The organism is Rufibacter sp. DG15C (genome assembly GCF_001577755.1).
GTDB lineage: Bacteria > Bacteroidota > Bacteroidia > Cytophagales > Hymenobacteraceae > Nibribacter.
In genome coordinates this window covers 2,072,028-2,129,698 of record NZ_CP010776.1, presented here as the reverse complement: position 1 = coordinate 2,129,698, position 57,671 = coordinate 2,072,028, and the positions used below count along the sequence as shown (strand labels likewise).

Genomic DNA, 57,671 nt, shown 5'->3' with positions numbered 1-57,671 from the left:
AACAATAGCATAATTTGGCCTTAATCTTCAGGTAAAGGGCTCTCTCTAGTTTTGCATCGAGACTAATCATCAAGATGCTATGAGAACTTTTCTACTCACCCTCCTCCTTATCAACACCGCTTGGATGGCCTACGGGCAACAAGGCACCCTCACCGGAAAAGTAAAAGACGGCAAGACCGGCGAAGCCCTGATTGGCGCCGTGGTTTCCGTGACGGGTTCCAGCATGGCCACGCCCACTGACTATGAAGGCAATTTCACCCTCCCCTTAAAACCCGGCACTTATAGCATCACCGCCACCTATGTTTCGTACACGCCTTTCACGCAGGGCAACGTCACCATCACGGCCGGCCAGACTGCTTCTCTCAACCTCAATCTAACTGAAGACTCCAAAAGCCTGCAAGAAGTAACGGTAGTAGCCGAGCGCCAGACCAACACCGACATCTCCCTTATCAAAGACTTAAAGCAGAGTGAAGTAGTGGTGAGCGGCATGTCCAGTGAGCAGATTGTGAAGGCCCAGGACCGGGACGCCGCCGAGGCCGTGAAGAGAATCCCAGGAGTCACCATCCAAGACAACCGCTTTATTATAGTAAGAGGCTTGAGCGAGCGCTACAATTCTGTTTTGCTAAACAATGCGCTTACACCCAGCTCTGAAGTGGACGTAAGAGCCTTTTCCTTTGATGTACTGCCCACCAGCGTCATAGACAGGATTCTGGTCTATAAGTCGCCGGCCCCCGAATTACCCGGTGATTTTGCTGGTGGGGCTATCAAAGTCAGCACCAAGAACACCGTGAGCGAGAACAGCACCAGCTTCAACTTCGCGACGTCTTTTAGACAGGGCACCACCTTCCAGGATTTCTACACAGACAAAGCCAGCAACTTAGATATGTGGGGCTTGGGCAGCAAAGACAGAAGCCTGCCTAGTGGCCTACCGTCTACCAATAGATTCCAGGCCTTGGACTATGCCACCAAAGCGCAGTACGGTCAGCAATTGGGTTTACGGAATGTCTGGACGCCAACCAAAACAACGGCCACGCCAGACCTGCGCTTTAACCTAGGCTTGAACAGGGTGATGGATTTAGCGGATTTTAGGTTGTCTAGCATATCTGCTTTAACCTATTCAAATTCACGTTTGCATCAGAACATCTCGCGCTGGGATTACCAAGAGGCCAGAGACAGTGAGGCCGTGGAGACCAATTGGGCTTATCAAGATGATGTTTCCAGCAACACGGTGCGCCTGGGGGCTTTGCAGAACTTCTCGCTTAGGCTCAATGAAAACAACAAAATTGAGTTCAGGAACCTGTTCAACCAGATTGGCATCAATGAGGCCACCGTGCGCGAAGGACTGAACATGGAAACGGGTACCACGCAAGAGGAACGAAACTATGCCCTACGCTATGAAACCCGCACTATCTATACCGGTCAGTTGCAAGGAACGCACACCACAGACAATCAACTCAACACCTACACCTGGACCACGGGCTTCAACTTCTTGAACCGCCAGGAGCCAGACTTGAGAAGGGTAAGAACGCAACGCGATGCCGGTTCTGAAGGCCCATACAAAGTGCAGATTTCTACCAACTCCACGCCCTATGACGCCGGCCGGTTCTACTCTAACTTGGATGAGACCGCATTCATCGCCGAAGGTCAGTTCCAGCATCTGTTCCAAGCCACCGACTCTGCAGACCTGGAGACAGCACCTAAGTTTAAAGCTGGATTTTATTTAGAGCGCAAGGACCGTGGCTTTACCGCCCGCACCTTAACCTACAAGCGGAACACCGGCATCAATGGCGAACGTACCGAGGATGCCATCTTGAACTTGCCTTTAGACCAAATCTTCGCGCCTGAGAACCTCAATACCTCTACCGGGCTTCTTTTTGACGAGAGCACCTCCATTGCCGATAGATACGACGCCTCCAACACGCTAGGTGCTGGGTATGTGGCCTTGTCCAAGAGGTTTTTTGAGAGGGTAAATTTCTACGGGGGAGTTCGCGCTGAATACAACATACGTGAGGTAAAAACGGCAGACCAGGCTGGTCCCTCTAATGTAGACCAACGCAAGCTGTATATTCTGCCTTCCCTCAACACCGCCTACAATTTCAGCCTTCGGTCATTGGTGCGCCTGGCCTATGGCATGACGGTGAACAGACCGGAGTTTAGAGAGCAGGCCCGCTTCAGCTTCTATGACTTCAATGAAAACGCCTCGGTGCGCGGGAATCCTAATTTAAAAACCGCCACGGTTCATAACCTTGACATGCGCTATGAGTTCTACCCTACTCCCAATGAGTTGCTGTCAGTGGGTGTCTTTTACAAGCATTTCATTGACCCTATTGAAACCCGCATAGAAACCGGCGCCGGCCGTAACCTCACCTTCTCTAACGGAGACTTTGCCAACAGCCTAGGCGTAGAGGTGGAAGCTCGAAAATCCTTCCAGGAGCTGTCCTCCAATAGCTTCATCCAGGGTCACTCACTGGTGTTGAACGCCTCTGTGATTCACAGCGAAGTCAACCTAGGCGATATGGCCACGCAGGCCGAGCGCAAACGCCCGCTCATGGGGCAGTCGCCTTACATCGTCAACACCGGTTTGTACTACCAGAACGACGAGACCGGCTGGCAGTACTCGCTCCTCTATAATGTATTGGGCGAACGCGTTTACCGCGTGGGCAATGATGAGAACCCCTCCATCTATGAGATGCCCCGTCACGTGCTGGACTTCACGTTGACCAAAAACTTCAGAAGCGGACTACAGCTGAAAGCAGGCGTGCAGGACCTACTTAACCAGAAATTCAAGTTTGTGGAGGACACAGACCAGGACGGAAAGGTGGAGAGCACCGACCTGACTTCCAGAAGTTATACCCGGGGCATGTATAGCACCATCGGCTTAGGCTACACTTTCTAATCTATATAAAACCACTTACCAACCCTATTTACTTAAAACCAGAATTATGAAAGACGCCAAAAAATTAGGACTACTCTTCTATTTGTTGCTAGTAGTCACGTTCACTGCCTGCACTGAGGATGATGATGATTCGCCGTTGGTAGTTACCAAAGGACAGGGCGTATTGCAAGGCACTATCACCGCCAACAGAACCCTGGACGCTGACACGGTTTACACCCTCAAGGGCTTTGTATATGTAGACAACAACGCCACTTTGACCATTGAGGCCGGCACCTTGATTAAAGGAGAGAAATCATCACAGGGTACCTTGATTGTAAAAAGAGGCGCCAAAATTATGGCACAAGGCACCACAGAAAAACCCATTGTGTTCACCTCTAATCAACCCAAAGGCCAACGCGCTCCTGGCGACTGGGGCGGAGTGGTTATCTTGGGTAAAGCCAAGCAGAACCAAACCTCTGAGCCTGTAGTAGAAGGCGGTCCGGATGCGTACTACGGGGGCACCAATGATGCGGACAACTCGGGTGTTTTCAGCTATGTGCGCATTGAGTTTGCGGGTTATCCGCTACAGCCCAACAAAGAACTGAACGGCTTGACCATGGGCGCCGTAGGCTCTGGCACGAAGATAGACCACGTGCAGGTTTCATTTGGCGGGGACGATGCCTTTGAGTGGTTCGGGGGCACCGTGAATGCCTCGCACTTGGTGGCCTACAAAAACACCGATGACATGTTTGACACCGACTTCGGGTACAGCGGACGTGTGCAGTTTGCCTTGGGCGTAAGTGACCCTAACCTATGGGACGTGGCCTCTGGCGGTGCTTCCAACGGTTTTGAGTCTGACAATGACGGTTCTGGCTCAACCTTGACGCCTTTGACTACTGGCATTTTCTCTAACGTGACCATCATAGGACCAGGCGCCAACTTGCCAACAGGTGCTCAGTTTGGCCAAGGCGCGCACCTAAAGAAGGGCACCAGCCTGTCCATTAGAAATTCTATCATCTCAGGATTTAACAAAGGCATAACCTTAGACGGAGGTTTAGTGGAAGGCTATGCGCAGAACAACAGCATCAAAATAATGAACAACATAGTAGCGGGCGCCGGTTCTAATACAGCCGTGAACAAAGCCTCTTCTTCTACGTCTGCCTTCAACGCCAGTGACTGGTTCTCCGCTTCATCTTACAACAACGGTATTAAGACTACCGCTGAACTTGGATTGAGCACTTCCGCTCCTTACATGCCTAACACGGGCTCAATGGCTTTAACCGGAGCCTCCTTCACTGGCTTGACCGGCTTTGAGAACGTGACACATCTAGGCGCTTTCGGGACCACTAACTGGACCACCGGCTGGACGAACTGGGACCCTCAGAACACAGACTACTAAACCTTATTGAAAATACGACGGTGTCTCTGAAGGGTGAGATACAAGGAGACACCGCCACTTGCCCCATGAAGTAGTCTCTCATGCGGCAGGGGCCTGCCATTACTGGCAGGCTTTTTTATTTCCCGTGCCCTACATAAACTTGCGGTCGTTTTTGGACTGTTTTACTGAAAATATGCCAAAAACGACCGTATTCGCTAAGTTGATTTGATGCCATCCAGCTTGAATCAGCATCTTTAATAGGCAACCTTGAAGGTTTTCCTTCCTAAGCAAAGGCACCTATAAGCAGGCCACTCTACAGATGTAGTCATGAGAGAAACAAGTTGGATAGGCGCTAAAAGCTGAAGCCGTTTTTGGCCTACTTTCTGGAAAGTAGGCCAAAAACGGCTTCAGTGTATTTGATAGACTTGAGCTTCTCTTTTAACTGATAGGCACTTTCCGCAGGATAGACTCCACGAAGTCCTTGGTCTGTACATTGTCTGCCTCTGCTTCATAGTTTAGGATGATGCGGTGGCTTAGCACGTCTGAGGCAATCTCCTTGATATCTTCTGGCAACACGTAATCGCGTTCATCAAAGAAGGCGGTGGCTTTTGCAGCCAGGTTCAAGGCAATACTGGCCCTTGGCGAAACCCCAAACTGCAGGTACTGCGCGAAGTCGTTCAAATCATAATCAGCGGGGCGCCTTGAGGCGAAGACCAACTCAATAATATAGCGCTCAAGCGTCTCAGAAATCTGCACCTGGTTAATGGCGTTCCGGATGTCAAAGATGTCCTGTTTGGTTAAGATGGTGTTGACCGTACTGCTGTACGACAGGTTGGACATCCGGCGCATCACTTCCAGTTCATCTGCCTTGGTCAGATAGTCTACATAGACCTTCATCATAAAGCGGTCCACCTGCGCTTCGGGCAACGGATAAGTTCCTTCTTGCTCTACCGGATTTTGGGTGGCCAGCACCAGGAAGGGCAAGTCCAGGCGATAGGTTTTATCCCCGATGGTCACCTGCTTCTCCTGCATGGCCTCTAGCAAAGCGGACTGCACCTTGGCGGGCGAGCGGTTCACCTCATCCGCTAAAATCAAATTCGCGAAGATGGGTCCTTTCTTTACTTCAAAGGCTGACGAGCTTTGGTTGTAGATCATGGTGCCAATCAAGTCAGAGGGCAGCAAGTCTGGCGTGAACTGAATACGGGAGAAGTTGAGGTGCAAGACCTTGGCCAGCGTATTGATGGTTAGCGTCTTAGCCAGACCTGGCACTCCTTCCAGTAGAATGTGGCCATTGGTAAACAAGCCAATGAGTAGGCGGTTGACCATGTACTGCTGGCCCACCACTACTTTGCCCACTTCCCTGAACACCTGCTTTATCTTAAGCTGGTGCTCCCGAATCCGTTCCTGAAATAAGAGTTCGTCCGTCTGCATACTTCTTTTACTTGCTAAAACGCAAGATACCTAATTCTATTGGTTCAATGGCACTTGGTCCAGTAAAGCTTATACACCGAGTACGACAGGGCCTCAACCTAATCTTATTTGCTTATCTCAATTAAGGAGACCAGAAGCAAGATTCTACCATAATGAGTATTGAAAAGTCTCTTAATGATGGGCCTGGAATCTATACTTAACTGAAGGCCATCTGGCAACCTTTGGTAGAAGCTCTTTTCCGCTTAAAGATTATAGCAATATTGTTTCACCTACCAGATGACCCAAATCCTTTCTATATATCATAGACAAAATCGATAATCAGTCAATGCAATCATACAATCCATATTCACATATGACTATTTAAATAAATTTTATTTTATAACAAGTAAAGAAGAACCTTATAAAGCACACTCTCCAAACATTCAATATTAGTCAAACACCTCATATGCTCTATTTTAAGCGTTTATCCACCGTTTAAATACGGATATTCATTGCGGTTTTATTCATCGTGAGAATCTGTTCATTCATCGAATTGATTTTAAGCGACCGGAACTTTATAGTCAATTTTGGACTGTCTTAATAAAAATAGCACAAGCCCCGAAACCTTAGATATATAAAAATTACAATACTAAGGAATTAATCTTGCCTATAAGGATTGATTTTAAGACAAAAAGCTTAGAGAAAACTAGAAGATAAAACGCATGAAACACCCCGTACTCCTAGCCCTAATTGTTTTGTTCCTGCTCCCACTCACCATGCACGGTGAAGGATCCAAACAACTAACACCTAACCTGTCTACGGCAGCATTAACAGATCCCAACAATGACAAAGCTGGTTATTTGGCCCATGATGCCAACTTTCCTAGTGCTAGTGGGGTGTCTATCACATCGCTTAGTTTCTTGAAGCCTTCTGGATTTAGCCGCAACGGTGCTACCTTTTCGTCAGATCATAGATTATTGATTAGGGTGAAAAGCGGTGAGCGCTTGTTTTACGGTGTGCGTAGAGCAATTCATGACCAAGCAGGAACCGCCAATCAAGATGACTTGATCATCACCATTAGAAGAGCAGCCAGCAGCACAGACCAAGTGGGTGTTATTGTCCAACGTACTACGTTGACCAACAATACAAACTCTACCAATGACATGTTGTTGAATGCTCAAAATGGGGTAATTGGCACTGCAGCTCAAGTGAATGTAGGACCCAAACACACCACTAATGGAAGAGCCTACAACACTACCGGCTATGACCCTCTTGGGTTTTTGAATGATACAGGTGCTGATCAGGATTACTGGGTAGAATTTGAGCAAGTAGGGGAAGCCAACATGGCGGATGGTCAAAGATTCTCTGTTTATGATCTTTGGGATTTTACGGTAATAGATGCCGCTGGCGCTGAAAAGCCTGGCCGCATGCGCAGCAAACTCTGGTCATTCTCTGCCGGCGGAACCACTAATGTTTTCTCTAAGAACTTTAACATGTTCCCGCTTATTCCAAGTGAGGATCAAGCAAATGCCTATTTCGTGAAGAAGGTTGAGTTGGCCGGCATTGCCCCTCAGAACTTTTTCAGGTTTGTGACCAACAAATATGGCTCTACCACGGCTGCAGGTTCTTCAAATGCAGACAGAAGAAAAAGTCAACTGACCCAAACAGATTACCCAGAGTTATTCAACTTTGTAAACAACCCAGATGTGTCCATCTGGCCCTCTGCCACAGCCCCAACCTTTACCGTAGGCGTTGCCTCTGTATGTAACACTGCTACCAACGGCGGAAAATCAATCTTCAGCTTAAACACGACAGAGAGCAGTACCTTCATTGTCTTAATTAACTTAAACGGAGTGGCCGGCTACCAACCTGGTTCTTCTGACGTGTTGCTGGAATCTACTGGTTCCAAAGGAGCCCGCACGGTTGAATGGAACGGTTTGAACGGCCTTGGCCAAGCCGTAGCCAAAGGTACAAGTTTGGACTACTTTTTCAGGAACAACAGTGCTCCTATCCATTTCCCGGTTTGGGATGCCGAAGCCAACGTAGGCGGCTTTAGAGTAGAAGATGTGCGTCCTGTTGCGGGCTCAAACTACAATGGTCTTTTATTCTGGGACGACTCCAACTTACCTACCACCACCTTTCCTTCGCCGCAAACTGAGTTATATGGTGTTGTATCTACAACGGGAGCACACGCCTGGGGCTCAGCTTCTACTACGGCTGGTGATTTGAAAACCGTTAATACCTGGACGTATGGCTACACTGGTTCTTCTACGCAAACAGCTGCTTTCAATTATGATTGTAGCGCAGATGTAGCCGTTACCAATGTAGCTTCTGCGGGCACTTACATAATGGGCCAACCCTTTACATATACCGTCACTGTCACCAACAACGGCCCTATCCCTGCCACCAACATACAAGTAACAGATAAGCTGGATGCCAGCAAATTAACGTTTGTCAGCTCTTCAGACGCTACTAACTATAATTCAGGCACAGGCATCTGGACGGTGGGCACGTTGGCGGTGGGCGCTTCTAAAACGCTTACCATCACGGCACAACCATTGGTGACAGGCTCTATTGCCGCCACAGCCACGCAGACACATACAGAAGCAGACAACGTTACTAACAATAACAGCGCCACAGCCACAATTGCCGTACAGCCTGCGGCCGACATTGAGGTGAAAAACGTCAGTGACAAATCCACTTACAACAACGGGGATTTGGTGACTTACACCATAACGGCTCGCAATATTGGCCCTAACGCAGCCACCGGAGTTTCTATCACTGACAAACTACCAGCTGGATTAACGCTAGAAGGCACTATCCCATCTGCCTATAATGCTTCTACCGGAGTTTGGACAGTTGGCGCCTTAGCCATCAACGAAACAAAGACCCTTACGCTCACAGCCCGAATCTCTACGTTAGAGTCTAAGACGACTACTGCCAGTCTTGATAACCGTGCAGGCTTTGAGATAGATTCCAACAGCGGAAATAACAGCGCCTCTAACACCATCACTGTAGCACCAGTGGCAGATGTTGCCGTTACCAGCTCTGTGTCCAATACCAACCCTGGCCAAAACGAGATTGTTACATTCACCGTCAAAGCAACCAACAACGGCCCTAACAGTGCTACAAATGTTGTATTAGCCAACGCAATCCCGGCAGGCATGGAGATTACCGGATCTAGCGCCAGCTTGGGAAGCTTTGATAAGAATACAGGCACTTGGACGGTAGGTAGCATTGCTGCAGGTGCTAGCCAGACGCTAACGGTGTTTGCTAAAGCAGCCAACACTGGTACCTACACCCTGCAAAGCACTCAATCGCATACGGAGTATGATGCTCAAGCAAGCAACAATACTGCTTCTTCTAGCTTTACCGCAAAACCAACGGCAGATTTAGGGGTGACCAATACCGTGTCTCCCGCTGCCGGCACTACCTATGCCACCAATGACGTTGTGACCTTTACGGTGGGCGTGAAGAACAATGGCCCAAGTACTGCTACCAATGTTGTGGTAACAGATAAGCTGCCAGCATCCTTGACATTTATCAGCTCAACCAGCACAAGTTACGATGCCACAACTGGCCTTTGGACAGTGGGCACCTTGGCCAGCGGCGCATCTACCACTTTCCAGATCACGGCCAGAATCAATCAGAGTGCTGTTATTACTACTACGGCCACCCAGACGCATACAGAACAAGACATTGTATTAGGAAACAACAGCGCCTCAACAAGTATCCAGTCTGGCTCTGGCGTAATTACGGCTGACATTGCGGTGGCTACCTCGGCGCCCAAAACTGAGTATTATACAGGAGATGTAGTGCCATTCAGGGTATTAGTAACCAACACCGGTCCAGATGCGGCCACTAACATCACCATTGGCGCGGCACTCCCTGCCGGAATGACCCTTACTGGATCTGATCCCAGAGTGGGAACGTATGCCAACGGCGTATGGAACATCCCTTCATTGGCAGCGGGCGCCTCCACTCAGTTATTCTTAACAGGCACCCCAACAGTTGACACCGGCGTGACAGGTGACAAAACCTACAATTTTACCGCCACCCGCACAGGCACAGCTGAGCAGGTAGATGACAACACTACCAATAACACGTCTACTACTCCTATAGTGGTACACAAGTCTACGGATGTGGCCACTTCTATCACCATTACCAGCAATGACCCGACTGGCAAGTTCTATCATAATATTACAGAGGCTACTTTCCGCATCATAGTAACCAATAATGGGCCAGATGTTGTCACTGGATTACAAGGGCAGGATACGCGCACGGGAGCTATCAATTTTACGGGATTGTTCCCTCCTACCGGTACTTCTTACGACACCTCAACCGGCATTTGGAACATTGGCACTTTGCAAGTAGGCGAATCCAAAACTTTAGTCATCACCGGCATTCCTAACCAAACAGGTCAGTTAAACCTAGGCGGCGGCGTAAGCAAACTTGGCCAAACGGACAACAACCCAGAAAACAACACCGCGGTTGCCTTGGTGAACATTTTACCAGTGGCCGAGTTGGCTGTAACCAATACTGTCGCCTCTGCTACCTTCTATAATGGCCAGGAAAGCACCTTCACGGTAAAGGTTCAAAACAACGGGCCAGATGCAGCCTCTGGAGTGGTGATTGAAGACAAACTCCCAGCCGGACTTACATTGGTGAGCGCGAAGCCTTCATTAGGAACCTATGACGCAGCCACGGGTCTTTGGACACTAGGTTCAGACATTCTGCCGGGCGCTGCCAATGCCCAGACGCTGGTCTTAACTGTAAAACCACAAAGCGCCGGTAGCTACAGCACCACTGCTTCTGTGAACGCTTCAAGCAACTACGATAATATCACGGCAAACAATAGTGCTACCGCTACCATTCAGGGATCAGCTTCAGCTGACATCATGATTAGCAGCAACATTGTAAGCGGACCTTATTATGTAGGGGGCAAATATGTGGTGAATGTGACGGCAACCAACTTAGGACCTAACACGGCTACCAATGTCATCATTGGCGCAGAGTTAGCCACCGGTTTAACACTGGTAGCTGGCAGCGGCGTACCAAGTGAAGGAACGTCCATCAATCCGGCCACCCAAGCCTGGACTATTCCTAGCCTGCCAGTGAATGGCACTGCCACTCTTACCTTGCAAGTAGAGCCTACCACCATAGGCATTTTGAACAACACTGTTTACAAGGCTTACTCTGCTGAATATGATCCTTCCGGTGGAAACACCAAAGATGGCAACAACTCTTCTGTAGTGTATTTAAGTGTTACAGACCGTGAGGCCACTGCCCAAGTTCTACTGGATAACAAACACATGTTCAACTTAAAAACAGGTGACCGTGTGGCACTAGTAACAGACCCAGATGGCGCTATTACCAACGCAACCATTGCAAGCGGATCTTTACCTGCCGGCATGCGCCTCACCAACAATGGTGAACTAGAGGTAGACTATAGATTCAATGTAGTACCAGGCACTTACTTGTTTGATGTAGCCACAACAGATGCCTTTGGTGGCATGAGCACTACCAGTATCACCTACTCTATTTCAGGAGACTGGGACAAAGACGGCGTACTGGATGTAAATGACTTAGACGACAACAATGACGGCGTACTGGCAGACCCAATAGACGCAGGCTACAATCCAATGGACATTGTCAATGGAACCTATAGATTCTTAGACAAAACCTTTGTACACGCTACCTACGGTGCCTTCAGAGACGTGAACAATGATGACATCAATGATGTGTTTGATTGGGACTTGGATGGCTTGATTAGAGGGTATGACATTGACAAAGACGGCGACGGCATTCCAAACGCGGTAGAAGCCAATGGCGGTAAAATTCCGGCGGCCTCAACGGGCTACAACCCAGAGTTGGGTTACTTTACAGGACCGGTAAGTGCTAATGGCATGCCAATTGCTGCTCAGACCTCTAACAACAGCGGAGTGTCTAATTTAGCCAACCCAGACTCAGATGGAGACGGCTTCTCTGACCAAACCGATGTAGACTCTGACAATGACGGCATCCTAGACAACATTGAAGCCCAGACCACTTTAGGCTTTGCGAACGGCCTAGGAACAGACAGTGATTTTGACGGTCTAAGTGACGGTTTTGACAAAACTACCGGTGGCACCATGATCACGCCAACAGACACTGACAAGGACGGCACTCCAGATTACTTGGATCTAGACAGTGACAATGATGACCTTTCTGACAACATTGAAGCCTTTGACGAAGACCTGGACGGTCTAGCCCTGGAAGAAATGAAGAACAGAGGAAGACTCTTTGAAGCGTCTACCGGCAAAGGCTACTATGTAGTAGGAGCAGATGATTCTGCACCGTGGTTGAACATGCAAAACAACAAACCGTTGTACCTAATCAAAGAAAGCATCTACTACCATGACACGGACTTTGACGGCTTGGTAGATTTGTTTGACACGGATAACAGCGGCCGTAGCGCTACCTTGCAAACCTATAATGAAGGAGAATACGCCTACAGAACCAACTCGCCTATCAATCCATTGCCAGTAACCCTGGTGAGCTTTGAAGGACACGTAGTAACCAAAGGCGTGCAATTAAACTGGTCAACGGCCACTGAGAAGAATAACGCGAAATTTGTGGTGGAGCGCAGCAGCAATGGCAAGACCTTCCAAGCAACAGGTGAAGTGAAAGGCGCTGGCAACAGCAGCTTACTCCTCAACTACAGCTTCTTAGATGCTACTAGCCCAGTGGGCACTGTCTACTACCGCTTAAAGCAAGTGGATCTTGACGGCTCATCTGAAAACAGCAAAGTGATTGCGGTGAAAATCAAAACCGAGGCCACGTCCACTACCAAGTTGAACGCTTACCCTAACCCAACTACTAGCGTTGTCAACTTAGACTTGAGCAGCCTTTCTAACACTAAGGTCACTATCATGGTTTACAGCTTAGACGGACGCCTGGTACAAACCAGCCAAGTACAAGGCGGTGGCACCCAAAAGGTTGACCTGTCCAACTTGGCAGTGGGCACCTACTTACTAAAAATAAGCACTCCTGAGGTAACTGTCATTGAAAGGGTAGTAAAACAGTAAACATTCAGATACTCTTAAAACAGAAGAGGCGCTCACGTGAGCGCCTCTTCTGTTTTATATACGTTTGAAGAATTGATCTCCTTTGTCTATTCCTGTTCTTCCAGGTAATAATCTCCCGGATATCCAGCGTCAGACTCATCACTGAACCTAACAATGTCCTTCATGTAATTGGTGTATATCTCCTGGATTCTAGGCGAAGTAGCAGAATGCTTTTTCAAGACTTTAGAGATAAGGCTGGCTTCTTCCAGGTAGAACATATCGTCTACCTCCACGCCTTTATCCGTGTCCATTTTCAGAAGCTCGGCTTGTAGGTCCATCATGGCTGGGTCATCCTCGCCAAACATGATCAAGGTACCATGCAGCTTGCTCAGCATCTCATTGAACAACTCCCCTTCATATGGCAAGTTTACCTCCTCGTCCTCTTCGCCGGCATACCCAATTCTACCGGTACCGCCTACTTCATCATCATCGTCAAAAGAAAACTCATCATCTAAATGACTGCTGTTGAAGTCATCTTCATCATAGCCAAATTCATCATCAAAATTGCTGCGTGGTGCCATGCCTTTTCTAATTAAATCGCTCCAAATAATACTACAACTCTGCCCAAGGCGGTTTTATTCTTACGAACCTGAAACAGAAAAAGAGACCGCGTGGGCCAAAAAAATCTAATTTCGGGAAATCGTTTTTTGCTTGATTCCGCAAAAATAAGCTAAAAACGGTTTCTACGTTTGCACTAGGACCAATTTCCTTTTAACCAGAAGAGCCGCAAGCAACCTCTGCCAATTAGAAGTTGGTTGCGTATAGAGGTACTTCGCCAAAAGACTCACATGACTGCCACCAACTTACCGCTCACTCAAGCCATCCAGCAGCAGAAAGCCTTCTTTGCCACCGGCCAAACCAGAGACGTGGGTTATAGAAAAGAAATGCTGCAGCGCCTGGCCAACGCCATTGTGCAGGAGCAAGACAGCATCAACCAAGCCCTAGCTGCTGACTTCCATAAACCGGCCTTTGAGACCTATGCCACCGAAACCGCGATTGTGCTCTCAGAAATCAAGTTCGTGTTAAAGTATCTAGACAAGTGGGCGAAGCCCCGAAAGGTAAAGTCCAGCTTTCTGAACTTCCCGTCCAAAGACTACATCTACTCAGAACCTTATGGCGTGTCTTTGGTAATTGGAGCCTGGAACTATCCCTTTCAACTGACGCTGTCGCCGCTTATTGGCTCCATGGCCGCCGGCGGATGCACCATTTTAAAGCCGTCAGAACTCACGTCCGCCACCAGTCAGCTAATCACTGAATTGATAGAAAAGCACTTCCCCCCAGAGTATATAACGGTAGCACAAGGCGGCCCAGAAGTAAGCCAAGAGCTATTGGAATTGCCTTTTGACAAGATTTTCTTCACCGGCAGTACTGCGGTGGGAAAGCTGGTGACCCAAGCCGCGGCAAGGCAGCTAATTCCTGTCACGTTAGAATTAGGCGGAAAAAGCCCTTGCCTGGTAGATGAAACTGCCAATCTGCAAGTAGCCGCCCAGCGCATAGTCTGGGGAAAATTCTTGAACGCCGGCCAGACCTGCGTAGCGCCAGATTATGTGTTGGTGCAAGAAAGCGTCAAAGACCAGCTATTAGGGCAGTTGCAAAAAACCATCCTTCAATTTTACACCGATACTCCCCAACAGAGCCCCGACTACGCGCGCATCATCAACAACCGCCATTTTGAACGCCTGCAGAAGTTGATACAGCAGTCTACCATTTATTTTGGCGGCCAAACCGATGCCCAGCAACGATACATAGCCCCAACGCTTCTCACCGATGTCACGTGGGAGCAGCCTGTGATGCAGGAAGAGATTTTCGGGCCGCTGTTGCCAGTCCTTACTTTTAAAACCCTACCAGAAGCGCTGCACCAAATCAACCAAAGAGAGAAACCGTTGGCGCTCTACTTTTTTTCAAAGAACACGGCAGCACATGAAATGGTGTTGGCGCAAACGTCCTCAGGTGGAGCATGTATCAATGACACCCTTTCGCATTTGGCTAATCCACATTTGCCGTTTGGGGGTGTGGGTACCAGCGGCCAGGGCAATTACCACGGCAAAGCCAGCTTTGAGGCGTTCTCCCATCAGAAAAGCGTCTTGAAAAAACCGTTCTGGCCCGAGGTCAACCTGCGCTACCCACCTTACCAAGACAAAGTCCACTGGATGAAGAAAGCTTTCGACTGGCTTTAAATTTTATACATAGTTAAAAGAGGGTCGTTTTTCGCTTGTTTTCTGGGAAACAGGTCAAAAACGACTTGCTAGAAAAAGACTAGCAAACACCTTTCTGTCATTGCCTTCTTAGCGGTGCACAACCACTTCATACTATGCCCACAAAAAAGCCCCGGCATCACCGAGGCTTTTTTGCTGTTATTCCATCTGAGGCTCCCCTACTGAGGCAGGATCCACCATTTCCCAATCGAAATGGAGCCAATCCCCCCTGTCGGTTTGCGCCTCCAGCTCCCAATGCAGGTCTTGCAGTTGGTTCAAGTTTGACAACCCAGGCTCTTTGAGAAGAGTCAATTTACCGTACAGCATTTGCCGCACGTCCATCTCCTGCACATTTCCCTCTCGCACTCCCGGCAAATTACATCTTAAGTAAATTTCTCTTTTCATACGCTTGCTGTTAAGGTTGAAAATGGATTTCCTTTAGTTTACTGTTATAATTATCAAAGGTTTTTAGATTTATCCATTGATTATCAACTAGATATTAAACAGGAAGCATAGATATTAGGGATTCGTTTGAAAACGGTCTAAAACACAAGGAGCAGGCACTTAGGCTCATTCTTAATTTATTATAAATAAGATACTTGAAAACAATTTTACAGCTATAAGAAACGAACTGGTAACAAAACTTTAATGAGTATCAGAACCTGGTTTCTCAATCTTCCCCAGAAAGCCATCTAATCGCCTCAGCTTTGGAGGTGAAAGTCTTTCTTTGTATCTGGAATTTCAGACTCTTTGATACCTTCTGAGCTATCTCATCTGATTACTCTTGCCTTGTCTTTGTGGACTATAACTATACTAGCGGATTTCTTTAGACGTGTTGCCTGCAAACTGGCTCCAAACCTTGTAACAATTTCCATGTAGGCCGTCATGTCCACCTCAGGAGCCATTTTAGAATGGCTCCTGTCAATAAGCAACCTCATTACATCATAATTCCTGATGTATTCCACCAACAGAGTAACAGCGCGTTCAATTTCCAATAAATTGTAAGCTTCTACACTAGGCCAGTCTACTGATAAAATATCAGTCTTGGGTTCATAGTATAAAACAATCAAATGGTCTTGAAAAAGTATCATAGCGTGTATTTGGACCTAAAAGGTAATACCATTATTCCTTGCTTTCTGCAAATTTTAGATTACACTTTCAATATGGTTACAAATTCAGTATTAATACTGAATTGCGTTTGGATAGTCGGTGAATAGCAATACACAAGAAATGATTCAAAGGCGCTACCCTATTTAAGTCTAATTTGACCTTACATAGGTTAGGGGCTTGCAGGTATCTGCCCCGCCATACCCCTTATAGGACCGGATCAGCTATATAGAGGTGGAAAGGTTAATATGCACTATGTAAAGACCCTAAAAATGATAAATTCCATTATCCTGACTTTAAACTGTTTTTATAGAGGCTTTAGCATTGAGATTATAGTGAGGGCAATTCTTTACAAATAGCTTAGGAGTGCGTTCATTCTAGAGATGAATAAGGGCACGTAAATTGAGGTTGGAAAGCAGGAGTTTGACCGCCTATCCAAGGTTGTTGAGTTAAATAAAACACATAGCCCCAATTTTCACTACTACTGTCCTGCCAAGGAAAAGAAGTTGGAAGGATTTAATATTGTAGCTCGGATGAGCGTTGAGCCTGATGGCTCTATTAGTTACTCTATACCTAACAAGTATGTCTCCTTAGACATCAAACCAACTTAACGGTACACCCGATGGCAGGGAGGGTAGATTTCTGCTAGGCCCTAAACCCGTAACCGACAGGCAAGAGAAATTTTCACAACGCCAAATTAAAGGTAGAAGTGGAAATGGTTTTTGTACAGAAAGCGATATCTTAGGGACCAACTATAATAGCTTTTTTAACTTCAACAAGTAATGGCATTCTTAACTGAGGAACAACTAAAAGAGGCAGGCTTTAAAAGCATTGGAAAGAATGTATCAGTGTCTGACAAGGCCTCTATTTACAATCCCGCATATATAAGTTTAGGTGACTATACCCGGATCGATGATTTCTGTATTTTGTCTGCTGGGGAGGGGGGGATGGATTTAGGAAGAAATGTGCATATAGCCTGTTATACATCATTGATTGGTAAAGGGAAGATTAGTATAGGGGATTTTGCTGGGATTTCATCTAGATGTGCCATTTATAGTAGTAACGATGATTATTCTGGGCAATTCATGACTGGCCCCACCTTACCTTCTGAATTCACAAATGTAACTCATAAAGATGTAACCATCGGGAAACATACCATCATAGGTGCTTCATCCATCGTTCTCCCGGGGGTCAACATCGCAGAAGGTGTCTCGATAGGCGCTTTTTCACTTATAACCAAAGATTGTGAAGCGTTTAGCTTTTACTTTGGCATACCGGCTAAGTGGATCAAATCCAGGTCCAAAGATCTTCTTAAACTGGAAGATGAATACCTAAGTACTACAAAAATCAATTAAGCAACAGCCCTTACTTTAATCATCCATCTTTTTGGAGATTAAAGTAGGGGCTTTTTAAGGTAGGGCTTTCCAATCTGATCCCAGAGATTCAGTTAACCTTGGCAAAGCTGGAAAGTTTATGATTTCTTTGCGTTTACCTGCATCGGGCCAATAGGTGTTTTATAAAAGGGAAGCATCTTTAGGAAGCCTGCAATGTTTGTTATTCACCAAAGAAAAAGAGCCTGTAAATAATTGATTTACAGGCTCTTAAGCATCATAATAAGTACCAGGAGCGGGAATCGAACCCGCACTTCCTAATGGAAACAAGATTTTAAGTCTTGCGTGTCTACCAGTTCCACCATCCCGGCCTTTCATCTCTACAGGAGAAATGAAAATGAGCAGATAAACAAAAGACGTTACCGAAGCAACGTCTTTAATCTGAGCGAAAGACGGGGTTCGAACCCGCGACCTCGACCTTGGCAAGGTCGCGCTCTACCAACTGAGCTACTTTCGCATTGTTTCTAATTCCGTCGTTTGAATTAGTGATACAAAGGTAAGCAAGAAATCTTTTTTGTCAAGCACTAAGCCTAAAAAAATCTTCATCAAGCGGTAATCCTTCTGAAAATCAGGCACAAATTTTTAAAAGTTTTTCTGGGCATGAAGAACTCTTATGTTGTTTTTAGCCTGTTTTGGTCAAAACAAGCCAAAAACAACAACGCCCGCTCTCCATAGAAAAGCGGGCGTTGCCAATATATCCATTCCCAGACTCGCGACTCTAGACTCAGAACTCGCGACTATCTAAACTTTCTCCTTCTTGCCGTCTACCAGCATCTTGAGCTCATTCAGTTTAAGCAAAGCCTCTACCGGGGTGATGGTGTTGATGTCAAGTTTTTCAAAAATCTCCTTGATGCGCACCAGTTGCGGGTCGTTTAATTCAAACATGCTGAGCTGGTACGGCTGTTTGGGCAGGCTCTTCATCACCTCCTGGGAGTCTTGGTGTGGATGGCTGATTTTCTCCTGCTCCAGGTGGTGCATGATTTCATTGGCCCGTATCACCACGCTGTTGGGCATGCCGGCCATTTGGGCCACCTGTATCCCGAAGCTGTGGGCACTACCTCCTTCCACCAGTTTGCGCATGAACAGAATCTTGCCGTTGCTCTCCTTCACGCTCACGTTGTAGTTGCGCACCCTCGGGAAATCCTCGGTAAGCTGGTTCAGTTCATGGTAATGGGTGGCAAACAGCGTTTTCGCCCGGCCTTTTGGGGCGTTGTGCAGGTGCTCTACAATGGCCCAGGCGATGGAAATACCGTCATAGGTACTGGTGCCCCGGCCAATCTCATCCATCAAGACCAGACTGCGGTCAGAGAGGTTATTGAGGATGCTGGCCGTCTCGGTCATCTCCACCATGAACGTACTTTCGCCCCGACTCAAGTTGTCTGAGGCACCTACGCGGGTGAAGATTTTGTCGATGACGCCTATCTGCGCGGCCTCTGCCGGCACAAAACAGCCAATCTGCGCCATGAGCACAATCAAGGCCGTCTGTCGCAACAAGGCGCTTTTACCCGCCATGTTGGGACCGGTTACAATTATAATCTGCTGTTCGTCATTGTCCAGTTTGATGTCATTGGGCACGTAACGCTCCCCAGGAGGCAATTGCTTCTCAATCACTGGATGGCGGCCTTGCGTGATGTTCAGGGCCGTGCTTTCGTCTACCTCGGGCTTGACATAGCCATTCTGCGTGGCCAGTTGCGCGAAGTTAGCCAAGCAGTCCAGTACGGCCAGTGCCTTGGCGTTCTGCTGAATTTGGGGCACGTATTCGGCGGTGCTCAGCATCAACTCATTGAAGATGCGCTGTTCAATCACAAACAGGCGGTCCTCGGCATGCAAAATCTTCTCTTCGTAAGTTTTCAGTTCCTCGGTGATGTAGCGCTCTGCGTTGACCAAGGTCTGCTTTCTTATCCAGGATGCAGGCACTTTGTCTTTGTGCGCGTGCGTTACCTCCAGGTAATACCCAAACACCTTGTTATAGGCAATCTTAAGCGAAGAGATACCGGTGTTCTGGATTTCGCGCTGTTGAATCTGGAGCAGGTAATCTTTACCCGAGAAGGCGATGGCGCGCAGTTCATCCAACTCAGGGTCAATGCCGTCATTCACCAAATTGCCTTGGTTGGTCAATACAGGCGCTTGGGCTTTTAATATCGTCTGAATCTCGTCTCTGATGCTGGCACACGGCAACAATTGCTCGGCTAATTTCTGGAGGGCAGGAACCCCGCTCACTGCCAACAATTCTTTTATGGGGAGCGTGGCTTCCAGCGCGCGGGCCAGTTGCAATAGTTCGCGCGGGTTCACCCTGCGCACGGCTACTTTGGAGATAAGGCGCTCCAGGTCACTTATCTGCTTGAGGTAATGCGAAATATCCTGCAACAACTCGGGACGGGCTTGCAAGCCTTCCACGGTGTCCAGGCGTCTTTTAATCTGGGCCGCGTCTTTCAAAGGCAAGACCAGCCACTTACGCAACAGGCGGGCGCCCATAGGCGTGACGGTGTTGTCCAGCACATTGATTAAAGGCACGCCTTCGGGGTGTTGAGGATAAATCAACTCCAGGTTGCGTACCGTGAATCGGTCCAGCCACACGTAGTTGTCTTCTTCCAGTCGGCCCAGTGTGGAAATATGGCGCAGATCGTGGTGCTGCGTCTCTGCCAGATAATGCAGAATGGCGCCGGCGGCGGTGATGCCCTCCGTCAAGCCCTCTACCCCGAAGCCTTTCAAGGACTGGGTATTGAACTGTTTGGTGAGGTTCTCCACCGCAAAATCATAGCTGTACACCCACTCGTCCAGCCCGTAATGGCAGAAATCCTGCCCGAAGTGCTGGAAAAACGCCTCTTTCTTGCCTTTGCAGAACAAGACCTCGGCGGGACTGAAATTCTGCAACAGCTTGCCCATGTAGCCTACATCTCCCTCGGCCAGCATGAAATCACCGGTAGAGGCGTCCAGCAAGGCAATGCCAATATTGTTTTTCCCGAAGTGCAGGGACGCCAAATAGTTGTTCCGCTTTTGGTCCAGCACTTGGTCATTGAACGACACGCCGGGCGTCACTAACTCAGTTACGCCGCGCTTGACAATGCCTTTGACGGTTTTAGGGTCCTCCAGCTGGTCACAGATGGCTACACGTTCACCGGCCCGTACCAGCTTGGGCAGGTACGTGTCCATGGAATGGTGCGGAAATCCAGCCAAGGCCGTTTCAGACGCCGAGCCGTTGCCGCGCTTGGTGAGCATAATGCCCAGAATCTTGCTGGCCTTGATGGCATCCTCACCGAACGTCTCATAGAAGTCCCCCACCCTGAAAAGCAGGAGCGCGCCGGGGTGTTTGGCCTTGATGGCATTGTATTGTTTCATCAGCGGGGTAGCGCTGAACTCTCCTGTCGTCTTTGCCAAAGCGGTATAATCTGCTAATTGTAAATGTGCTGATGTGCAAGTTTGGAATGAAGGATCACCTGCAAACCCAAAAGCACCAAGCCTTTCCTCCTCCTTCATGGTCGTTTTTAGCCTGTTTTCAGAAAAACAGGCTAAAAACGGGCTGGTGGCTTCCTATCGCTTACCTTTGCAAAAACAATCGGGGCGAGCCCAAAATCTATTCTCTATGCGCAAGCTAAGCATGGAAGAACTCCAGCGTGACTCAGTGGAGGACTTCAAAAATAAGCAAAAAAATCCGTTGGTGTTGGTACTGGATAACGTGCGCAGCCTGCACAACGTGGGCTCTACCTTTAGAACCGCCGATGCCTTTGCCGTGGAGAAAATCTACCTCTGCGGGATTACCGGCACACCACCCAACAAAGAAATCCACAAAACCGCGCTAGGCGCAACGGAATCGGTGGAATGGGTACACGTAGAGAGTACCTTAGAAGCCGTAATTGCGCTAAAAGCCGAAGGCTATTCTGTCTGGGCGGTGGAACAGGCGCAGGACAGCACTATGCTTACAAACTTTAATCCGGCAAAAGAAGGGAAATACGCCTTTGTCTTCGGGAATGAGGTATTTGGCGTGGAGGAAGAAGTGATTGCCGCGGCTGATGGCGTATTGGAGATTCCGCAATTTGGCACCAAGCACTCCTTGAATATTTCGGTGACGGTGGGCGTAGTGGTGTGGGATGTACTGAGTAAGCTGTTGGCTAAATAGGTGTAGCGCCAAGGCTTATCTTTTTTTGTTTCTTAGGAGAGCAGAAATCTTACTTGCTGGCTACACGTCTGGCTAACTCAGTTTGTGCTAAACCCAAGGCATGCAACGCATTCGCGTCATTTGGAATGAGTTTCAGGAAAGACTCCAAATCTGCAATTGCTTCTTGGGTTTTATTAAGCTCCATGTAGATGATGGCTCGGTTATACAGGGCCTTGCTATGCATTGGCGAAACAGTCAACACTTCCTGCAAATCCTTTAACGCCCCGAAATAATCATCTTGATGATACTTGAGCACCGCGCGGTCATATACCAACCCATAGGTAGAGGTAATGGCCAAGGCGTCTGTGATATCTTGCGCAGCTTCCTTGAAGGCCCCAATCTGTAGGAACGCCTGTCCTCTTTTCTGCAGCACCTCAGCTTGCTGAGGCACCAACCGTAATGAGGTGTTAAAATCCTTGATAGCTCCAAAGGCATCGCCTAATTCCATCTTTACGATCCCGCGGCTGGCAAATGCCTGCGCGTCTGATGGGTTTTGCTTGATGTGCAGGGTGATTTCCTTTACTCTCTCTTTAGAAAGCGCAAGGTTCTTGGCAACTTCTCCACCAGTGGTTGCATGTGCATTGAAAGACAAAGTCAAGGCACATAATAGCAGGTACAAAACTCGTAGCTTCTGCATGTTCTTGTTGGCAAAAGGGTTAAACAACACAAGAAATGGGGGCCTTTGAAATTCTTTACCAGAGGAAGGGGAGCACTTTCAGATTAGAAAGTTTCTACTGCTTTATAAGAATTAAACAAATCTACTAAATAATTGTAGACAAAAGCAAGACTAAATAGAAATAATTCCGTTTAAACCCGAAATTTTAATTGACTACCAATCAGTCAGTTATAAAAACAGCATTTTCAGCCTGCTTAGGCCCTTCTTCCCATAAAATGATATTCATCATTTCAAGTATATAGACTAATCCATAGATGAATGCTATCCGTTGCTTGCAGAATACACTTACACAACCATCACCTTACTAAACACTTACACTCCATATAAAAGTCTCTTAAACCTGTATCGCTACTGAAAGACTGCTTAAAGAACTTCCTATTTCTATCACATTACCTGTCGCAAAAACCTAATCTCTTCTATCACAGAGTTGCTGCTTCGTTTACAATTAAAGCATAGATATAGCAATAATATAATTCATGACAATTATTCAATACTATTCAAAAACCTCATCAACAGTCAATTATCTATCAAAAAGCAACATTCTACAGCTTTACAGGGTACAACATTCATAGTAAACCTATTCTTCCACCAATCCGATGAACTATGAATAAAACAATTTTAACTTTCGCCATGGCCCTGACTGCTATCAGCACTGCTCCATCCATGGCCCAAGACGCCAATAAAGCCACGGCCACGGTCACCCCCAACCCCTTAGAGGTGCGCGGCGACAGTGTGCGGCTCAAAGCAAAGATCACCATCCCGGCCCACCGCAAATTGAAAGACGGCGGCACCCTGACCATCACCCCCAAACTAGGCGACTACAAGTATGACAAGTTCACGGCCAAGTACGGCCCTGTGACCAACGTGCAGAAGAATGGCGTGAACGCAGACGTGACCATTACCCTGCCCTTCATCACCGACATGATTGGCAAAGAAATTGACTTTACCTATGTGTATGAAGCTGGCGGCGACCGCATTGCCGGCGAGGTAGACGACGTGGCCAAATGCTGTTCCACTGCGGGCTTGTGGTTTGTCAACAACGCGCAGTACCAGTTTGCCACCGTTGACACCATCCGCACCAGAGACACACAGCCGCTTAAACTGCTGGCCCAGTTCAACTTCCCGGTAGACATCTCCAAATTGAGCAAAGAAGCCTACCAGCGCGATGTGAAAGCCATAGGCGATTTCTTGAAGAAGAACCCCGAGAGTACCATTACCATCCGGGGCTTCGCGTCACCGGAGGGCACCATGAAACGCAACGTGCAGCTCTCTGAGCAACGCTCCCAGCAGGCCGCCGACTGGTTGCGCACCAAGCTAAAGGAAATGAACTACGGCACCGCCTTGGCCAAGGCTACCTTCAAGACGGAGACCACCGCTGAGGACTGGAGAGGCTTCAAAGAAACCTTAATGGCTTCTGATTTTCCAGACGCCACCAAGCAGAAAGTGATAAACGCCATCAACGCTGGTACTCCTGCAGCAGAAACTGAGAAAAACGTCATGGCGCTTTTAGGCGGAAAGTCTACCCGCGTAGAAGAACTGTTACAACCGCTGCGCCGGTCCATTGTAGTGGTAGAAACCAACAAAGCCATGCGCCCCGCCCTTAATGACAAACAACTAGACTCCGTGGCCGTGGCTTATATCTCGGGTAAGATGGAGAAATACCAACTGCGCGAGATTCTGGACAAAGAAGAATGGCTGGAAGCCGCTCAGCGAACTAAAGCTCCAACTGGAAAAATGTCTTTGCTTTTGGCCTATTACGACGTGTACCGCGAGGATTATCGTGCCATCAATGACCTGGCCATCTTGAAACTAGTGCGTGAGCCAGATGCCCCCGCCAGTGACGGGATTGCCATTGTAGGCGGTGATGATGCCATTGTAGGCGTAGGCGGCGACTTTGACAGCAAGTTCAAGAACGACATCAAGAAAGAGCCGCAGGACGTGAACGCCTATAAATATAAGTACAAGATCAAGTATGACAACCCAGAGGAGACCGTCGTGGACTTTAAGTACAAAGGCGCCTACACAGAGAGCATCAAGCTGTTGGAGCTGGCCTATCAACTCAACCGCACCGACTGGGCCGTCTTGAGCAACCTGGGCGCCGCCTACATGGTGGTGGAAAACTACCCAAAGGCCATCCAGTACCTGAAACAGTCCGTGGCCCAGAAGAATAGCCAACAGGCGCATTACAACTTAGGTTTGGCCTACGCCCAGATGGGTCAGTTTGCCGAGGCTATTCGTCACTTTGACCAGGCCACCAACATTGAGGGCGCTTACTATAACAGAGGCATTGCCAAGATGTTAGGTGGCGACAGCGCCGGGGCCAAGGCAGATTTATCCCGACACACCCAGCAATCTCCGGACCATGCCATGGGATATTATGCCCTAGCGGTGGCTGGAGCCCGTTCTGGAGATATTAATACAATTTCTGAAAACCTTCCTAAGGCTATTCAACGTAAGAAAGTCCTCAGTGACATTTCACAGGAAGACCTGGAGTTCAGGAACTTCCACAACAATGACGCCTTCAAGAAGGCCGCTGACGATGATAAGAGTAAATAAAAATTTTCATTTTGGTTTGTTTGAAATCCCCTTGCCCCTGGCAGGGGGATTTTTATTTACCCTCGTTTTTGGGCTGCTTTCTGGGAAAGAGGCTAAAAACGAGGGCGAAACCTACCGTCTTGCAGTAACTTATAAGTGAATAAAACTGTATTTCACCTTTTTCACGGTGATGTCTGCGTGTTGATCAAGCAGCTCCAGTAAAGAAGGATAGTTGAACAAAAGCATCTCAGATAACTCAAAGTGCTTGTTGCCTTGAATAAGCACCGTTTTCTCAAAATCATCCATCATCGGCCTTCTAAAGCTTCTTCTGGTTTCTTTGTTTCGTTCATAGCGCACAACCTTGTATTGGTCCTGCGCCAGACATATCTGGTATTGCTGGCCAGATTTCTCAATGACAAGGCGTTGCTGGTCTTTATCCAGAGAGACCGTTTGTGACAAAGTCTGAACCAAATGGTTAATGAAAAGTAGCAAAGGAAGGGCTAAGAAGAATGCCACCGGAAGCAAACAAATACTCACCCACCACAAAGAGGGATCCACCATCACGGGCACCCATAAGAGCACTGTAGCCAAAACAGCAGGCACACTGCACAAGAAACCAGTTACCAACACATGACCAGCAGGCAACCGAAGGATAAAAGCGCGTTGGTCTTCTTGTCGGCCTTGTCGCCAAGCGCCCTCAACCATTAAATAAATTGGGACCAGAAACACAACCAATATCCCAAAGGCAATGCCCAGCTTGGCAGCAATACTTAATTCATTCTCCATAATTGTAAGACACCAGCAGATCCAAACTTGATGCTCGTTTTCGGCCTGCTTTCCTAAAACTAAGCCAAAACGCCCTAAACGCAAAGAGCGGAAACCGTGGGTACAGTTTCCGCTCTTTAAACTAGTATACGCTAATTGCTTACATCAACGTCTCGGGGTTTCCGTCATTGTCCAAGATCTCATTCTGGCGCAAATGCACAGGAACGGTTTTCTTTCTGAGGCGCATGTTCAGCATCTCTACCACCAAGGAGAAGAACATGGCAAAGTAGATATAGCCCTTCGGGATGTGGACGTGGAAGGCCTCGGCCACCAGCATCACCCCAATCAGAATCAGGAAGGACAGAGCCAGCATTTTCACGGTTGGGTGCTCGTTCACAAAGTCACTCACGTATCTGGCAAAGGCCAGCATAATTCCCATGGAGATGATCACGGCAATGATCATGACGCTTACGTGCTCAACCAAGCCCACCGCGGTTAAGATAGAGTCAAAGGAGAAGACAATGTCCACTAGAATGATCTGAATAATGATCTTGCCCATGCTGCTGGTGCCACCAGCGGCAGAGGTGCCCTCTTCTTCGCCTTCCAGCTTGTTGTGAATCTCTGTAGTACTCTTGGCCAGCAAAAACAAACCACCGCCAAACAGAATGATGTCCCGCCAGGAAACCGCAAACGGCTCATCCATCCAAAACAGGTTCCAAGTGAACAGTGGCTGATTAGCGTTGACAATGGCGCTGATGAACATCAAGAGGATAATCCTGAACACCAAGGCCAGCATTAGGCCAATGGTACGGCCTTTGCCTTGCTGGTCTTTGGGCAGACGCCCCACCACAATGGAGATAAATACAATGTTATCTATTCCCAGCACCACCTCCATAAAGGTTAGCGTGAGCAAGCTTAGCCAGACGTCTGGGTTAGAAAAGATACTGAGGTCAAACATAGTTAGTAAATGTACTTAGGGGAATGGATAAAGGAGCAAGATAGAGAATAATCCCCAGTACCCTTGTCTTCTCTTTTAGAGGTAAGAATGAATAGGCGTTTGTTATGATTTCATGTTGATGAACTGCAAAGGAATACCCAGTTCGGCGCGGCGCAACAAGGCAATCACAGCCTGCAAGTCATCAATGTTTTTGCCGGTCACGCGCACCTGGTCATCCATGATGGCGGCCGTCACTTTGATCTTGCTGTCTTTGATGAGCTTCACAATCTTCTTGCCGTCCTCTTTGTCCAGACCGGCGCGCACTTTCACTTCTTTCTTGACCATGGGTCCGCTGGCATAGTGCTCCTTGCTGAAGTCCAGGGCCGTGGAGTCAATGTTCTGCTTAACGATCTTGGTCAGGATGATGTCTTCAATCTGACGCAGGCGCATGTCGTTCTCGGTAGAGATCTGCACCAGGTTATTTTTCTTGTCCAGTTCTACGCTGCCTTTGGTGTCTTTAAAGTCATAGCGGTTCTGAATTTCTTTTTTGACCGTGTTAATGGCGTTTTCCAGGGTCTGTGGGTCAACTTTGCTTACAATATCAAAAGAGGCCATGGGTTAGGGTGTATGGTAAAACAATTGCTTAGTACGGCAAACGATTGCCTAATGCCAAACAAACTTAGTAGATTTAGGCGATTTTACGGAAAAGAGCCCAAAAACGCTTTATGCAAATTCTTCAGCCATCTACCTTTCATGAGTTTGAGCAGTACTACCGCCTGCGCTATGAGATGCTCCGCATGCCCTGGCACCAGCCGCTGGGCAGTGAGCGCGTAGAAGACGATGACACCGCCACGCACCTCATGGCCATCAATGAAGAAACCGGAGAAGTGATGGGCGTAGCCCGCGTACACATGGAAACCGACACCGAAGCCCAGCTGCGTTTCCTGGCCGTGGGCCCCAAGTACCAGAACAAGCAGATTGGCCGCCAACTGCTGCACGCCATAGAGGAAAAAGCCCGCGAACTGGGCGCCAAAGACCTGTTGGTGCAAGCCCGCGAGTACGCCGTAAACTTTTACAAACGAAATGGGTTTGCCCTGGAGCAAGAAACCTATCTCTTGTTTGGAGAAATCCAGCATTACCAGATGCGCAAACACCTGTAATCACTACCATGCTTAAATCTACCTGGGTCTTATTGTTTTGCCTGCTTGCCATAGGAACCAGCGCCGTCTTCATCGGGTGCCGAAGCACCGATGCTCCCCTCCCCACCGTCGTTTCCGTAGACATCAACCGCTACGCCGGCACCTGGTATGAGATTGCCGCCTTGCCGCAATGGTTTGAAAAAGGCTGCCACTGCACCACCGCCCAGTACACGCCCAAAGACGGCTACCTAGAAGTAAAAAATTCTTGCAACGAAGACAGCCCTACCGGTGAACTCAAGATTGCCACTGCCAAAGCATTCCCAGTAGAAGGCAGCCAAAACGCCAAATTGCAAGTTCAGTTCTTCTGGCCCTTCAAAGGCGACTACTGGATCCTGGCCCTGGACAAAGACTACACCCACGTCTTGGTAGGTGGCCCTTCCCGTGAAGCCCTTTGGATTCTGGCCCGCACCCCTCAACTAGACGAAACCATTTACCAAGAACTGGTCACCAAAGCCAAAACCCTAGGCTTCGACACCACCAAAATCCAGCGCATGGACCAAAGCTGCACTGCCAACTAAGGGAAGCCTTACCATTTTCCAACTTTACAGAGTCTCCTATTCCCATTTTTGGCCCATTTCCCAGAAAACAGCCCAAAAACGAAGGCAACCGGACGTATTTTTCTTGCAAGAGCAGAATAAAATGACGGAGCTGGCCTAGCCTATGGAACAGTCGATCGCAGGTCTAGCCAGACGCTACGAGGTCTTTAGAGCAAGCAGCACTCACGAATCCCAACGCTCTTATCATCCCCCTACCCCCTTCAAAGGGGGACGGAATGCGCACCTATCAAACTAAACCACAGGGCAGTTGCAAACTGCCGCCATCATGGGTCCAAGTCGCAGAATTGAACCATGCCTACGTGCCAGCAGATCAAGCAAACCGTGCGCAGCACGCCTGCCTCTGCAGCGACAGTGACCGAATTTGCCTACAAGCAACAAACCCACCATCAGGCCATTGCAGAACTGGAACCAGAACCAGTCCTGACCTTGAGCGCCTCTGTTGTTTCGTTGCCGAAGGCAGGGCCCCACAGGCCCAGAGTACAACAGCAGTGCGAAGGGCCGGGACGAGGCCCCGCGGCCGTGAGCGCTTACCGGAACCTATGAAACAAGACTGTGAGTACGCACCGGAAAAGCAGTCTCGCCAAGGGAATAGCCAACGGCGTGCCCTTAAGGAGCCAAAGAAAGAACTACAGCTTGAGAAGCAATCTTGGTTATTGGTGATCACACTAACAAAGTGTGGGCAACGGGAGACAACCCCAAGCAGAATTAAAACTGCCAACCACCCATCACACTCCCCTCCAAAAGTCGTTTTTCACCTCTTTTCCAGAAAACAAGCCAAAAACGCAAAACAAAGCCCATAGCGGCGCCGCAAATATGTAACCACAGCTATATCTAAGGAGTACAAGTAGGGTCCATCAAAACTGCAAGCTATACGCCGTTGTCTACCCATACTGTCAAGCATTACACGCTCAAGACCCTCACCGTGCTCCTTTGGATCATCGGGTCCCTGTTATTACTGGTAGTTCTGCTGCTGGTGGCCATGCAATTCCCCAAGGTGCAGGACTTTGCCACCCGCAAAGCCGAGAATTTCCTGGAAGGGAAAATCGGGACCGAGGTACGCATTGGCAAGTTCCGGAGCGATTTCAGGAAAGACATTCTGCTGGAAGACGTCTACCTGGAAGACCAGAAAGGCGATACGCTCTGGTACTCAGAACACCTAGCCGCCGACCTCAACATTCTGGGAATTCTCAAGTCAAAAGTAGGCCTTAAGTCCCTGGAGCTGCGCAACGCCACCGCGCACATCTACCGCACCCTGCCAGACAGTGCCACCAACTTTGACTATATCTTAAAAGCCTTCGCCTCCCCCACCACGCCGGCAGACACCGCCAGCGCCGGCTTTACTTATGACATTGGTACACTCAACCTGGAGAACATCTACCTCACCTACCGCGACGAGGTCAACGGCCAGAACGTGAAAACCCGCGTGGGCAGTCTGGTGGTGGACATGGACGAGTTGGACCTGGAGAGAGAGATTTACCGCATAGGCGACATTGCGCTACGTAACACCTGGGTAGACGTGGTACAAACCAAGGTGCCGCCCGAAGGCGAGCAGGAGGCCCTGACCATGCAGTTCGGGATGAAGACCGTGACCCTGGACCACGTGCGCTTTAAATACCGCAACGGCGTGTCTAGGCAGTACATAGACACCAACATTGGCAAGGGCGTGGTCAAGGCAGAGAACATTGATTTGCAGAAGACCCGCATTGACCTGGCCAGCATTGAGCTGCACAATAGCATGCTCGCCTACGCCCAGAACGCAGACATCCCCACGGAGTACCGCGTCATCAACCCCAAAGAAGCCATTGAAGCCATTGAAGAAGCCGTCTCCAAATCTGGGGAGCGGGTGAACTGGATTGTGACCCTGGACAACCTGGACATCACGGGGGTAGATGCCACCTTTGACAACGTAGAAGCACCCAAACTGGCCCGAGGCGTAGACTACAACCACATACGCGCGCAGGATGTGAACCTGCAATTGCAAGACCTGTACTTTAGCAGTAACCGCACCACTGCGCAACTAGACCAACTCAGCCTGCGCGAGCAAAGCGGATTTGTGGTGAAGCAATTCAAGGCAGGTATCCTGTTTGACTCGGTGCAGACCGAGCTCACCAATCTGCTGTTGGAGACCGGCCATAGTCGCATCGCCAACAGAATCAAAGTGGGCTATCCTTCCCTAAAAACGGCCGCCGATGACTTGAACAAGCTCACGCTCAGTGCCAACTTCCAGGACACGCACATCGGGTTTAGGGATATTGCTTTGTTGCAACCGGCCTTGGTGAACCAGCCGCCGCTGGCGGGTAATTTGAGTGAGACCATGTATGTGAGCGGCCAGGTCAATGGGCGCATGGATAATCTTTTGTTAAGCAACTTCAGGGTGAGCGGATGGCGCAACACGCAACTGGCCGTGAGCGGCAGAATCCAGGGACTGCCCAACGTAGACAACCTAACGGCCAACCTGCAGGTGAACCGTTTGCATACTACCGCCGCAGACGTGAAATCCTTATTGCCTGCGGGCACCTTACCCGCCAACATTCAACTGCCGCCGTCCATGGACGTGGAAGGACGAATCAGTGGCTCCATGACCGCTTTTGACGTGGACGCTACCATTAGAACCAGTTTCGGGAATGCCGTGGCAGACATTGACATGACACCCGGCCGCGCGAAAGGCCAGGAACGCGTGAAAGGCACCGTGCAGCTCCTGCATTTTGATTTGGGCAAACTGATGCGCGACACCACTTTAGGTCCTACCAGTCTGACCGCCAACATCAACGGGACCGGCATGACCCCAGAAACCATGGTGGCTAAAATTGACGGACGTGTGCAGAGCCTGTACTATGGCGGCTATACTTACAAAGGCATTGACCTGAACATTGACGCCAACCGCAACCGCTTTGGCATCAAAGCCGTGAGCAAGCAGGACAGCAACATGGTCTTCAACATCAATGGTGTGGCCAACCTGCGCGGCGCCCAGCCTACCTATGCATTCAACGCCAACGTCAAAGGCATAGATTTTCAGGCGCTCAAACTATTACCGCAAGACCTGCGCTTGCGCGGTGACATTGTCGCAGATCTGAGCGGTTCAGATGCCAATAGCCTGAATGGCAGCATCATTGCCCGCCAGGCCACCATTGTGTCTAACAATGAGCCGCTTAAACTAGACTCGCTTAAACTGTACCTAACCCAAAAGCCGGGCACGACGCAAATGCGCCTTATCTCAGACGTAGCCACCGCTAATCTAGACGGTAACATTGGGTTGGGCGATATTGGACCTGAGCTAATGAACCACATCAGTAGATACTATGACATAGGCAACGGTCCCTACAAGCCAAGTGCCACTACCAAGCAGTTTACCTTTGGCGTGGCCTTACATAAGCCTAGGGTAGTCACCGCTTTTGTGCCGGGCTTAACCCGATTGCGCTTGGACACCTTGCAGGGTTCTTACAATAGCCAAACCGCCAACCTTCAGATTCAGGCCAATGCGCCGCGCGTGCGGTATTCTGGGGTTCGGCTGGATTCTATGACGCTACGGGTAGACTCCAACCCAGAGCAGTTGAACTACATGGTTCGGGCAGAATCTATTAGACAAGACACGTCTTTTAAAGCGAACAATGTTTTGGTGGCAGGCAATGTGCAGGACAATCTGGTCAACGCACGCGCGGCTAACATGAGCGCCGCCGGCGAAGAAGAAACCGCCATTGGCGTGCAACTCAAGCAACTAGCCAACGCCCTGGAAATGAGCATCAGTCCAGATTTAATCCTCAACAAAGACAAATGGACGGTGAGCCCGGGCAATTACGTGCGCTATTACACGGCCTCGGGCGCAGTAGTGGCCAATGGCTTGCAACTGTCCAACGGCCCGCAGTCCATCACCTTGCAGAGCCAGTCGCCTACCAATCCTAATTCGCCGCTCAACGTGACTTTGGCCAACTTGGACTTAGGTTATTTATCTAGGGCCGCCATGCAGCCAGACAGCCTGGTTTCTGGGCAGTTAAACGGACAGGCCACGCTCAATGACATTGCCGGCAACATGAGCTTTACCGCAGACCTGGACTTGACCGGCCTTAAGTACTATAATACTCCCGTAGGCGATGTAGAATTCCAAGCCAGAAATACCACCGCCAACCGCTATGACTTGACGGGCCGCTTAACTGGCAATGGCAACAACGTGACTGTGCAAGGCTATTACCTCACCACGGCAGGCAAGCCCATGAACTTTGATGTGAACCTGGACCAATTGAACCTGGCCAGCGTGCAACCATTCACCAACGGACTGCTTAAAAACATGACGGGCGGCCTGCTGGGCGCCGTGGCCATTAGAGGAAACTTTGACCAGCCTACCGTAAACGGAGACTTGCAGTTCAGGAATGCTACATTCAACCTGGCCATGCTAAACTCTACCTACCGTATTCCAGATGAGCGTTTAGCCGTCAACAATCAGGGCATCCAGTTCAATGACTTTACCCTGCTGGATTCTCTCAACAATGAAGCTACTATCAACGGAGCCATTCTTACCTCAAACTTCCTGACGTACCGTTTTAATCTGCGGGCCATCACAGAAAACTTTATGGTCATGAATAGCACGGCGGCAGACAATCCGCTGTACTACGGCCGCGTGTTTGCCAACAGTGACACCCGCATCACCGGCGACATGAACGTGCCCGTCATCAACACCAACGTCAAGATTGCGCCTAACTCTAACTTCACCTACGTCATTCCAGATGAGCCCATTGGGGTAGACCGTGAGGGCATTGTCAAGTTCATTGACGTGGACAGCACCCGTAACCGCTACATAGCCCGTCGCAAGGCTTTGGACACGGCAGACGTAGCAGAGACGTTTATGCAGGGGGTGGAATTAGCCATGACACTAGAGGTGACAGATGCCACGCCAATCACGGTGATAGTTGACCAGAACGCCGGTGACAACCTCACCATCCAGGGGAATTCCATCCTGAACGTGGGTTATGACGTCACAGAAAACATCACCTTGACCGGACGCTTTGAAGTAACCAAGGGGGCCTATGAGTTGAACCTCTATGAACTAGTACAACGCCGCTTTGAGATTGAACCCGGCAGTTCGGTGGTATGGACCGGTGACCCATTCACGGCCGACTCAGACATTACCGCTATATATAATGTGGATGCTGCTCCACTGGAGTTGATTCAGAGCCAGGTAGCGGGCATTGACCCGTCCACCTCGGGACAGTACCGCCAGAAACTGCCTTTTGATGTGAAGCTAAACCTGACCGGTGAACTCATGAAACCGGCCATCAACTTCAACATTGAACTGGATGAGAAACGCAAAGGCGCCTTTGGCGGCGAGGTAGATGCCCGTCTGGAACAGTTGAGTCAGCCTACCCAGGAATCTGAGCGCACCAAACAGGTCTTTTCTCTCTTGGTATTGGGCAGGTTCATGGCGCAGGATCCGTTGGCGTCTTCGGGCGGCGGGGGTATTAACAGCACCTTGCGCGGTTCTGCCAGCAAAGTCCTCACAGACCAGCTCAACAATTTAACCGGTCAATATCTGGGAGGCTTGGGCTTGGAACTGGGCTTGAATTCTTATGATGACTATTCTACCGGCAACGCCCAATCCCGCACAGATTTGAACATTGCCATGCAGAAACAGCTCATCAATGACCGTTTAACGGTACGGTTTGGTACAGACGTGAACCTGGAAGGCAGTAGTCAGAGCCAGGCGGGCAATACCACCAGCGGCTTTGCCGGCAACGTCTCTGTAGAATACACCATCACGCAGGACGGCCGTCTGCGCCTACGAGCCTTCAGAGAGAATGCCTATGAGGGCTTCATAGACGGCCAGTTACAGCGCACGGGTCTGTCCCTGCTCTTTGTGCGGGAGTATGACAGCCTCGCCGACCTTTTCAAAAACATAGGCAAAGCAAAATAATGATAGCGCCTCTACCTAAGTCCTCTGCTTCTTCCCTAGTTGTTGGGATGCTTCTTTTCCTACTCACGTTCGCTTCTGGTTGCAGTAGTACCAAGAGCGTGCCGAAGGGAGACTACCTCTATATTGGGGGCAACATCACCGTCAAGTCTGACAACCCAGACACCAAGACCAAAGACTTAGAGGGAGAACTGGCCGCCGCCATCAGGCCCCAGCCCAACAGTTCTTTTTTTGGCCTTCGTCCCAAGCTCTGGATTTACAATGCCTTTGGCGGTAATAAAGAAAACAAAGGCATTGCCAAATGGATAAAGACCCGCCTGGGTGAGCCACCGGTGCTTTTAAGCGAGGCTGACCCAACCAAGGTGCAGGGCCAGATGACCAACCGTCTTTACAACAAAGGGTATTTCAGGCCGTCTTTGGAGTACCAGGTAGACAGCACCAGCAAGCGTAAAATGGCCAGCGTCAACTACACGGCCACGGTAGTTAAGCAGTATCTAATAGAGAAGATTCAGTTCCCGCAGGGCACTGACAGCCTGGCCATAGCCATCCGGAAAACTGAGCCGCAAAGCCTGCTGAAACCCGGAGAACCCTATGACCTGCAGAACATGATTGCCGAGCGCCTGCGCATTGACGGCATCATGAAAGAAGAGGGCTTTTTCTTTTTTGACGAAGACTACCTCATCTTCCACGTAGACAGCACCCTCAACAACAAGGTTAACATCTACCTGCGCGTAAAGGAAACGGCGCCTACCAAAGCCCTCATTCCCTACCGCTACCAGTCTGTTTCGGTGTATTCAGATTACTCCCTGGGCGACACGCTTAGAATGGAAAAGCCGGTCCAGTACCAGGAGTACAAATATTATCCAGATGAGGAGACGTTCACGGCCCGTTCCATTCTCAATGCAGTTTTCATCAAAAACGGAGAACTGTATAGCCGCAAAAAGCACTTGCAGACCATTAACCGCCTCATGGACCTGGGCACGTTCAAGTTCACCGAGGTACGTTTTGACCCACGTGATTCTGTAGGTCGCGGCGGCTTACTGAACGCCTCTATCCTGTTAACCCAAGCCAAAAAGAAATCCATCAGGGCAGAGGTGCAGACGGTGCAAAAATCCAACGGCTTTGCCGGGCCGGGCATTACCGTCAGCTTCAGGAACCGCAACGCGTTTAAGGGTGCCGAGCTGTTATTGTTGAACCTGGTGGGCTCTTTTGAGTCACAAATTAGTGGAGACACGTCCCGGACGGGCTTGACGTCCTATGAGATTGGTGCTGATACTGAGTTGCATATTCCCAGGATCATCTCGCCGTTTGGCATTAGGATTTCCTCCAGTATGTACCAGCCCAGAACCAGTTTCAGGCTGGGGTTCCGGTACATTGACCGGCGCGATTTCTTCCAGCAGAACTCCTTCAATTTTGAGTACGGCTACACCTGGAAGCAATTTGCCACCACCGAGTTTGTCATCAACCCCATACAGGTGCAGTTTGCCCAGTTGGCAGACACCAGTGAGGCCTTCGCCGAAATCCTCAGAAACCGACCGTTCCTGGCCCGCTCCTTTGAACAGCAGTTCATCTTGGGCGGTAACTACCGCTTGGTGTTCAACACCCAAGGTATTGCCAACCGAACCCACCAGTTCTACATCAGCCCGGGCTTAGACTTGTCTGGTGGTTTGTGGGGACTCTTCTTTAGGGCCAAGAACAAACGCCCGGCAGACCCAGAATTCCCTAACACGCTGGGCGGGCAAGCCATCTCTCAGTATGTTAAAACAGATTTAGAGACGCGCTATTACTTTAACATCACAGACAAGCTGGTGTTGGCTACGCGCTTATTGGGTGGTGTGGGGATTCCTTATGGTAACTCTAAGGTGCTGCCGTACATTAAACAATACGGCATTGGCGGCCCTAACAGCATCAGGGCGTTCCCGGCCCGCAGCATTGGCCCCGGTGTTTTTGACCCCAGCAAGGACATCAATCCAGAAGACCCCAGCCGCACTTTTTCCTTCTTTGACCAGACCGGTGACATTAGGTTGGAGGGCAATGCTGAGTTCCGGTTTCCGCTCATGGACCCGTACTTAAAAGGCGCAGTGTTTTTGGACGCCGGGAACGTGTGGTTGTATGACGAGGACCCGGACCGCCCCGGCGGAGAGTTTGGCGGCAACTTCATGAGCCAGCTGGCCATAGGCGCCGGCGCCGGCATGCGCATAGACGTGCAGTTCTTTGTGATACGCCTGGACCTAGCCTACCCCCTACGCGACCCCAACTACATCAACACCAAACGCCCAACCAGCGGCGGCTTGTTTGGGAACGGTGTCTTGAACCTAGCCATTGGCTATCCATTCTAAGAGATGAATTAAAAACAGCGCCACCGTCGTTTTTAGCCTCCTTTCCAGAAAAGAGGCTAAAACTAACAGCTTCTATTTTGGCTAAGAAAGATTTGTGCTGCTTTTCCTTAACTTAATGTTAGTTAATGTCTTTCTCCATGAAAACGAAAACCAAGATTCTCTGGGCTATTGTAGGGCTGCTGGTCCTTATCCAATTCATCAGGATAGATAAAACCAACCCGCCCGCAGACCCGGCCCAGGATTTTATCACGCTCAAAAACCCACCGCAAGAAGTAGCCCATATACTCAAAGCTTCTTGCTATGATTGCCATTCCAACCATACCACTTACCCTTGGTACACCAACGTAGCTCCGGTCTCTTGGTGGGTGAAGCGGCATATAAATGAAGGACGTGACGAGCTCAACTTTTCTGAATGGGGAAACTATACCGCCAAAAGAGCCGCGCACAAATTAGATGAAAGCTATGAGTTAGTGGCAGAAGGGGAAATGCCTTTGTCCTCTTATACGCTTATCCACGCCAACGCCCGCCTCTCAGAGCCGCAGAAACAGCAGTTGTTGGCTTGGCTCAAGACCCAGGGCGCAAAGGCCCAATAGCCCGTGTACAAGCTCATTTGTTTTTGATGTACCACGGCGTTACTTAATGGATGACTACAGTTGCTGGCACCTCGGGCAGAAGTAGGTAGCCCGGCCGCCCACATACTCCTTCTCAATCTTGGTCTGGCAATGCGGGCAGTGCAAATGCGCATCTTGGGCTCCGCCCGAAGGACGTTCATCCCATTCACGCGCGTGGATAAGGTAATGTACGGGGAAGTCGCGGTAAATGGCCTCTGCGCTTACGGCGGTTTCTAGTACACTCCTAATGGCAGCGGCCAAGCGGTTTATCTCTTCTGAAGTGAGGGTATCAGCCCTTCTTTCTGGGTGCAGTTTGGCCTGAAACAAAACCTCATCGGCTATCCAGTTGCCTACGCCGGGTGTAATGCGCTGGTCCAAGAGCAGGGATTTGAGTACTCCTTTCTTCTTGGCCAACCCTTTGGCAAGCTCCTCTGCGGTGATGGTCAAGGCATCTGGTCCTAGTTTCTTCTGTCTCTGGAACGCCTCTACACTAGAAGTCAAACCAATCCTGCCAAATTTTCGGGAGTCTATGAACGCAAACCTGAACCCATTCTGAAAGATGAATACCGCTCTGGCAAAACGGGGTGTCTCGGCCTCGTCCTTATAATACGCCACATCACCGGTCATCCCGAAGTGCATGGTCACCACCGCTCCGTGATCAGTGAACAGAAAAAGCTGCTTGCCTAGCCGGTGCGTACCCGTAAAGGCGTGCCCTATCAACGCCTTTCTGAACTCGTCCAAGTCTACCTGCAGCTGGCGTCTAGGGTCCTGCACGTCTACTTCGGCAATGGATTGGTGCAGGCTGGTCTCCTCAATGAATCTTCTGTAGGTCTCTACTTCGGGTAGTTCTGGCATAGGGCTAGGGAATCGTTTTTGGCCTGTTTTCTGGAAAAGAGCCTAAAAACGGCCTCTTCACTTTAACCAACAAGGCAGTGGATTGGTTATCAGAATCTTCTCCCAACCAAGGCACCTACCTCTAAAAATCAGTAGAAATACGCACATAAATATAAGCTTGGGGCATAGGGGAGCTAGTGGTATTTTGGTAAATTTGATAAACTCTTAAGCTTTGCGTGTATGGAAACAACTACCCTTTCTCTTGAACAACTCCGTTTCCCTGTCGGTCGGTTTGAATACCCGTCTGTGTACCAGACTGCGCTCACCCAGAAATCCATTGACGTCATCGCTGACCTGCCGGCCCAGCTGCGCGCCGCTGTAGAAGGCCTCACAGATGAACAGTTAGATACGCCCTACCGCCCAGGCGGCTGGACAATCAGACAAGTGGTGCACCACCTGCCAGACAGCCACATGAACAGCTACACGCGTTTCAGGCTGGCTTTAACCGAGGAGCGCCCCGTCATAAAACCTTATGATGAAAACGGCTGGGCCCAACTGCCAGACGCGCAGACCGCACCCATCCAAAGCTCCCTGCAGTTGCTAGATGCCCTGCACCAGCGGTGGGTGTTGCTGTTGCGCTCCATGACCTTCCCGCAGTGGCACCGCACGTTTGTGCACCCAGAAGGCGGCGAGATGTTTCTGTTCCAGACGGTGGGCATGTACGATTGGCATAGCCGGCACCATTTGGCGCACATCACTACCTTGAAAACCAGAATGGGCTGGTAAGGCCTGTTATATAAGGTCTTCGTTTTTGGCCTGTTTTATAGAAAACAGGCCAAAAACGAAGACAAAAAATTCTAAGAATATCCTCAAATTAGATTATTTTAGCCAGACCTTATTCTGGCTATGCAACTGTTCTCCCTCCTATCCATTTTCAATTTATTCTGGCAGACGCTTGCTTGGGCACCTTCTCCTTCGCCTACCACGCCTCCGGTTCCCTTTGCCGTTCAACCCGACGCACCCAACACAGACAACCGTTCTCTGGAGTTTGTGGAAAACAAAGGCCAATGGCCCAAGCAGGTACAGTTTTCAGCGGAAGTACCGGGCGGCCGACTCTTTTTACAGAACACCGGCTTTGTGTACACGCTCTATGACGCCAAAACCCTAGGCCACGGCCATGCCGACAAGGCAAAAAAGACCACTAAAAAAGCACCTGAACCTCTTTCTGACGAGGAGGAACAAGTAAAAGGCCATTCGTACACGGTCACGTTTGAAGGCGCCAAAACAGGACCACAGGTTAATGGCCAAGACCCTACGCCCGGCACCCGAAACTACTTTACAGGCAATGACCCTTCTAGATGGGGAAAAGCGGCCCAGGGATTCAGGAAGGTAGACTACCAGAACCTATACCAAGGCATTGACCTGGCCTTGTATGAAAAAGGCGGAAAGCTTAAATATGACTTCTATCTGGCGGCGGGTGCCTCGGCTAATAAGATAAAGATGAAATATAGCGGCGCTTCGCAGGTCAAACTCCAGGACGGCAATTTGGTGATCTCTACCACCGTAGGAGATGTAACCGAGCAGAAACCTGTAGCTTATCAACTAGTCAATGGCCAGCGCCAAGACGTACCCTGTGCGTTTGTGTTAAAGGAGAACACGGTTTCCTTCCAGTTCCCGGAGGGTTATAACCAGAAGCTCCCCTTGGTGATTGACCCGGTGGTGATTTTCTCCTCCTTTACTGGCTCTACCGCCGACAACTGGGGATTTACCGCCACCTATGACAGCCAGGGCCACATGTACTCTGGGGGCATTGCGTTCAAGACAGGCTATCCGGTGTCGCCGGGGGCGTTTCAGGTGAACTATGCAGACAGCGTAGACATTGCCATCATCAAATACAACACAGAAGTCTCAGGCCCAGCCGCTAGGTTGTACGCTACGTATTTGGGTGGCCGCAAAGCCGATGTGCCTCACAGCATGGTAGTCAACGCCAACGATGAGCTCTTGATTCTTTCTAGTGTGGGCTCCAATGATTTTCCTACGTCTGCCAGCGCCTTTGACCGGAGCTTTAACGGTGGCCCCCGTATTAAACCCTTGGGCAGCGGCGCCAACCCCAACTACCAGCTAGGCTCAGACATTGCCATCACCACGTTAAGCTCCAACGGCAGCACCTTGGTGGCCTCCACGTTTTTGGGCGGCACAGAAAATGACGGTTTGCTGAATCCCTTCGGGCCCAATGGCAATGAGTTGGTGCAAAACTACGGAGACCAGCACCGCGGCGACATCATCACAGACGCAGAAGGCAACGTGTACATCGCATCCAGCACCTTCTCCAGCGATTTCCCGGCCAGGAACGGCTTCCGGAACCAGTACTTTGGCGGCACCAATGACGCGGTCATCTGCAAGCTTTCGCCCAACTTAAGCCAACTGCTCTGGGCCAATTTTTATGGAGGCGAGGGTACAGACGCGGCTTATTCCATCCAGTTAGACAAGAATAAAAACGTGTACGTGGCAGGCGGCACCACCAGCACTACCTTACCCGGCACGGCCACTGGCTTGCATCCCACCAATAGCGGCTCAGTAGACGGCTTTGTGGTGAAGATTGCCAATGCAGGAGACAAGATTCTGGCGGGCACTTTTATAGGCACGTCTTCTTATGACCAAAGCTATTTTTTACAGCTAGACTTTGAAGAGAACGTGTATCTGTTTGGGCAGACGGCTGGCAATTACCCTGTCACGGCCAATGTCTACACCGTACCCAACGGCAAGCAGTTCATTCACAAGCTCAACAACAACCTTAACACCACGTTGCTCTCCACAGTTTTTGGGACCGGCGGCGCTTTGATAGACATTTCACCCACTGCGTTTTTAGTGGACGAGTGCGAACGCATTTTTATCTGCGGTTGGGGCGGCGTGACCAATGCGGGCTATGGTAATGGTAGAACGTTTGGTTTACCCACCACGCCAGATGCCATTCAACCTACCACAGACGGCAGTGACTTTTACCTGATGCAATTGTCGCCTAACGCCAAAGATTTGGTCTACGCCACGTTTTACGGAGGCATATTTGCCAATGAACACGTTGACGGCGGCACCAGCCGCTTTGACAACCGCGGCATTGTCTACCAAGCGGTCTGCGGTGGTTGCGGCGGCTACAGTGATTTCCCGGTACCGCCGGGCGCGCACACGTACAGCGCCTTGAACAAAAGCTCCAACTGCAACAACGCCTCCTTTAAGTTTGACTTCCAGACTTCGGCTAACGCCGGGGCAGACCGGCAGGTGTGCTCTGCAGATGCGCCCGTGTTGTTGCAGGGACTTCCGGCAGGTGGTTTCTGGACTGGGCCGGGCGTCTCATTGGTGGCAGGGCAATATTACTTTACGCCCAACATCAACCTCACCGGAGACAACATCCTCACGTACACCACCACCATTGCGGGGACTAACCTCTGCGTGAAGACCAACACCATGGTCATGAAAGTAGCAGCCTCTGTGCCTCACACCTTGGATATACCCTCCAGTATGTGCTTGAACGGGGAAACCATCACCTTGCAAGGGAGCCCGGCGGGCGGCACGTTTACTGTAGACGGCGCCGTAAGGTCTACCTTCTCTCCCTTGACGGCGGGCGTGGGGTACCATATCATCACGTACACCAGCACTGGCGCCAATGGCTTTTGCGGCACCGTGACCAGGACTATACAAGTACTGCCAGCGCCCATAATACAACTCGGCAAAGACCCTGTCATCTGTCCGGGCAGCGTGACGCCCATTCAGTTAACGGCTACGCCTGCCGGCGGAAACTGGACCGGCAAATACGTTACGCCCGCAGGTGTGTTCACGCCGCCTCCCGCCTTTACCGGCTCCACGCAGGTGACGTATACCATCCAGGGAGGCTGCGTAGCCGCTGCTACGCAGAAAATTTCCGTTTCGCCGGTGCCTGTTATCCAAGCCGATTTGGCCAATGACTGCCAGAATGATCCAGCCATCTCGGGGTATGCGCCTTTCAATGCGGTCTTTGCCAATACCACCACCGGCGCCACTACTTACCTCTGGGAATTTGGGGACGGCGGCACGTCTACTGACAAGCTTCCTACCCACACCTACCTGCAGCCCGGCACCTATACCGTCAAGCTCACGGTATTCTATGGCAATGGCTGCCAGGAACAGCGCGAATTGGGCAAAATCATAGTGGTCAATGGCATGATGCCTAACATTTTTACGCCCAACGCAGACGGCGTGAATGACACGTTTGTGCAGCGGTTTAGCTGCCTGCCCACGTCTTTGAACGTGTACAACCGCTGGGGCAAACAAGTCTATGAAAACAAAGACTATCAGCAGAACTGGACCGGTGACAACCTTTCTGAGGGCACGTATTTTTACCTTCTCAAAGACACCGCCGGCAACACCGCCAAAGGCTGGGTGGAGATTGTGAGATAGGCAGGGCGCAGGCACTTTCTAACAGTCCAACGCGTTCTTATCTTTGGCATTTAACAGAAACATTCATGGCTAGACCACCCAGAAAAAAGATTGGCATTCTCAACACCCCGCTTACCGTGTCAAGGCAGTTCTTGCCAGCCACCATTCTCTTGGTGATTGGTCTAATACTATTAGGCTTACAATACGGCACGCAAGTGGTACAGAATCCCAAAGACCTCACCGCCATTGAAGGCACCCTTAGCAATTACTCTTTCAAGAAAACCGAGAAAGGAGATCTGGACTACGGCATCTGGTTGCAAGAACTCACTGAGCGTTTTGTGTTGCCCAAGCATGAAATAGCACGTTTTGACACGGCCGCCTTTAAAGCGCAGGCTAAGATTGGCGAACGCCTCCGGGTGGAATACAATGCCAAGGAAGACCCTGTGAAGAACGAAGGCAACCGACGCATTTACAGTTTATCAGCGCCCAAAATCAACAAAAGCTTTTTAACCGCCGAGGATGTGTTGCGTCGAGATTCTGGTGGCTGGCTCACCTGGCTAACCTACGCCTTGATAGCGGCCGGCGTGGGACTCTTCGCCTGGAAAATCTATCAGCAGAACCAGCAACACGACGCTTCTTACTAAGACTTCGTTTTTGGCCTGTTTCCAGGAAATCAGGCCAAAAACGGATTGAAAAGGATTGGACGTCTGCCTCATATTTAGAAACTATTGCCCGCCCCAACCGGTTATAGAATAGGCACCAAATCGCCTTTACTTATGAGACATTTATTCTTCTCTCTTATACTATTGCTGGGCTTCACGTCCTGTGCCCAGAGCCAAAACAAGAAGCAGACTTCCACCAAAAAAACCACCGCCTCTGCTCCTATTAACAAAGAAGGCTTGGCCGTGGCCACGTTTGCGGGTGGCTGTTTTTGGTGCACCGAGGAATCCGCTGAAAAACTCAAAGGCGTGCACGAGGTAGTTTCTGGCTACACCGGCGGCACCGTCAAGAATCCCACCTATGAGCAAGTGACTACGGGCATGACCGGCCACGCCGAAGCCGTCCAGATTCACTATGATCCCAAGGTGATTAGCTACCAGACGTTGCTGGAAGCCTTCTTCGCGGCGCACGACCCTACCACCCTCAACCGCCAGGGCCCCGATGTAGGAACCCAGTACCGCTCCGCCATCTTCTATAAAACACCCGAGGAGAAAGCCCAGATTGACGCCTACATTGCCAAACTCAACAGCGCCCGTGCCTTCCAGGCTCCTATTGTCACGCAGGTAGAGCCGCTAAAAGAATTCTACGTAGCCGAAGACTACCACCAGGATTTCTACAAAACCAACCCAGACAACCCTTACATGCGCGCCGTCTCCAAGCCTAAACTGGAGAAGTTCAAGCAGAAAATGGAGGGCAAGCTGAAGGATCAGGAATAGGTTCACGCCGGGCATGGGCAGATTGTAAAGAAGAATTGTTGATAGCAGTGCGTTTTTGGCCTCTTTTCTGGTAAAGAGGCCAAAAACGCACTTTGACGTTTGTCAAGGTCAACTTCCCAATTCTTCAAGAGTACCTTTGATTCTACTCTCATTAATTCATTTACCCAAACAACTTTGGCTAGTTTGCTGCGTTTCCAGTAACCGGCAAGAATGGCTAGCTTTGCCCTACTATCTCAGGAAAGAATATCCCCTTGAAAGCAACTCAATTTTTAGAGCTATACCGCCAGGACCCCGTCGTGCAGACCGTGGCCCAGCGTTTGTCTGTGGCAGAGCCTACCCATGTGCAGTTGAAAGGTCTGGTAGGCAGTTTGGATGCCGTAGTGGCTTCTACCCTGCAAACCATGCAGCCGCGCACCCACCTGTTCATCCTGCATGACCGCGAAGAGGCCGCTTATTTTTACAGTGACCTTTCTAGCCTCTTAGAAGACACCCAAGAGGTATTGCTGTTCCCCAGCTCATATAAGCGGGCTTACCAGTTTGACAGCACCGAGAATGCCAACATTTTATTAAGAGCCGAGGTCCTTAACCGCCTCAACGACCGCGCCGGGGCCGGGGCTTTGATTGTGACGTATCCAGAGGCCCTCACGGAGAAGGTCATCAATAAGAAATCCCTGGTGGCAAACACGCTGGGCGCCAAGGTAGGCGAAAAGCTGGACGTCAATTTCCTCACTGAGGTCCTGAACAGCTATGACTTTGAGCGCACCGATTTTGTGTATGAGGCCGGCCAGTTTGCCGTGCGCGGCGGCATCATAGACGTCTACTCGTATGCCAACGAGTTACCCTACCGCTTGGAGTTATTTGGCGATGAGATTGAATCCATCAGGACCTTTGACCCCAACACCCAGCTTTCTGTAGAGCAGAAGAAGCAGATTAGCATCATCCCCAACGTGCAGACCAAACTGCTGCAAGAGACCCGCGAGTCGTTCTTGGACTTCATCCCCGAAGACAGCAAAATCTGGGTGAAGGACTACCGCCAAACCGTGGAGGTGGTAAGCGAGTCTTATGAGAAAGCTGAGCAGGCGTTCCAGGAGATGCTGGAGCACAGCGCCGGCGTGCAGATAGTCTCCAAACCCGCAGACCTGTTTGAAAGCGGAAAAGCGTTTAAGAAAGGCCTGGAGAAATTCACTTTAGTGGAGTTTGGCAAGCGCTTCAACTTTAAGAACGCCGAAGTGGTCCAGTTTCAAGCGCACCCACAGCCTTCCTTTAACAAGGATTTTCAGCGCTTGGCGGCCAACCTGCATGAGAACCAGAGCAACGGCTACGTGAACGTCATCGCCTCTGAGTCGCCGCGCCAGGCAGACCGCTTGCTCACCATTTTTGACGAACTGGACCATGACGTGCGGTTCCACCACATGATGCTGGCCCTGCGCGAAGGCTTCGTAGACGACCAAGTAAAATTGGTCGCCTACACAGACCACCAACTGTTTGAGCGCTATTACAAGCACAAAACCAAAGAAGGCTATTCCAAGTCAAAAGCGCTTACGCTTAAAGAACTCAAAACCTTAAAGTCGGGGGACTATGTCACGCACATGGACTACGGCATCGGGCGGTTTGCCGGGTTGGACAAGGTTGAAGTAGGCGGCAGGCTGCAGGAAGCCATTAGGTTGGTCTATAGAGATGATGATTTGCTGTACGTGAGTATTCACTCGCTGCACAAAATCACTAAATACACCGGCAAGGAAGGTACGCCGCCTAGCATGAGCAAGCTGGGCTCCCCAGAATGGGAGAACAAGAAAAAGAAGGTCAAGAGCAAGGTCAAAGACATTGCCGCCGAGCTCATCAGGCTTTACGCCAAGCGCAAGGCCGCTCCCGGCTATGCGTTCTCAAGAGACGGCTTCTTGCAGGCAGAATTGGAGTCTTCCTTTATCTATGAAGATACTCCAGACCAGGGCAAAGCCACTGAAGACGTGAAAAACGACATGGAGCAACCGCACCCCATGGATAGACTGGTGTGCGGGGACGTGGGTTTCGGGAAGACCGAGATTGCCATCCGCGCGGCCTTCAAAGCGGCCTGTGACGGCAAGCAGGTGGCCGTTTTGGTGCCTACCACCATCCTAGCCATGCAACATTATAAGACGTTCCGGGACCGCCTGGAGGCTTTTCCGGTGAATGTGGAGTATATCAATCGCTTTAAGACCACCAAGCAGATTAAGGAAACCCTGGCCCGCGTGGCCGAAGGCAAGACCGAAATCCTGATTGGCACGCACCGACTAGCCAGCAAGGACGTCAAGTTCAAGAACTTGGGCTTGCTGATCATTGACGAGGAGCAGAAGTTTGGGGTAAAAACCAAGGACCGCCTCAAAGAGATAAAAATCAATGTGGACACGCTTACGCTCACGGCCACGCCAATTCCGCGTACGCTGCACTTCTCTTTGATGGGTGCCCGCGACCTAAGCGTAATTGCCACGCCGCCACCTAACCGCCAACCGGTCCAGACAGAATTGCACGTCTTTGAAGACACCCTCATCAGAGACGCCGTCGCCGCTGAGCTGAAGCGCAAAGGCCAGGTCTTCTTTGTGCACAACCGCATAGCGGACATTGAGGAGATGGCCAACCTGATTCTGAAACTGGTACCAGACGTCAAGGTGACCTACGCCCATGGCCAGATGGACCCAGAGGAGTTAGAGAAACGCATGATGCGATTCGTGGAGGGCGAGTATGACGTGCTGGTGTCTACTAACATCATTGAAAGCGGGCTGGACATACCTAACGCCAACACCATCATCATCAACCGTGCGCACATGTTTGGCCTGAGTGATTTGCACCAGATGCGTGGGCGCGTGGGTCGTTCCAATAAAAAAGCCTACTGCTACCTGCTAACGCCACCGGTGTCGGGTCTGCCATCAGACGCTCGCAAGCGTTTGAGTACCCTGGAGGAATTCTCAGATTTGGGCGAAGGTTTCAAGATTGCTATGCGCGATCTGGACATACGCGGCGCGGGAAACATGCTGGGCGGTGAGCAGAGCGGTTTCATTACAGACCTTGGGTTTGAGGCTTACCATCAGATTCTGGATGAGGCGGTGCAAGAGTTGAAGGAGACCGAGTTCAAGGAGCTCTTCTTCAAAGACGTGGACCTGGATAAACTCATTGAACCCATCCGGGAATGTTCTATTGAAACGGACCTGGAGATTCTCATCCCAGACTACTACATCAGCAACATCTCTGAGCGTCTGCAGATGTACAGTAAGCTGGACAGCGTCAAAGACATGGAAAGCCTCAATAAATTGGTGGCGGGAATGGTGGATCGGTTCGGGCCCATGCCAGAGCAAGTAGAGCAACTGGTGACCATCGTGAAAATGCGCTGGGAGGCCTGTCACCTTGGTTTTGAGAAACTCACCATCAAGAAAGAGACGCTCAAGGGCTACATTCCTAGCCAGAACAATGATCCTTTCTTCCAATCTGAAACCTTTAGTCGCATTTTACAGTACGTGCAGCAGCACTCGCGCCGGTCCAGGTTAAAAGAAGCCAAGGACAAGTTGATTGTAATTGTAGAAAATGTCTCTACATTGGCAACGGCGCAAGCCATTTTTGAAGAACTGAAAGCATAGTCTATACGCGTTTTTGGCCTATTTCCCCCAAAACAGGCCAAAAACGCTTTTCCCTGCCCTTCTGCCAATCCATTGAACAATTAGAGCAGCCCAAGGGTTATCCTTGCCAATACGATATTTTCTTGAGAGTATGACCAGTACCGCAGCCCCAGTTTCGCCCGCTTTGGATTTGCACACGTTTCTACAGGCGCTACCGGGGCAACACGTCATTCTTACCCCAGAATTGGTGGTGCTAGAAGCCACAGATGACTACCTGGCCGCCACCCATTCCACCAGAGAGCACCTGATTGGTAAAAACCTGTTTGAGGCTTTTCCGGCCAACCCCGCAGCTCCTTCTGCCAATGCCATAGACCCTATTCAGCAATCCTTGGACTACGTGCTTTTGCACAAGCAGCCCCATACGCTGCAAAAGCCTTTACGCCATGACGTGCTGGGGCCGGACGGCACCTATGAGGAAAAATACTGGTGCCTTAAAAGCAAGCCCGTCTTAGATGCGCAGAAAGAAGTCTCCTACATTATCCATACGGTAGAGGACGTCACAGAAAGCCAGCTTCATAAGCGCGAGCAGGAGATTACCAAAGGCAGCATGGACGCCATGGTCGCGGCTTCGGGCGGCGTGTCCTGGGACTATGACATTAAAACCGGCAGGCTGTTTTGGAGCAAGAACTTTGAGCAGATTTTTGGCTATCCTGTTACAGCAGAAGGTGAACTCCCGGCCCAGTGGGATGCGCGAGTGCACCCAGAAGAATACCAGAGCCTGCGGGCCAGCTTAAACAAAACCGTAGCGAAGCAAGAAAAAGCCTGGACCGGCAAATACCGCTTTTTAAAGGCAGATGGCACTTACACGCATGTGGTAGACCACGGGTATATTCTCTATAACGAGGAAGGCGCCCCCTACCGCATGCTGGGCACCCTCTTAGACATTGAAGAACAGCAAAAAACAGAACGCCTGGCCAAAGAAAACCTGGAACGGTTTGAGCTCATGGCCAAAGCCACCAATGACGTAATCTGGGACTGGAACCTGGAGAATGACTATGTCTGGTGGAATGAAGGCTTTAAAGTAACGTTTGGCTACAAAGAAGAAGACATAGAACATGATGTCAACTCCTGGTATAGCCGTATTCATCCAGAAGATGCTACCCGCGTAGTGGACAGCATCCATCATGTCATAGACAGCGCTACCGGCACCAACTGGCAGGATGAGTACCGGTTCAGGAAAGCGGACGGCACCTACGCCGACATCTTTGACCGCGGCATCATTGCCCGTGACAAGACCGGCAAACCCGTGCGCATGATTGGCGCCATGCTGGACATCACAGAAAAGAACGAATACGCGGCCCAACTTAAAGCAAGTGAGGAGCACGTGCGCACCTTACTAGAAAGCATCCCAGAGATTGCGTGGGTTGGGCACGCGGATGGTTATGTCTACTATTATAACAAAGCCTGGTACAGCTACACCGGCACCACGTCCCCTGAGCAAAGCTGGGAAGGCGTGGTGCACCCAGATGATCTGGCGTACACCACCCGCATCTGGACACAGTCAATCGCCTCGGGCAAAGAGTACGTGAATGAGGCCCGGCTCAAGAGAGCCGCAGACGGGCAGTACCGGTGGTTTAGCATACGCGCCACGCCCGTATACAATGAGAACGGCACCATCCTGGCCTGGATTGGGGTGAACACAGATATACAGGAGCAGAAAAACATCCAGCAGAAGCTCAAGGAGCGGGATGAGTACGTGCAGCGCATGCTGGCCCAGTCGCCGGTGCAGTTTGCCGTGCTCAAGGGATCCAGCTGGCTCATAGACTTTGCCACTCCCCAGTTCAAGCAGTTGCTAGGCCACCGTGACATGGTGGGCAAGCCGTTCAAGTCTGTTTTGCCCGAGCTTAAAAGCCAGGGTTACTTTGAGATCATAGAGAACGTCTACGCTACCGGCAAAACCTATTTCGGGAACGAGTCTTCAGCGTTCCTGGACCGTACTGGCAACGGGCAGCTAGAGCTGGGCTACTTCAACTTTGTCTACCAACCGCTCTTTGATGACCAGCAGCTGGTGGAAGGCATCATGATCCTGATAGTGGAGGTAACGGAGCAGGTGCTTATTCGCCAAGAGGCTGAACAACTGGCCCAGGATTTAAAGGTGTCTCATGAGCGCACCCTCAACCTCTTAGAGGCCCTGCCCCACATGACCTTTACCACCAAGCCCAACGGTGACGTGGACTATTACAGCCCCAAGTGGTATGAAGGCTACCTGGGCACCAACTTTGAGAATTTAAAAGGCTGGGGCTGGCAGGATTTCATGCACCCAGATGATATGGAGCGCACTATCACCAACTGGCTGAAGTCACTGGAGACGGGTCAGGAGTTTGAGATGGAAAACCGCTGGAAGTCCAAAGAAGACGGCCAGTACCGGTGGTTCCTGATCAAAGGCGTGCCCGTGCGCGATGCAGAGGGCACCATCACGCAGTGGGTAGGTACGCACACCTACATGGAGGATCACAAACAAATGCTGTTAGCCCTGGAAGAAAGCACCAAGAACTTCCGGTTCCTGGCAGACTCCATGCCACAATTGGTCTGGACGACAGACGCGCTGGGCTTCCATGACTACTTTAACCAGCAGTGGGTGGACTACACCGGCTATAATGTAGAGGACAGCAAAGGCACCCAGATGTGGAACAACCTGCTGCACCCAGATGACCAGGCCCGCGCAGAAGCCCGCTGGCACTTGTCCTTGACCACCGGCGAACCCTATGAAATTGAATACCGTTTTAAACGCGCTTCTGACGGGGAATGGCGGTGGTTCTTAGGCAGGGCATTGCCACAGCGCAACGCAGAGGGCCAGATTATCAAATGGTTTGGTACCTGTACAGACATTGAGGACCAGAAACGCAATGAGTCGCTCATGGAGCAGACCAACCAGGAACTCAGGAATATCAATGAGGACCTAGACAGTTTCGTGTACACGGCCTCGCATGACTTAAAGCTGCCCATCATCAACATGGCGCGTATTTTTGAGGAACTCACCAAGAGCGCCACGTTCCAGGACCCAGACGCCAATTTGCTCATAAACATGTTCAACAAGTCTCTCACCCAGATACAGGGAACCATCCATGACCTGGCAGAGATTGTGAAAGTGCAGAAGAACATAGACTCCCATCAAGAAGAGGTAGCCCTGGAAGAGATGGTGGAGGAAGTGAAACTAAGCATCCAGGATCTGCTGCACCGCAACAGCGCAAGTATCATCACCCATTTTGAAGAGGCGCCTTCCCTCCTGTTCTCCCGGGTGAACCTCAAGAGTATTCTCTACAACCTGGTGAGCAACGCCGTCAAGTACCGCTCTTCTACACGCACCCCAGAAGTCACCATTACCTCAGCTCGTGAGGACGGGTTTCTGGTGTTGACGGTGCAGGACAATGGCATGGGCATGGACCTGGAGAAGCACGGTGCAAAACTGTTCCAGATGTTTAAGCGTTTCCATAACCATGTAGACGGTTCTGGGCTGGGCCTTTATATTGTTAACCGCATTTTGCAGAAAAACGGAGGGCGCATTGAGGTGCAAAGCCAGGTCAATACAGGCACTACTTTCACTATTTATTTTAAAGAGAACCTGTAAGGGGTTTTTACCTACCTTTACTCCATGAAACGGCTTAATCTCATATTACTGGTGGATGATGATGAAACCACTAATTACCTCAACAAGCGGCTCCTGAACAATCTGGATGCCGCTGAGCGCATTGAGGTGGCCACCAACGGAGAGGAAGCCCTCAAGTTTCTACAAACCAACCATGACGCTGGCCACCCCAACCCAGAATTGATTCTACTGGACATCAAGATGCCGGTCATGGACGGGTTTGAGTTTCTGGAGGAGTATGAACACCTTCCGCAGGAATTAAAGAACTGCGTGTTGGTGATGATGCTTACGTCCTCTGCCAGCTTCTATGACCTGGAGCGCTTAAAACAATACAATGCCGTACAGCGCCATATTTCTAAGCCCCTGCAAGAGGCCCACATCCTTGAGATCATGGAGACGTATTTCCCAGAAAAATAGCATACGCATTTTGTAATAGAGAAGGGCTACTTAGATCATCTAAGTAGCCCTTCTCTATTATGGGGTGGACAGGCAGTAGGCGTGCTGTCTTTGCTTGCTTTTTTACTGGATGGCGTTGGTGGTGTTGGCAGGAATCTGATAGGTGGCCGAGTTTTCTATGCGCACAGAAGAATGCTTTGTCTGCGCGTGCGCAAAGCCGGAGAGCATCAAGATAAACAACACAAAAATACTGATTAGAGGCAAAAATCTTTTCATATCACACTACCCTCATTTAAGTTCTTCATGCTCATACTGCCTTCCGGCAGAAAGGTTATAGGCTGCCGGTTGTTTTTCACTTCTTTTCTGAAAAAGAGGCTAAAAACGACGCATAGTGCAAAGGCTTCTTAACTCTCTGCAAGGGCTATCGTAAACGTAGCAAGAGGTGGGTGACCGCATATTCCGGGAACCGCCAGATGTACGACCAAAACTTTACTACCATGCAAGACAATACCTATAAAAACCCCAACCAGGGGGATGAGCAAGACAACCAACGTCTGGGCCGTGACTTGTACCGCCGTGACCAAGAGCACAACCAACAACGCCAACAGCCGCAGGGCAGCCACTGGGATCCTAGAAACAACTTCCACACCGGGCCCAGCCACCAGACCAGAAGCCATTTCCCGGAAGACCAGTATGGCATGAACTCCAACGCAGACCTGGGCGGAAGCCGTCAAAGACATTACGGCACCAACCAGAACAGCCCGTACCGCAGCCAGAGCAGCCTTAACTACGGTGACAGCCGCAGCATGAACCAAGGCCAGCAGTCGTATCCAGCGTCGTCGCAAGGTCAGGGCAACTCGCATTTTTCTCCGTACGGTGACAGCCGTGGCAACTACTCGGCCATCCAGGACTCCTATGGCCAAGGGCATGACAACATCCATTCCCAGAACGTACCGCCGCAGCGCCGCATGGATGACTCTAATGAGAACTATTACCGTGGTGCCTACATGGACTCAAGGGGCGTGCGCACAGAGCCGCCGCTGCCAGAGAACAACCCGTACAATGACTGGCCCGGCGGACGCAGCCGCTACAAAGATGATGACTACCGCTACGGCAGCGGCAACCATGACTGGTACCGGGAGCACCGCTACACAGACAACGCGGGCCACCGCGTAGACCGTGACAAAGGTGACATCTTAGGCGACATGGGTGAAGGCTTACGCGAAGTATGGCATGACATCAGACACGGCGCGCAGAACCTCTGGAACCGCGGAACGCATGGCTTTAACACCGGTAACGTGCATCCAGACCGCGACCGCGACCACAACTATGAGTACCGCTCTTACCGGGACAGAGGCCGTGAGCATGGCCCGCGCTGGTCAGATGAAAGCCACCGCGGCCATGATCCCAACAGCGGCAATTACTCCTCGCGCCATTAACCGTTAAAACCTCAAGAAGATGAAACCTATCATCATTGCCTTGACCATCACCTCCATCGCCATATCCTGGATGCTCTACCGAGCCTTCCCCATGGACGATGAATCAGTGGACCACACGTTTTAACGAGTAGAACCAGATAGCAGAAGCCAGCGCCCCATAGGTGCTGGCTTCTTTGTTTTCAGGCCCGTCCGTTTTTGGCTTAATTTCCAGAAAGTAGCACAAAAACGCCGATCTGGTTGTTGCCCTTTTGATGTTGCAAGACCTCCTCACCCAGATACGCGCCTGCCAACTGTGTGCCGCGCATTTACCACATGGGCCCAGACCCGTTTTAAGAGCCTCCTCCACCGCAAAGTTGATGATAGTGGGCCAGGCGCCCGGCACCAAAGTGCACGCCTCGGGCATTCCCTGGGATGACCAGAGCGGCAAGCGCCTGCGCCAATGGATGGGCCTCACGCCAAAGGAATTCTATGACGAGGCCAACATCGCCATTGTGCCCACCGGTTTCTGCTTTCCGGGCACCGGGAAGTCTGGTGATTTACCGCCGCGGCCAGAGTGTTTCCAGCACTGGCATCCGCAGTTGTTGCCTATGTTGCCCAACGTGCAACTCACGCTCTTGATTGGCGGTTATGCCCAGAAAGCCTTCTTGCAGGAACGGGCCAAAGCCACCCTCACCCAGACCGTGGAAGCCTGGCAAGACTACCTGCCCCGGTACCTGCCTTTGGCCCATCCTTCGCCCAGGAACATTGCCTGGTTCAAGCGCCACCCGTGGTATGAGCAGGAGATGGTTCCCACCTTGCAGGAAATGGTGCAGACCGTCTTGAGAGGATAGGCTACGGCATCGTTTTTTGCTTATTTTTGAGAAAACAGGCCAAAACCGCATGACCGCTCTTTCTCTCCAAAGCAAGCTACCCCACGTAGGCACCACCATCTTCACCACCATGTCGCAGCTAGCCCTGCAGCACAACGCCATCAACCTGGCCCAAGGCTTCCCGGACTTTAACTGCCCCGACGGACTGATGGACCTGGTCACGGAGGCCATGCGCCAAGGCCACAACCAGTACGCGCCCAGTGCCGGCATACCTGCTTTGCGTCAGAAAATCAGTCAGAAAACGCAGCAGCTGTACGGCTACCTGCCCAACCCAGACACGGAGGTCACCGTCACGTCTGGCGCCACCGAGGCCCTGTTTGCCGCCATTGCCGCCGTGGTCCAGCCCGGCGACGAGGTGCTGGTAGTGGAGCCGTGCTACGACTCCTATGTGCCTGCCATTGAGTTGAGCGGCGGCGTGCCGGTGTATGTGTCTCTGACGTATCCAGATTTTGCCCTGGACTGGCAGCAGATTGAAGACAAGCTCACGCCCAAGACCAAGCTGCTACTCTTGAATTCGCCGCACAACCCAACGGGTGCCGTCTGGCAACAAGAGGATTTGGATGCGTTAGCCCGGTTGGTAGAGAAGCATTCGTTCCTGATTCTGAGCGATGAGGTCTACGAGCACATGGTCTTTGACGGCAAACCGCATTTAAGCCTTCTGTCAGTGCCGGCCCTGGCGGAAAGGGCGTTTGTGATTTCGTCCTTCGGGAAGACGTACCATACCACCGGCTGGAAAGTGGGCTACTGTATTGCCCCGTCCGCACTTACCGTGGAGTTCAGGAAAGTGCACCAGTACCTTACCTTCAGCACGGCCACACCGTTCCAGCATGCGCTGGCCGCTTTCTTAGACAACCAGGAACATTACCTTACGCTACCAGCTTTTTACCAACAGAAACGCGACCTGTTCACCCAGTTGCTGCAGCCGTCCAAATTTGAGCTGATTCCCTGCGCCGGCACCTATTTCCAGTTGGCGCGCTACTCTTCTATTTCTGACAAGCCAGATGTGGAATTCGCCCAATGGCTAACCCAGGAAGTGGGCGTGGCCACCATCCCCATCTCCGTCTTTTACCATGACCACACCGACCACCGTTTAGTGCGCTTCTGCTTCGCTAAAAAAGAAGAAACGCTAATATCTGCGGCTGAGCGTTTGTGCCAGTTATGAGTCTCGAACCTGAGTCGAGAATTATCAGTCACAATGGATTTCCGCCTGCCGGGCGATGAAGGCGTTTCAACGTCTCCTCCACTAATCCGCCTACCCTTGACCGAGGGAAAAGAGACTGGTCAATTTAAGTCTCTTTGCCCGAGGGAGAAAGTAATGACTGTTCGATTGGCTGAGGCGTAAGTCCGCTATGGAATAGATAGCTTCTCTCGGTGCACCTTTGTGAAGAAAAGACTGTCCGAGCGTTCAGCGAGTTTCTTTTCTTCTTGATTCTTTTGGTTACTTTTCTCATCAAGGAGAAAAGTGACAAACGCGGGTAGAAAGTAAGAAAGAAGGAATTGGGAAGAACGGCGTTGGGAGGCAGAAGCAGAAAATAGGAATCAGCTACACCAAGTCATCCCCCTATCCCCTTCAAAGGGGGACGAAGAAGCCCCAATTATAAAAAGTCATTTTCAGCCTGATTTCTAGAAATAAGCCAAAAACAACTTACAGCAGTTTCTCCGCTACTTCCTTCCAGGTGTTCACCCGTTCAAACTCGGTGATGTGGACGTTATGCGTTGAGGTGAACAATAGCTTGCGCTCACCAGAGAACGTACGGAGGTTCTTGATGCGGTCGTCAATCATGATGTCGGCCCCGATGATGGATTTGTCGCCGCAGAGGACGTAGTTTTGCCAGCCGATGAACGGGAAATGGTCCTGTAGCCAGTCAAACTTGTCAATGAGTGAGTTTCTAAACTCCATGCCGGCGCTCACAATGAAGACCTCGTATTTCTGGGTCAGGGCCTTGATGACTTCCTGGCTATCGGGGATTACCTGTAGGTCCCTAAAGAATCCTTCGGCGTTGATGTACTCCCAAACCTTAGCCGAATGTTCTGCCGGCACCGCCTCATGCACTTCCTTGCCATGGAGCGCCTCCAGGGTCAGTTGCAGTTCGCAGTCCCGGTTGTACAATTCAATAAACTTGCCGATGGGGTCGGCCATGACCTCATCCATATCTATGGCTATCTTCAGCATCTTCTCTTTCTAAATTTCCAATGTTCTTATTCGGGTTGTACCTTGCATTGGTTGGCAAACATTGAATAAGTCGCAAATTTTCGCCCATTGTTCGCTGCCCAATCCATGATTTTTACTATTTAATTTCTAATGAAAATGGTGTCTGACCTGCGCGTTTCCCTTATCCAAGCTGATTTACTCTGGCATGACGCGGCCGCCAACCGGGCCAAACTGGAGAAGAAAATCACTCAGCTCCCCGAAACGGATTTGGTTATTTTGCCCGAGATGTTCACCACTGGTTTCAGCATGGAGGCGGCAGAGCTGGCCGAGGAAATGATCGGCGACTCGGTGGCTTGGATGCGGCGCATGGCTCAACAGACGGATGCCGTGGTCATGGGCAGCCTCATCATCCAGGAGCTCGGAAAATACTACAACCGTCTTCTCTGGATGCGCCCAGACGGCACCCACGCGCAGTATGACAAGCGCCATCTGTTCCGGATGGCGGGTGAGACCGAGGTGTACACCGCCGGTCAGGAACGACTGATTGTGGAGGTGAAAGGCTGGAAAATCTGCCCCATGGTGTGCTACGATTTGCGTTTCCCGGTATGGGCGCGCAACACGCCCGTGGCCTATGACGTGCTCATTTACATTGCCAGCTGGCCAGACCGCCGCCGCTTCGCCTGGACTACCCTGCTCCAAGCACGTGCCATTGAAAACCTGACCTATACCATAGGCGTGAACCGCGTGGGCACCGATGCCAAGGGACATTACTATTCCGGGGACTCCGCCGCCTATGATTTATTGGGCGCCACCCTTTTCCACACCGAGCATCAGGAAGCCGTAGCAACCGTCACCCTGTCCAGAGCCCATTTAGAGGAAACCAGAGCCAAACTGCCCTGGCATCTGGACGCAGACACTTTTCAGTTGAAGGATTGAGAGAATGAATGGTTGGCAGATGTGCAGATTGGGAGACGAAGAAAAACCATTTTCAAATCGCCACATTTTCACATCTGCACATCATTCGTTTTTAGGCTGTTTCCGAGGAACGAGGCTAAAAACGGATAGAGGTCCTCTGGAGTGGCGCCTTGGGCGAATTCAATGGAAGGCCTAGCTTGCAGAACGGTTTGTAGAGCAGGATGCTGTCCCCAGTTGGCGACGGCCGCGCCCGTTTGTTTCCTGAAAAGCACGTCTAACAGTTTCATCTCTGACCCCAGCGTCCGTTTTTGGCCTGTTTTCAGGAAAAGAAGGCAAAAACGGGATTCTTGCAGCAGGCGCTGGGCATGGCTCTGCAACATAGGGTCAGAGGCGGCGTCCAAGTCAAAGGTCACTACCTCTGGAAACTGATTCTTCACCCAGGTGAGAAGAGGCTTTTGGTAGGTAAACGGCGCTTCTTCCGTCAGGTTTAGGTACACAAACGCCGTCATGCTATTTGGTCACCGCCAGTTTTAAGGTAGCCGATAAGCCGGCGGCAGTTGTCACTCTGACCAGATAAAGGCCTGCGAGAAGGTGCGCGGTTTTAATCTGCTGGGCTTGGTGGGCATTCACTTTGCCTTGTCCTACTTTTGCTCCTGCTATGCTGTAGAGTGTATACATGATGGATTTGGAAGATTGCAGCGTAGCGAAGTCCTGGGCAGGATTTGGGTAAAGTTGCACCCCGGCAAGCACCTGATCTGGATTATCCTCAATTCCCAGAGGCACCGGTACAGGGCTGAAATACCGTATACCACCGGCGTGAGTACCAAATAAGAGCTCATGGGTTTTGTCTC

General features: G+C 50.5%; 37 protein-coding genes and 2 tRNA genes (1 of these 39 only partly in view). 24 read left to right on the top strand and 15 right to left on the bottom strand.

The annotated features are described in order from the left end of the window. Window positions 1-79 precede the first annotated feature (79 nt). Entirely contained in the window at window positions 80-2,896 is a 2,817-nt protein-coding gene (locus tag TH61_RS08955; RefSeq protein ID WP_071887820.1) for a TonB-dependent receptor, read from the top strand. A 46-nt stretch (window positions 2,897-2,942) separates the two neighbouring features. Beyond that, window positions 2,943-4,274 (top strand): hypothetical protein, encoded by a 1,332-nt coding sequence (locus TH61_RS08950; RefSeq protein ID WP_066508410.1) that lies wholly within the window; start codon window positions 2,943-2,945, stop codon window positions 4,272-4,274. Between the two features lie 417 nt (window positions 4,275-4,691). On the opposite strand, the gene TH61_RS08945 is transcribed toward TH61_RS08950, so the two are convergent. Then, complete coding sequence (locus TH61_RS08945; protein WP_066508408.1) at window positions 4,692-5,684, bottom strand: MoxR family ATPase; 993 nt, start codon at window positions 5,682-5,684, stop codon at window positions 4,692-4,694. A 701-nt stretch (window positions 5,685-6,385) separates the two neighbouring features. On the opposite strand from TH61_RS08945, the gene TH61_RS08940 reads away from it, so the two are divergent. Further along, complete coding sequence (locus TH61_RS08940) at window positions 6,386-12,730, top strand: T9SS type A sorting domain-containing protein (RefSeq protein ID WP_066508406.1); 6,345 nt, start codon at window positions 6,386-6,388, stop codon at window positions 12,728-12,730. Window positions 12,731-12,816: 86 nt separating this feature from the next. Here TH61_RS08940 and TH61_RS08935 read toward each other — a convergent pair whose 3' ends face one another. Further along, on the bottom strand, window positions 12,817-13,290 hold the full coding sequence (locus TH61_RS08935) for a hypothetical protein (RefSeq protein WP_066508404.1): 474 nt from the start codon (window positions 13,288-13,290) through the stop codon (window positions 12,817-12,819). Between the two features lie 267 nt (window positions 13,291-13,557). Here TH61_RS08935 and TH61_RS08930 point away from each other — a divergent pair, with 267 nt between their 5' ends. Further along, complete coding sequence (locus TH61_RS08930; protein WP_066508402.1) at window positions 13,558-14,946, top strand: aldehyde dehydrogenase; 1,389 nt, start codon at window positions 13,558-13,560, stop codon at window positions 14,944-14,946. Window positions 14,947-15,123: 177 nt separating this feature from the next. On the opposite strand, the gene TH61_RS08925 is transcribed toward TH61_RS08930, so the two are convergent. Next, window positions 15,124-15,330, bottom strand: a complete 207-nt coding sequence (locus tag TH61_RS08925) for a hypothetical protein (protein ID WP_157600669.1) — start codon at window positions 15,328-15,330, stop codon at window positions 15,124-15,126. Window positions 15,331-16,853: 1,523 nt separating this feature from the next. On the opposite strand from TH61_RS08925, the gene TH61_RS08915 reads away from it, so the two are divergent. Then, window positions 16,854-17,426: an acyltransferase gene (locus TH61_RS08915; protein ID WP_066508395.1), complete on the top strand. Its 573-nt coding sequence runs from the start codon at window positions 16,854-16,856 to the stop codon at window positions 17,424-17,426. A 263-nt stretch (window positions 17,427-17,689) separates the two neighbouring features. On the opposite strand, the gene TH61_RS08910 is transcribed toward TH61_RS08915, so the two are convergent. The 3 genes from TH61_RS08910 to mutS form a co-directional block, all read right to left on the bottom strand. Beyond that, a tRNA-Leu gene (locus tag TH61_RS08910) sits at window positions 17,690-17,773 on the bottom strand. A gap of 73 nt (window positions 17,774-17,846) precedes the next feature. Further along, window positions 17,847-17,919 (bottom strand) — tRNA-Gly (locus TH61_RS08905). A 284-nt stretch (window positions 17,920-18,203) separates the two neighbouring features. Next, complete coding sequence (gene mutS / locus TH61_RS08900) at window positions 18,204-20,801, bottom strand: DNA mismatch repair protein MutS (RefSeq protein WP_066508394.1); 2,598 nt, start codon at window positions 20,799-20,801, stop codon at window positions 18,204-18,206. A 244-nt stretch (window positions 20,802-21,045) separates the two neighbouring features. Here mutS and TH61_RS08895 point away from each other — a divergent pair, with 244 nt between their 5' ends. Further along, window positions 21,046-21,579: an RNA methyltransferase gene (locus TH61_RS08895; RefSeq protein WP_066508392.1), complete on the top strand. Its 534-nt coding sequence runs from the start codon at window positions 21,046-21,048 to the stop codon at window positions 21,577-21,579. Window positions 21,580-21,628: 49 nt separating this feature from the next. On the opposite strand, the gene TH61_RS08890 is transcribed toward TH61_RS08895, so the two are convergent. Next, entirely contained in the window at window positions 21,629-22,255 is a 627-nt protein-coding gene (locus tag TH61_RS08890) for a tetratricopeptide repeat protein (protein WP_157600668.1), read from the bottom strand. Window positions 22,256-22,897: 642 nt separating this feature from the next. On the opposite strand from TH61_RS08890, the gene TH61_RS08885 reads away from it, so the two are divergent. Then, window positions 22,898-24,850, top strand: a complete 1,953-nt coding sequence (locus tag TH61_RS08885) for a tetratricopeptide repeat protein (protein ID WP_082780345.1) — start codon at window positions 22,898-22,900, stop codon at window positions 24,848-24,850. Between the two features lie 129 nt (window positions 24,851-24,979). Here the strand turns inward: TH61_RS08885 and TH61_RS08880 are convergent, their stop codons facing one another. The 3 genes from TH61_RS08880 to TH61_RS08870 all read right to left on the bottom strand — a co-directional run bounded on the left by TH61_RS08880 (window position 24,980) and on the right by TH61_RS08870 (window position 27,146). Next, the gene (locus tag TH61_RS08880; RefSeq protein ID WP_066508386.1) at window positions 24,980-25,615 is read right to left on the bottom strand and encodes a hypothetical protein; all 636 of its coding nucleotides are present in this window, start codon (window positions 25,613-25,615) and stop codon (window positions 24,980-24,982) included. A gap of 139 nt (window positions 25,616-25,754) precedes the next feature. After that, on the bottom strand, window positions 25,755-26,552 hold the full coding sequence (locus tag TH61_RS08875; RefSeq protein ID WP_066508385.1) for a TerC family protein: 798 nt from the start codon (window positions 26,550-26,552) through the stop codon (window positions 25,755-25,757). 102 nt (window positions 26,553-26,654) lie between these two features. Next, complete coding sequence (locus TH61_RS08870) at window positions 26,655-27,146, bottom strand: YajQ family cyclic di-GMP-binding protein (RefSeq protein WP_066508384.1); 492 nt, start codon at window positions 27,144-27,146, stop codon at window positions 26,655-26,657. Window positions 27,147-27,256: 110 nt separating this feature from the next. Here TH61_RS08870 and TH61_RS08865 point away from each other — a divergent pair, with 110 nt between their 5' ends. The 6 genes from TH61_RS08865 to TH61_RS08840 all read left to right on the top strand — a co-directional run bounded on the left by TH61_RS08865 (window position 27,257) and on the right by TH61_RS08840 (window position 37,118). Continuing rightward, window positions 27,257-27,691, top strand: a complete 435-nt coding sequence (locus tag TH61_RS08865; RefSeq protein WP_066508383.1) for a GNAT family N-acetyltransferase — start codon at window positions 27,257-27,259, stop codon at window positions 27,689-27,691. An 8-nt stretch (window positions 27,692-27,699) separates the two neighbouring features. Further along, on the top strand, window positions 27,700-28,248 hold the full coding sequence (locus TH61_RS08860) for a lipocalin family protein (protein ID WP_066508382.1): 549 nt from the start codon (window positions 27,700-27,702) through the stop codon (window positions 28,246-28,248). Window positions 28,249-28,578: 330 nt separating this feature from the next. Then, a complete protein-coding gene (locus TH61_RS08855; protein ID WP_066508381.1) occupies window positions 28,579-28,830 on the top strand; it encodes a hypothetical protein in 252 nt (83 codons plus the stop codon). 334 nt (window positions 28,831-29,164) lie between these two features. Further along, a complete protein-coding gene (locus TH61_RS08850) occupies window positions 29,165-34,189 on the top strand; it encodes a translocation/assembly module TamB domain-containing protein (protein WP_066508380.1) in 5,025 nt (1,674 codons plus the stop codon). Continuing rightward, the gene (locus TH61_RS08845) at window positions 34,189-36,525 is read left to right on the top strand and encodes a BamA/TamA family outer membrane protein (RefSeq protein ID WP_082780344.1); all 2,337 of its coding nucleotides are present in this window, start codon (window positions 34,189-34,191) and stop codon (window positions 36,523-36,525) included. Before TH61_RS08850 ends, TH61_RS08845 begins: the two co-directional genes overlap by 1 nt. A 137-nt stretch (window positions 36,526-36,662) precedes the next feature. Further along, window positions 36,663-37,118, top strand: coding sequence for a heme-binding domain-containing protein (locus TH61_RS08840; protein WP_066512716.1), 456 nt, complete (start codon window positions 36,663-36,665; stop codon window positions 37,116-37,118). A 54-nt stretch (window positions 37,119-37,172) separates the two neighbouring features. Here the strand turns inward: TH61_RS08840 and mutM are convergent, their stop codons facing one another. Then, window positions 37,173-37,991, bottom strand: a complete 819-nt coding sequence (gene mutM, locus TH61_RS08835) for a DNA-formamidopyrimidine glycosylase (RefSeq protein ID WP_066508376.1) — start codon at window positions 37,989-37,991, stop codon at window positions 37,173-37,175. Window positions 37,992-38,210: 219 nt separating this feature from the next. Between mutM and TH61_RS08830 the strand changes: the two genes are divergently transcribed. From TH61_RS08830 to TH61_RS08800, 7 genes are all read left to right on the top strand, one after another. Continuing rightward, the gene (locus TH61_RS08830; protein WP_066508372.1) at window positions 38,211-38,756 is read left to right on the top strand and encodes a YfiT family bacillithiol transferase; all 546 of its coding nucleotides are present in this window, start codon (window positions 38,211-38,213) and stop codon (window positions 38,754-38,756) included. 120 nt (window positions 38,757-38,876) lie between these two features. After that, a complete protein-coding gene (locus TH61_RS08825) occupies window positions 38,877-42,401 on the top strand; it encodes a gliding motility-associated C-terminal domain-containing protein (protein ID WP_066508370.1) in 3,525 nt (1,174 codons plus the stop codon). A 65-nt stretch (window positions 42,402-42,466) separates the two neighbouring features. Further along, window positions 42,467-43,024, top strand: coding sequence for a hypothetical protein (locus TH61_RS08820; protein ID WP_066508368.1), 558 nt, complete (start codon window positions 42,467-42,469; stop codon window positions 43,022-43,024). A 132-nt stretch (window positions 43,025-43,156) separates the two neighbouring features. Beyond that, window positions 43,157-43,816 carry a peptide-methionine (S)-S-oxide reductase MsrA gene (msrA, locus tag TH61_RS08815; protein ID WP_066508366.1) on the top strand — a complete coding sequence of 220 codons (660 nt, stop codon included), beginning with the start codon at window positions 43,157-43,159 and terminating at the stop codon, window positions 43,814-43,816. A 251-nt stretch (window positions 43,817-44,067) separates the two neighbouring features. Next, a complete protein-coding gene (gene mfd / locus TH61_RS08810; protein ID WP_066508365.1) occupies window positions 44,068-47,424 on the top strand; it encodes a transcription-repair coupling factor in 3,357 nt (1,118 codons plus the stop codon). 130 nt (window positions 47,425-47,554) lie between these two features. Continuing rightward, on the top strand, window positions 47,555-51,031 hold the full coding sequence (locus tag TH61_RS08805; RefSeq protein WP_066508363.1) for a PAS domain-containing protein: 3,477 nt from the start codon (window positions 47,555-47,557) through the stop codon (window positions 51,029-51,031). A gap of 24 nt (window positions 51,032-51,055) precedes the next feature. Continuing rightward, entirely contained in the window at window positions 51,056-51,466 is a 411-nt protein-coding gene (locus tag TH61_RS08800; protein WP_066508362.1) for a response regulator, read from the top strand. Window positions 51,467-51,568: 102 nt separating this feature from the next. On the opposite strand, the gene TH61_RS18140 is transcribed toward TH61_RS08800, so the two are convergent. Beyond that, the gene (locus TH61_RS18140) at window positions 51,569-51,721 is read right to left on the bottom strand and encodes a hypothetical protein (RefSeq protein WP_157600667.1); all 153 of its coding nucleotides are present in this window, start codon (window positions 51,719-51,721) and stop codon (window positions 51,569-51,571) included. A 170-nt stretch (window positions 51,722-51,891) separates the two neighbouring features. On the opposite strand from TH61_RS18140, the gene TH61_RS08795 reads away from it, so the two are divergent. From TH61_RS08795 to TH61_RS08785, 3 genes are all read left to right on the top strand, one after another. Beyond that, window positions 51,892-52,884, top strand: a complete 993-nt coding sequence (locus TH61_RS08795; protein ID WP_157600666.1) for a hypothetical protein — start codon at window positions 51,892-51,894, stop codon at window positions 52,882-52,884. A 251-nt stretch (window positions 52,885-53,135) separates the two neighbouring features. Further along, the gene (locus tag TH61_RS08790) at window positions 53,136-53,714 is read left to right on the top strand and encodes a uracil-DNA glycosylase family protein (RefSeq protein ID WP_066508360.1); all 579 of its coding nucleotides are present in this window, start codon (window positions 53,136-53,138) and stop codon (window positions 53,712-53,714) included. Window positions 53,715-53,763: 49 nt separating this feature from the next. Next, complete coding sequence (locus TH61_RS08785; protein ID WP_066512714.1) at window positions 53,764-54,915, top strand: pyridoxal phosphate-dependent aminotransferase; 1,152 nt, start codon at window positions 53,764-53,766, stop codon at window positions 54,913-54,915. Between the two features lie 483 nt (window positions 54,916-55,398). On the opposite strand, the gene TH61_RS08780 is transcribed toward TH61_RS08785, so the two are convergent. Then, window positions 55,399-55,926 carry a 5'(3')-deoxyribonucleotidase gene (locus TH61_RS08780; RefSeq protein ID WP_066508356.1) on the bottom strand — a complete coding sequence of 176 codons (528 nt, stop codon included), beginning with the start codon at window positions 55,924-55,926 and terminating at the stop codon, window positions 55,399-55,401. A 129-nt stretch (window positions 55,927-56,055) separates the two neighbouring features. Between TH61_RS08780 and TH61_RS08775 the strand changes: the two genes are divergently transcribed. After that, on the top strand, window positions 56,056-56,841 hold the full coding sequence (locus TH61_RS08775) for an amidohydrolase (RefSeq protein WP_369796875.1): 786 nt from the start codon (window positions 56,056-56,058) through the stop codon (window positions 56,839-56,841). 68 nt (window positions 56,842-56,909) lie between these two features. On the opposite strand, the gene TH61_RS08770 is transcribed toward TH61_RS08775, so the two are convergent. Together TH61_RS08770 and TH61_RS08765 are read right to left on the bottom strand one after the other, a co-directional pair. Beyond that, entirely contained in the window at window positions 56,910-57,329 is a 420-nt protein-coding gene (locus tag TH61_RS08770) for a hypothetical protein (protein ID WP_066508353.1), read from the bottom strand. Window position 57,330: 1 nt separating this feature from the next. After that, window positions 57,331-57,671, bottom strand: partial view of a T9SS type A sorting domain-containing protein gene (locus TH61_RS08765; protein ID WP_082780343.1) — the final stretch only. It continues 1,900 nt past the right edge of the window; 341 of the gene's 2,241 nt are visible here — the last part of the coding sequence; its start codon lies off the right edge, out of view; the stop codon is at window positions 57,331-57,333.

Bases quoted from the DNA above. Each gene is read 5' to 3' on its own strand.
- TH61_RS08955 (WP_071887820.1), top strand. From the start codon at position 80: ATGAGAACTTTTCTACTCACCCTCCTCCTTATCAACACCGCTTGGATG.
- TH61_RS08950 (WP_066508410.1), top strand. From the start codon at position 2,943: ATGAAAGACGCCAAAAAATTAGGACTACTCTTCTATTTGTTGCTAGTA.
- TH61_RS08945 (WP_066508408.1), bottom strand. From the start codon at position 5,684: ATGCAGACGGACGAACTCTTATTTCAGGAACGGATTCGGGAGCACCAG.
- TH61_RS08940 (WP_066508406.1), top strand. From the start codon at position 6,386: ATGAAACACCCCGTACTCCTAGCCCTAATTGTTTTGTTCCTGCTCCCA.
- TH61_RS08935 (WP_066508404.1), bottom strand. From the start codon at position 13,290: ATGGCACCACGCAGCAATTTTGATGATGAATTTGGCTATGATGAAGAT.
- TH61_RS08930 (WP_066508402.1), top strand. From the start codon at position 13,558: ATGACTGCCACCAACTTACCGCTCACTCAAGCCATCCAGCAGCAGAAA.
- TH61_RS08915 (WP_066508395.1), top strand. From the start codon at position 16,854: ATGGCATTCTTAACTGAGGAACAACTAAAAGAGGCAGGCTTTAAAAGC.
- mutS (WP_066508394.1), bottom strand. From the start codon at position 20,801: ATGAAACAATACAATGCCATCAAGGCCAAACACCCCGGCGCGCTCCTG.
- TH61_RS08895 (WP_066508392.1), top strand. From the start codon at position 21,046: ATGCGCAAGCTAAGCATGGAAGAACTCCAGCGTGACTCAGTGGAGGAC.
- TH61_RS08890 (WP_157600668.1), bottom strand. From the start codon at position 22,255: ATGCAGAAGCTACGAGTTTTGTACCTGCTATTATGTGCCTTGACTTTG.
- TH61_RS08885 (WP_082780345.1), top strand. From the start codon at position 22,898: ATGAATAAAACAATTTTAACTTTCGCCATGGCCCTGACTGCTATCAGC.
- TH61_RS08880 (WP_066508386.1), bottom strand. From the start codon at position 25,615: ATGGAGAATGAATTAAGTATTGCTGCCAAGCTGGGCATTGCCTTTGGG.
- TH61_RS08875 (WP_066508385.1), bottom strand. From the start codon at position 26,552: ATGTTTGACCTCAGTATCTTTTCTAACCCAGACGTCTGGCTAAGCTTG.
- TH61_RS08870 (WP_066508384.1), bottom strand. From the start codon at position 27,146: ATGGCCTCTTTTGATATTGTAAGCAAAGTTGACCCACAGACCCTGGAA.
- TH61_RS08865 (WP_066508383.1), top strand. From the start codon at position 27,257: ATGCAAATTCTTCAGCCATCTACCTTTCATGAGTTTGAGCAGTACTAC.
- TH61_RS08860 (WP_066508382.1), top strand. From the start codon at position 27,700: ATGCTTAAATCTACCTGGGTCTTATTGTTTTGCCTGCTTGCCATAGGA.
- TH61_RS08855 (WP_066508381.1), top strand. From the start codon at position 28,579: ATGCCTACGTGCCAGCAGATCAAGCAAACCGTGCGCAGCACGCCTGCC.
- TH61_RS08845 (WP_082780344.1), top strand. From the start codon at position 34,189: ATGATAGCGCCTCTACCTAAGTCCTCTGCTTCTTCCCTAGTTGTTGGG.
- TH61_RS08840 (WP_066512716.1), top strand. From the start codon at position 36,663: ATGAAAACGAAAACCAAGATTCTCTGGGCTATTGTAGGGCTGCTGGTC.
- mutM (WP_066508376.1), bottom strand. From the start codon at position 37,991: ATGCCAGAACTACCCGAAGTAGAGACCTACAGAAGATTCATTGAGGAG.
- TH61_RS08830 (WP_066508372.1), top strand. From the start codon at position 38,211: ATGGAAACAACTACCCTTTCTCTTGAACAACTCCGTTTCCCTGTCGGT.
- TH61_RS08825 (WP_066508370.1), top strand. From the start codon at position 38,877: ATGCAACTGTTCTCCCTCCTATCCATTTTCAATTTATTCTGGCAGACG.
- TH61_RS08820 (WP_066508368.1), top strand. From the start codon at position 42,467: ATGGCTAGACCACCCAGAAAAAAGATTGGCATTCTCAACACCCCGCTT.
- msrA (WP_066508366.1), top strand. From the start codon at position 43,157: ATGAGACATTTATTCTTCTCTCTTATACTATTGCTGGGCTTCACGTCC.
- TH61_RS08805 (WP_066508363.1), top strand. From the start codon at position 47,555: ATGACCAGTACCGCAGCCCCAGTTTCGCCCGCTTTGGATTTGCACACG.
- TH61_RS08800 (WP_066508362.1), top strand. From the start codon at position 51,056: ATGAAACGGCTTAATCTCATATTACTGGTGGATGATGATGAAACCACT.
- TH61_RS18140 (WP_157600667.1), bottom strand. From the start codon at position 51,721: ATGAAAAGATTTTTGCCTCTAATCAGTATTTTTGTGTTGTTTATCTTG.
- TH61_RS08790 (WP_066508360.1), top strand. From the start codon at position 53,136: ATGTTGCAAGACCTCCTCACCCAGATACGCGCCTGCCAACTGTGTGCC.
- TH61_RS08785 (WP_066512714.1), top strand. From the start codon at position 53,764: ATGACCGCTCTTTCTCTCCAAAGCAAGCTACCCCACGTAGGCACCACC.
- TH61_RS08780 (WP_066508356.1), bottom strand. From the start codon at position 55,926: ATGCTGAAGATAGCCATAGATATGGATGAGGTCATGGCCGACCCCATC.
- TH61_RS08775 (WP_369796875.1), top strand. From the start codon at position 56,056: ATGAAAATGGTGTCTGACCTGCGCGTTTCCCTTATCCAAGCTGATTTA.
- TH61_RS08770 (WP_066508353.1), bottom strand. From the start codon at position 57,329: ATGACGGCGTTTGTGTACCTAAACCTGACGGAAGAAGCGCCGTTTACC.